Source organism: Citrobacter sp. wls710 (assembly GCF_005281115.1).
Lineage (GTDB): Bacteria > Pseudomonadota > Gammaproteobacteria > Enterobacterales > Enterobacteriaceae > Citrobacter > Citrobacter werkmanii.
Genome location: NZ_SZXD01000024.1, coordinates 173,014 through 228,470 on the forward strand (window position 1 = coordinate 173,014; position 55,457 = coordinate 228,470).

General features: G+C 51.8%; 59 protein-coding genes and 1 tRNA gene (2 of these 60 only partly in view). 35 read left to right on the plus strand and 25 right to left on the minus strand.

Annotated features, from left to right (window positions below):
- Positions 1 to 706: the 5' portion of a YccS family putative transporter gene (gene yccS / locus FDX14_RS07895; protein ID WP_042314206.1), read on the minus strand. 1,457 nt of this gene lie to the left of the window's left edge; only the first 706 of its 2,163 coding nucleotides appear in the window; it begins with the start codon at positions 704 to 706; its stop codon lies beyond the left edge, outside the window.
- Positions 707 to 724: 18 nt separating this feature from the next.
- On the minus strand, positions 725 to 1,171 hold the full coding sequence (locus tag FDX14_RS07900) for a YccF domain-containing protein (RefSeq protein WP_038639436.1): 447 nt from the start codon (positions 1,169 to 1,171) through the stop codon (positions 725 to 727).
- A gap of 125 nt (positions 1,172 to 1,296) precedes the next feature.
- Here FDX14_RS07900 and helD point away from each other — a divergent pair, with 125 nt between their 5' ends.
- Positions 1,297 to 3,351 (plus strand): DNA helicase IV, encoded by a 2,055-nt coding sequence (helD, locus tag FDX14_RS07905; protein ID WP_042314178.1) that lies wholly within the window; start codon positions 1,297 to 1,299, stop codon positions 3,349 to 3,351.
- Between the two features lie 32 nt (positions 3,352 to 3,383).
- Here the strand turns inward: helD and mgsA are convergent, their stop codons facing one another.
- Both mgsA and csgI read right to left on the minus strand, forming a co-directional pair.
- Positions 3,384 to 3,842 carry a methylglyoxal synthase gene (gene mgsA, locus FDX14_RS07910; protein WP_016152487.1) on the minus strand — a complete coding sequence of 153 codons (459 nt, stop codon included), beginning with the start codon at positions 3,840 to 3,842 and terminating at the stop codon, positions 3,384 to 3,386.
- A 93-nt stretch (positions 3,843 to 3,935) separates the two neighbouring features.
- Positions 3,936 to 4,598 carry a curli synthesis inhibitor gene (gene csgI, locus FDX14_RS07915; RefSeq protein ID WP_042314175.1) on the minus strand — a complete coding sequence of 221 codons (663 nt, stop codon included), beginning with the start codon at positions 4,596 to 4,598 and terminating at the stop codon, positions 3,936 to 3,938.
- 172 nt (positions 4,599 to 4,770) lie between these two features.
- Here csgI and FDX14_RS07920 point away from each other — a divergent pair, with 172 nt between their 5' ends.
- Positions 4,771 to 5,184, plus strand: coding sequence for a CoA-binding protein (locus FDX14_RS07920; RefSeq protein ID WP_006685217.1), 414 nt, complete (start codon positions 4,771 to 4,773; stop codon positions 5,182 to 5,184).
- 104 nt (positions 5,185 to 5,288) lie between these two features.
- Here FDX14_RS07920 and hspQ read toward each other — a convergent pair whose 3' ends face one another.
- Both hspQ and rlmI read right to left on the minus strand, forming a co-directional pair.
- Positions 5,289 to 5,606: a heat shock protein HspQ gene (hspQ, locus tag FDX14_RS07925; protein WP_038639447.1), complete on the minus strand. Its 318-nt coding sequence runs from the start codon at positions 5,604 to 5,606 to the stop codon at positions 5,289 to 5,291.
- 57 nt (positions 5,607 to 5,663) lie between these two features.
- Positions 5,664 to 6,875: a 23S rRNA (cytosine(1962)-C(5))-methyltransferase RlmI gene (gene rlmI / locus FDX14_RS07930; RefSeq protein WP_042314173.1), complete on the minus strand. Its 1,212-nt coding sequence runs from the start codon at positions 6,873 to 6,875 to the stop codon at positions 5,664 to 5,666.
- A gap of 214 nt (positions 6,876 to 7,089) precedes the next feature.
- Here rlmI and FDX14_RS07935 point away from each other — a divergent pair, with 214 nt between their 5' ends.
- Genes FDX14_RS07935 through yccX form a run of 3 tightly spaced genes read left to right on the plus strand, consistent with a single transcriptional unit; the run spans position 7,090 to position 8,770 of the window.
- The gene (locus FDX14_RS07935; protein ID WP_137349310.1) at positions 7,090 to 7,641 is read left to right on the plus strand and encodes a YbhB/YbcL family Raf kinase inhibitor-like protein; all 552 of its coding nucleotides are present in this window, start codon (positions 7,090 to 7,092) and stop codon (positions 7,639 to 7,641) included.
- A gap of 13 nt (positions 7,642 to 7,654) precedes the next feature.
- Entirely contained in the window at positions 7,655 to 8,443 is a 789-nt protein-coding gene (locus FDX14_RS07940) for an AraC family transcriptional regulator (protein ID WP_137349311.1), read from the plus strand.
- Between the two features lie 45 nt (positions 8,444 to 8,488).
- Positions 8,489 to 8,770, plus strand: a complete 282-nt coding sequence (yccX, locus tag FDX14_RS07945) for an acylphosphatase (protein ID WP_042314167.1) — start codon at positions 8,489 to 8,491, stop codon at positions 8,768 to 8,770.
- Here yccX and tusE read toward each other — a convergent pair.
- The 6 genes from tusE to FDX14_RS07975 all read right to left on the minus strand — a co-directional run bounded on the left by tusE (position 8,767) and on the right by FDX14_RS07975 (position 15,000).
- The gene (tusE, locus tag FDX14_RS07950; protein WP_042314164.1) at positions 8,767 to 9,096 is read right to left on the minus strand and encodes a sulfurtransferase TusE; all 330 of its coding nucleotides are present in this window, start codon (positions 9,094 to 9,096) and stop codon (positions 8,767 to 8,769) included. The two genes, yccX and tusE, sit on opposite strands and share 4 nt — an antisense overlap.
- Before the next feature lie 69 nt (positions 9,097 to 9,165).
- Positions 9,166 to 9,717, minus strand: a complete 552-nt coding sequence (locus FDX14_RS07955) for a LuxR C-terminal-related transcriptional regulator (RefSeq protein WP_061381841.1) — start codon at positions 9,715 to 9,717, stop codon at positions 9,166 to 9,168.
- Positions 9,718 to 9,727: 10 nt separating this feature from the next.
- Positions 9,728 to 10,885: a CblD like pilus biogenesis initiator family protein gene (locus tag FDX14_RS07960; RefSeq protein ID WP_137349312.1), complete on the minus strand. Its 1,158-nt coding sequence runs from the start codon at positions 10,883 to 10,885 to the stop codon at positions 9,728 to 9,730.
- 1 nt (position 10,886) lies between these two features.
- A complete protein-coding gene (locus FDX14_RS07965) occupies positions 10,887 to 13,604 on the minus strand; it encodes a TcfC E-set like domain-containing protein (RefSeq protein WP_137349313.1) in 2,718 nt (905 codons plus the stop codon).
- 72 nt (positions 13,605 to 13,676) lie between these two features.
- Positions 13,677 to 14,183, minus strand: coding sequence for a CS1 type fimbrial major subunit (locus tag FDX14_RS07970; RefSeq protein WP_042314159.1), 507 nt, complete (start codon positions 14,181 to 14,183; stop codon positions 13,677 to 13,679).
- Between the two features lie 73 nt (positions 14,184 to 14,256).
- Entirely contained in the window at positions 14,257 to 15,000 is a 744-nt protein-coding gene (locus tag FDX14_RS07975) for a fimbrial protein (RefSeq protein WP_170973579.1), read from the minus strand.
- A 308-nt stretch (positions 15,001 to 15,308) separates the two neighbouring features.
- On the opposite strand from FDX14_RS07975, the gene FDX14_RS07980 reads away from it, so the two are divergent.
- On the plus strand, positions 15,309 to 16,064 hold the full coding sequence (locus FDX14_RS07980) for a winged helix-turn-helix domain-containing protein (protein ID WP_137349315.1): 756 nt from the start codon (positions 15,309 to 15,311) through the stop codon (positions 16,062 to 16,064).
- A complete protein-coding gene (locus tag FDX14_RS07985; protein WP_042314156.1) occupies positions 16,061 to 16,537 on the plus strand; it encodes a hypothetical protein in 477 nt (158 codons plus the stop codon). The genes FDX14_RS07980 and FDX14_RS07985 overlap by 4 nt, the downstream gene beginning before the upstream one ends.
- A gap of 56 nt (positions 16,538 to 16,593) precedes the next feature.
- On the opposite strand, the gene yccA is transcribed toward FDX14_RS07985, so the two are convergent.
- Entirely contained in the window at positions 16,594 to 17,253 is a 660-nt protein-coding gene (gene yccA, locus FDX14_RS07990; RefSeq protein WP_003035917.1) for an FtsH protease modulator YccA, read from the minus strand.
- Positions 17,254 to 17,282: 29 nt separating this feature from the next.
- Here yccA and FDX14_RS07995 point away from each other — a divergent pair, with 29 nt between their 5' ends.
- From FDX14_RS07995 to FDX14_RS08005, 3 genes are all read left to right on the plus strand, one after another.
- Complete coding sequence (locus FDX14_RS07995) at positions 17,283 to 17,477, plus strand: hypothetical protein (protein ID WP_042314153.1); 195 nt, start codon at positions 17,283 to 17,285, stop codon at positions 17,475 to 17,477.
- Between the two features lie 45 nt (positions 17,478 to 17,522).
- The gene (locus tag FDX14_RS08000; RefSeq protein WP_061381835.1) at positions 17,523 to 19,151 is read left to right on the plus strand and encodes an ABC transporter substrate-binding protein; all 1,629 of its coding nucleotides are present in this window, start codon (positions 17,523 to 17,525) and stop codon (positions 19,149 to 19,151) included.
- A gap of 142 nt (positions 19,152 to 19,293) precedes the next feature.
- Positions 19,294 to 19,381 (plus strand) — tRNA-Ser (locus FDX14_RS08005).
- Positions 19,382 to 19,628: 247 nt separating this feature from the next.
- Here the strand turns inward: FDX14_RS08005 and FDX14_RS08010 are convergent.
- The 3 genes from FDX14_RS08010 to FDX14_RS08020 are packed head-to-tail and all read right to left on the minus strand — an operon-like array spanning position 19,629 to position 22,355.
- Positions 19,629 to 21,071 carry a glucosyltransferase domain-containing protein gene (locus tag FDX14_RS08010; protein ID WP_042314149.1) on the minus strand — a complete coding sequence of 481 codons (1,443 nt, stop codon included), beginning with the start codon at positions 21,069 to 21,071 and terminating at the stop codon, positions 19,629 to 19,631.
- A gap of 1 nt (position 21,072) precedes the next feature.
- Positions 21,073 to 21,996, minus strand: a complete 924-nt coding sequence (locus FDX14_RS08015) for a glycosyltransferase family 2 protein (RefSeq protein WP_079224767.1) — start codon at positions 21,994 to 21,996, stop codon at positions 21,073 to 21,075.
- Positions 21,993 to 22,355, minus strand: coding sequence for a GtrA family protein (locus tag FDX14_RS08020; protein WP_042314145.1), 363 nt, complete (start codon positions 22,353 to 22,355; stop codon positions 21,993 to 21,995). Before FDX14_RS08020 ends, FDX14_RS08015 begins: the two co-directional genes overlap by 4 nt.
- A 271-nt stretch (positions 22,356 to 22,626) precedes the next feature.
- On the opposite strand from FDX14_RS08020, the gene deoD reads away from it, so the two are divergent.
- The 3 genes from deoD (at position 22,627) to FDX14_RS08040 (ending at position 25,459) form a co-directional block, all read left to right on the plus strand.
- The gene (gene deoD / locus FDX14_RS08030; protein ID WP_061381833.1) at positions 22,627 to 23,334 is read left to right on the plus strand and encodes a purine-nucleoside phosphorylase; all 708 of its coding nucleotides are present in this window, start codon (positions 22,627 to 22,629) and stop codon (positions 23,332 to 23,334) included.
- Between the two features lie 38 nt (positions 23,335 to 23,372).
- Entirely contained in the window at positions 23,373 to 24,527 is a 1,155-nt protein-coding gene (gene tsgA, locus FDX14_RS08035) for an MFS transporter TsgA (protein WP_042314140.1), read from the plus strand.
- Between the two features lie 95 nt (positions 24,528 to 24,622).
- Positions 24,623 to 25,459: a nucleoside-specific channel-forming Tsx family protein gene (locus FDX14_RS08040; protein ID WP_042314138.1), complete on the plus strand. Its 837-nt coding sequence runs from the start codon at positions 24,623 to 24,625 to the stop codon at positions 25,457 to 25,459.
- A gap of 42 nt (positions 25,460 to 25,501) precedes the next feature.
- Here FDX14_RS08040 and FDX14_RS08045 read toward each other — a convergent pair whose 3' ends face one another.
- From FDX14_RS08045 to dsbA, 4 genes are all read right to left on the minus strand, one after another.
- Entirely contained in the window at positions 25,502 to 26,188 is a 687-nt protein-coding gene (locus FDX14_RS08045) for a Crp/Fnr family transcriptional regulator (RefSeq protein WP_042314136.1), read from the minus strand.
- Between the two features lie 120 nt (positions 26,189 to 26,308).
- Positions 26,309 to 26,602: a chaperone modulator CbpM gene (gene cbpM, locus FDX14_RS08050; protein ID WP_042314134.1), complete on the minus strand. Its 294-nt coding sequence runs from the start codon at positions 26,600 to 26,602 to the stop codon at positions 26,309 to 26,311.
- The gene (gene cbpA / locus FDX14_RS08055; protein WP_042314132.1) at positions 26,602 to 27,522 is read right to left on the minus strand and encodes a curved DNA-binding protein; all 921 of its coding nucleotides are present in this window, start codon (positions 27,520 to 27,522) and stop codon (positions 26,602 to 26,604) included. The genes cbpM and cbpA overlap by 1 nt, the downstream gene beginning before the upstream one ends.
- A gap of 203 nt (positions 27,523 to 27,725) precedes the next feature.
- The gene (gene dsbA, locus FDX14_RS08060) at positions 27,726 to 28,349 is read right to left on the minus strand and encodes a thiol:disulfide interchange protein DsbA (protein WP_042314130.1); all 624 of its coding nucleotides are present in this window, start codon (positions 28,347 to 28,349) and stop codon (positions 27,726 to 27,728) included.
- A 420-nt stretch (positions 28,350 to 28,769) separates the two neighbouring features.
- On the opposite strand from dsbA, the gene FDX14_RS08065 reads away from it, so the two are divergent.
- The 7 genes from FDX14_RS08065 (at position 28,770) to agp (ending at position 35,174) form a co-directional block, all read left to right on the plus strand.
- Positions 28,770 to 29,132, plus strand: coding sequence for a copper resistance protein (locus tag FDX14_RS08065; protein ID WP_137349317.1), 363 nt, complete (start codon positions 28,770 to 28,772; stop codon positions 29,130 to 29,132).
- A 48-nt stretch (positions 29,133 to 29,180) separates the two neighbouring features.
- Positions 29,181 to 31,061 carry a protein-disulfide reductase DsbD family protein gene (locus FDX14_RS08070; RefSeq protein WP_137349318.1) on the plus strand — a complete coding sequence of 627 codons (1,881 nt, stop codon included), beginning with the start codon at positions 29,181 to 29,183 and terminating at the stop codon, positions 31,059 to 31,061.
- Positions 31,058 to 31,681, plus strand: a complete 624-nt coding sequence (locus FDX14_RS08075) for a DsbA family protein (protein ID WP_042314125.1) — start codon at positions 31,058 to 31,060, stop codon at positions 31,679 to 31,681. The genes FDX14_RS08070 and FDX14_RS08075 overlap by 4 nt, the downstream gene beginning before the upstream one ends.
- A complete protein-coding gene (locus FDX14_RS08080; RefSeq protein ID WP_042314123.1) occupies positions 31,671 to 32,177 on the plus strand; it encodes a protein disulfide oxidoreductase in 507 nt (168 codons plus the stop codon). Before FDX14_RS08075 ends, FDX14_RS08080 begins: the two co-directional genes overlap by 11 nt.
- A gap of 136 nt (positions 32,178 to 32,313) precedes the next feature.
- Positions 32,314 to 33,069, plus strand: coding sequence for a sulfite exporter TauE/SafE family protein (locus FDX14_RS08085; RefSeq protein ID WP_137349319.1), 756 nt, complete (start codon positions 32,314 to 32,316; stop codon positions 33,067 to 33,069).
- Between the two features lie 68 nt (positions 33,070 to 33,137).
- Complete coding sequence (locus FDX14_RS08090) at positions 33,138 to 33,845, plus strand: ArsR/SmtB family transcription factor (protein WP_137349320.1); 708 nt, start codon at positions 33,138 to 33,140, stop codon at positions 33,843 to 33,845.
- Between the two features lie 87 nt (positions 33,846 to 33,932).
- The gene (gene agp / locus FDX14_RS08095; RefSeq protein WP_042314118.1) at positions 33,933 to 35,174 is read left to right on the plus strand and encodes a bifunctional glucose-1-phosphatase/inositol phosphatase; all 1,242 of its coding nucleotides are present in this window, start codon (positions 33,933 to 33,935) and stop codon (positions 35,172 to 35,174) included.
- A gap of 38 nt (positions 35,175 to 35,212) precedes the next feature.
- Here the strand turns inward: agp and FDX14_RS08100 are convergent, their stop codons facing one another.
- Together FDX14_RS08100 and wrbA are read right to left on the minus strand one after the other, a co-directional pair.
- Positions 35,213 to 35,440, minus strand: a complete 228-nt coding sequence (locus FDX14_RS08100) for a YccJ family protein (protein WP_038639537.1) — start codon at positions 35,438 to 35,440, stop codon at positions 35,213 to 35,215.
- Between the two features lie 20 nt (positions 35,441 to 35,460).
- Positions 35,461 to 36,057: an NAD(P)H:quinone oxidoreductase gene (gene wrbA / locus FDX14_RS08105; RefSeq protein WP_003036019.1), complete on the minus strand. Its 597-nt coding sequence runs from the start codon at positions 36,055 to 36,057 to the stop codon at positions 35,461 to 35,463.
- Positions 36,058 to 36,443: 386 nt separating this feature from the next.
- On the opposite strand from wrbA, the gene FDX14_RS08110 reads away from it, so the two are divergent.
- The 3 genes from FDX14_RS08110 to rutR all read left to right on the plus strand — a co-directional run bounded on the left by FDX14_RS08110 (position 36,444) and on the right by rutR (position 38,391).
- On the plus strand, positions 36,444 to 36,617 hold the full coding sequence (locus FDX14_RS08110; protein WP_003036022.1) for a con-10 family general stress protein: 174 nt from the start codon (positions 36,444 to 36,446) through the stop codon (positions 36,615 to 36,617).
- A gap of 162 nt (positions 36,618 to 36,779) precedes the next feature.
- Positions 36,780 to 37,694 carry a DMT family transporter gene (locus tag FDX14_RS08115; RefSeq protein WP_042314115.1) on the plus strand — a complete coding sequence of 305 codons (915 nt, stop codon included), beginning with the start codon at positions 36,780 to 36,782 and terminating at the stop codon, positions 37,692 to 37,694.
- A gap of 58 nt (positions 37,695 to 37,752) precedes the next feature.
- On the plus strand, positions 37,753 to 38,391 hold the full coding sequence (rutR, locus tag FDX14_RS08120; protein ID WP_042314113.1) for an HTH-type transcriptional regulator RutR: 639 nt from the start codon (positions 37,753 to 37,755) through the stop codon (positions 38,389 to 38,391).
- Here the strand turns inward: rutR and FDX14_RS08125 are convergent.
- Complete coding sequence (locus FDX14_RS08125) at positions 38,388 to 38,783, minus strand: lysozyme inhibitor LprI family protein (protein ID WP_137349321.1); 396 nt, start codon at positions 38,781 to 38,783, stop codon at positions 38,388 to 38,390. The genes rutR and FDX14_RS08125 overlap by 4 nt on opposite strands.
- 58 nt (positions 38,784 to 38,841) lie before the next feature.
- Complete coding sequence (gene putA / locus FDX14_RS08130) at positions 38,842 to 42,804, minus strand: trifunctional transcriptional regulator/proline dehydrogenase/L-glutamate gamma-semialdehyde dehydrogenase (RefSeq protein ID WP_085048550.1); 3,963 nt, start codon at positions 42,802 to 42,804, stop codon at positions 38,842 to 38,844.
- 421 nt (positions 42,805 to 43,225) lie between these two features.
- Here putA and putP point away from each other — a divergent pair, with 421 nt between their 5' ends.
- The 6 genes from putP (at position 43,226) to phoH (ending at position 50,303) form a co-directional block, all read left to right on the plus strand.
- Complete coding sequence (gene putP, locus FDX14_RS08135) at positions 43,226 to 44,734, plus strand: sodium/proline symporter PutP (RefSeq protein ID WP_038639556.1); 1,509 nt, start codon at positions 43,226 to 43,228, stop codon at positions 44,732 to 44,734.
- Between the two features lie 950 nt (positions 44,735 to 45,684).
- A complete protein-coding gene (gene efeU / locus FDX14_RS08145; RefSeq protein WP_042309404.1) occupies positions 45,685 to 46,518 on the plus strand; it encodes an iron uptake transporter permease EfeU in 834 nt (277 codons plus the stop codon).
- A 58-nt stretch (positions 46,519 to 46,576) separates the two neighbouring features.
- Positions 46,577 to 47,704: an iron uptake system protein EfeO gene (gene efeO, locus FDX14_RS08150; protein WP_042309402.1), complete on the plus strand. Its 1,128-nt coding sequence runs from the start codon at positions 46,577 to 46,579 to the stop codon at positions 47,702 to 47,704.
- Between the two features lie 5 nt (positions 47,705 to 47,709).
- Positions 47,710 to 48,993, plus strand: coding sequence for an iron uptake transporter deferrochelatase/peroxidase subunit (gene efeB, locus FDX14_RS08155; protein WP_137349322.1), 1,284 nt, complete (start codon positions 47,710 to 47,712; stop codon positions 48,991 to 48,993).
- A 246-nt stretch (positions 48,994 to 49,239) separates the two neighbouring features.
- The gene (locus tag FDX14_RS25145; RefSeq protein ID WP_042309399.1) at positions 49,240 to 49,536 is read left to right on the plus strand and encodes a hypothetical protein; all 297 of its coding nucleotides are present in this window, start codon (positions 49,240 to 49,242) and stop codon (positions 49,534 to 49,536) included.
- Positions 49,515 to 50,303, plus strand: a complete 789-nt coding sequence (gene phoH, locus FDX14_RS08160) for a phosphate starvation-inducible protein PhoH (protein ID WP_006685183.1) — start codon at positions 49,515 to 49,517, stop codon at positions 50,301 to 50,303. The genes FDX14_RS25145 and phoH overlap by 22 nt, the downstream gene beginning before the upstream one ends.
- A 50-nt stretch (positions 50,304 to 50,353) precedes the next feature.
- Here the strand turns inward: phoH and FDX14_RS08165 are convergent, their stop codons facing one another.
- Complete coding sequence (locus FDX14_RS08165; RefSeq protein WP_042309397.1) at positions 50,354 to 50,647, minus strand: YciI family protein; 294 nt, start codon at positions 50,645 to 50,647, stop codon at positions 50,354 to 50,356.
- 373 nt (positions 50,648 to 51,020) lie between these two features.
- On the opposite strand from FDX14_RS08165, the gene ccmA reads away from it, so the two are divergent.
- The 6 genes in view from ccmA to FDX14_RS08195 are tightly spaced (at most 36 nt apart) and all read left to right on the plus strand, a layout consistent with a single transcriptional unit that may run on beyond the window.
- On the plus strand, positions 51,021 to 51,644 hold the full coding sequence (gene ccmA, locus FDX14_RS08170) for a cytochrome c biogenesis heme-transporting ATPase CcmA (RefSeq protein WP_042309396.1): 624 nt from the start codon (positions 51,021 to 51,023) through the stop codon (positions 51,642 to 51,644).
- On the plus strand, positions 51,641 to 52,300 hold the full coding sequence (gene ccmB, locus FDX14_RS08175; RefSeq protein WP_079224734.1) for a heme exporter protein CcmB: 660 nt from the start codon (positions 51,641 to 51,643) through the stop codon (positions 52,298 to 52,300). The genes ccmA and ccmB overlap by 4 nt, the downstream gene beginning before the upstream one ends.
- 36 nt (positions 52,301 to 52,336) lie before the next feature.
- Positions 52,337 to 53,083: a heme ABC transporter permease gene (locus tag FDX14_RS08180; protein WP_137349323.1), complete on the plus strand. Its 747-nt coding sequence runs from the start codon at positions 52,337 to 52,339 to the stop codon at positions 53,081 to 53,083.
- On the plus strand, positions 53,080 to 53,292 hold the full coding sequence (gene ccmD / locus FDX14_RS08185; RefSeq protein ID WP_042309392.1) for a heme exporter protein CcmD: 213 nt from the start codon (positions 53,080 to 53,082) through the stop codon (positions 53,290 to 53,292). Before FDX14_RS08180 ends, ccmD begins: the two co-directional genes overlap by 4 nt.
- On the plus strand, positions 53,289 to 53,765 hold the full coding sequence (ccmE, locus tag FDX14_RS08190) for a cytochrome c maturation protein CcmE (RefSeq protein WP_042309391.1): 477 nt from the start codon (positions 53,289 to 53,291) through the stop codon (positions 53,763 to 53,765). The genes ccmD and ccmE overlap by 4 nt, the downstream gene beginning before the upstream one ends.
- On the plus strand, positions 53,762 to 55,457 hold the 5' portion of the coding sequence (locus FDX14_RS08195) for a heme lyase CcmF/NrfE family subunit (protein WP_079224732.1). It continues 260 nt past the right edge of the window; 1,696 of the gene's 1,956 nt are visible here — the first part of the coding sequence; its start codon is at positions 53,762 to 53,764; its stop codon lies off the right edge, out of view. The genes ccmE and FDX14_RS08195 overlap by 4 nt, the downstream gene beginning before the upstream one ends.

The window sequence follows — 55,457 nt, forward strand, 5'->3', positions numbered from 1 at the left end:
GACGCGTTCCGCGCTGTCCGCGGTCACCGCGCAGGCGAGTCAGTAACGATACTTTGGTCTGGTTTAGCGTCGCCATCAATTGCCCATTAGCGAGGGCCAAATCATATAACGGTGCCTGGCTTTCATCTTCAATGTCGGGATCAAAAAGGCGTGATTTCAGTTCCAGGTAGTGCGCTAACTGTTCGTAGCTACGCGCAAGGTTGTCCTGTAGTGGGCGGATGGGGAACAGGAGATGCCCGGTCAGCGTCAGAAGGTTGTACCAGATAGCACCAGCGAGCAACAGGATCGGCTGCTGATACCACTGATCGTAAAGCGACGTTCCCAGCATGGTATAAATGGCAATCAACAACGCACCAAAAGCGATGGTTGCATAGCGCTGGCCTAACCCCCCCAGCAGAATGAAGCCGCTGGTGGAAAGCGTTAATCCAATGGCAAACAGCCATGGCCATGGGAAGAGCAGTTCGACAGAGGCCGAGGCAATAAAAAAGCAGATCAGCGTGATGATCAAATTGCGCAGCCGGCCAGCGAGACGATCGTCCAGATCGGTCAGCGCGGCAGCGACCATACCCAGCGTGAGCGGGATGGTCAGCTTAACATCGCCCAGCCACCAGGGCAGCGCTGTGGTGCCACAAAGCGCGATAAAAATTCTCACGTAGTACAGCCAGGTGCTGTTCCAGGTATAGCGTTTAAGCAGTGGACTTAACATAAAGGCCATCAGTCCTGATTATTCAAAGCGACGGCGCGCATTGGCTTCACGCGCAGCGCGGGCAACTTCGACTGAAACCACCCGGCGACCCACCGGCCAGAGTGCAATAGCAGCGATTTTAAAGTTCGCAATGCCCACCGGAATACCAATAATCGAAATGCACTGGGCAATACCGGAGACAATGTGCATCAGGCACAGCCACCAACCGAAGAAAATCAGCCAGAAAATATTGAGCAATGTGCCACCGGTATTAAGAAGCACGTTTTTCCCTGCCGGATTAAGTTCATCGACATGAATCGCTTCGTTGCCATAGGGAAACAGCGAGAGTCGGGTTATTTCCCAGCACGAACGGGTCAAGGGTAATGTAAAAATAAGCACAATACTGACCAGCGTAGCCAATAACCAGGCCAGGGTGGTGGCGAACCCACCCAGCACAAAATTTAAAATATTCAGAACAGTACGCATAAACCCTCGGTTAACTCTGGTTTTCTGTGAATTCGGCAATTGTAACGTTTTTTTGGGCTGGAGCACGTTTTCTCTGGCGGTTACACTGATAAGCAAACCTCTTCGTGTGGATCCGCTTGAGTCTTATGGAACTGAAAGCAACTTCTCTTGGAAAACGTCTGGCACAACACCCTTACGATCGGGCCGTTATTCTCAATGCCGGGATTAAAGTTTCCGGCGATCGTCACGAGTATCTTATTCCCTTCAATCAGTTGCTGGCTATTCATTGCAAACGCGGCCTGGTATGGGGAGAGCTGGAGTTTGTACTCCCGGATGAGAAGGTGGTTCGCCTTCACGGTACAGAGTGGGCGGAAACCCAACGCTTCCATCATCATTTAAATGCGCTCTGGCAACAGTGGAGCCAGGAAATGAGTGACGTTGCTGCGGGGGTTTTACAGCAGCAGTTGGATGCGATTGCATCCCGGACAAGTGAAAATAAATGGCTGACGCGTAGCCAAATCTCAGGATTGCAACAGCAGATCCTCCGAGCCTTTGCCGCATTGCCGCTACCGGTGAAGCGGCTGGAAGAATTTGAAAATTGCCGGGAGGCGTTACGCCAATGCCAGGCATGGTTGCAGGATATTGAGGCCTGTCGTTTACAGCACAATCAGGCCTATACCGATGCGATGCTGGCAGAGCATGCCGAGTTTTTCCAGCACATTGAATCTTCGCCGCTGAACCCTGCCCAGGCACGCGCGGTGGTGAATGGTGAGCAAGCATTATTGGTGCTTGCAGGGGCGGGAAGCGGCAAAACATCGGTTCTTGTCGCTCGTGCGGGTTGGTTGTTAGCGCGAGGCGAGGCGGCGGCTGAACAAATTCTGTTGCTGGCGTTTGGACGCAAAGCAGCCCAGGAGATGGACGATCGCATCCGTGAACGTCTGCATACGGACGAGGTCACCGCGCGGACGTTTCATTCACTGGCGCTGCATATCATTTCACAGGGCAGCAAAAAAGTCCCGACAGTTAGCAAGCTTGAAAATGACGCCGTTGCGCGCAGCAAACTCTTCATTACTACCTGGCGTCAGCAGTGCAGCGAGAAAAAAGCGCAGGCCAAAGGCTGGCGACAGTGGTTAGAAGAAGAGATGCAGTGGTCTGTACCTGAAGGTAACTTCTGGGACGACGAAAAATTACAGCGGCGTTTGGCCTCCCGTCTCGATCGCTGGGTTAGCCTGATGCGTATGCATGGCGGAGCGCAGGCGGAGATGATTGCCAATGCCCCGGAGGAGATCCGCGACCTGTTCAGTAAACGCATAAAGCTCATGGCGCCCCTGCTCAAAGCCTGGAAGAGCGCCCTGAAGGACGAGAATGCCGTCGATTTTTCCGGGTTAATCCATCAGGCCATTGTTATTCTGGAAAAAGGGCGGTTTATTAGTCCCTGGAAGCATATTCTGGTCGATGAATTTCAGGACATTTCTCCTCAGCGTGCCGCCTTGTTGGCCGCGCTACGCAAGCAAAACTCGCAGACTACGCTGTTTGCCGTAGGCGATGACTGGCAGGCCATTTACCGGTTTAGCGGGGCGCAACTATCTCTGACCACCGCGTTCCAGCAAAACTTTGGCGAGGGCGATCGCTGTAATCTGGATACGACTTACCGTTTCAATAGCCGTATTGGCGAGGTCGCAAATCAGTTTATCCAGCAGAATCCTCATCAGCTTACGAAACCGCTCAACAGCCTGATGACAGGGGATAAAAAAGCCGTCACCTTGCTTGATGAAAACCAGTTGGATCTGCTGTTGGATAAACTGTCGGGTTTTGTGAAAACAGAAGAGAGAATTCTGGTCCTGGCGCGATACCATCATCTGAAACCGACCAGTCTGGAGAAAGCGTCTACCCGCTGGCCTAAGCTACAGCTGGATTTTATGACTATCCATGCCAGTAAAGGGCAGCAAGCGGACTACGTTATTGTCGTCGGTCTTCATGAGGGTAATGATGGCTTTCCTGCGCCAGCCCGCGAGTCGATTATGGAAGAGGCGTTACTCCCGCCGGTTGAAGATTTTCCGGATGCCGAAGAGCGAAGGCTGCTGTATGTGGCACTAACGCGCGCACGTCACCGGGTGTGGTTGCTGTTCAATAAAGAAACACCATCGTGTTTTGTTGATGAGCTTAAGCGACTGGATGTACCCGTAACGAGGAAACCCTGAAATGCAGGCGGTAGTTGCCGCCTGCCTGGGCATTATTTGAGGCGTTCTGCCAGATAACGGGCGTAATCCGGAATTAGTATGTCCGTCGCATCGTTGAAGTTTGGCGACTGGATAATAAAATCGGCGGTCGACACGTTGGTGGCGACCGGAATGTTCCAGACTGTGGCCAGGCGCAGTAGGGCTTTGACATCAGGATCGTGGGGAACGGCGTTGAGCGGATCCCAGAAGAAGATCAGCACATCTATTTTCCCTTCTGAAATCAGCGCGCCCACCTGCTGGTCACCCCCCATTGGACCGCTCAGCATCGCGTTGACGTCCATTCCTGTCGCGCGTTGAATTAAGTTGCCTGTTGTTCCCGTGGCATACAGAACGTGTTTTTCCAGCAACGGCTGGTGGCGTTCCACCCAGCTCATCAACATCTTTTTACAGTGATCGTGTGCCACCAGCGCAATATGCTTACGCGCTGGCAATGTGCGAGTCGTTAATTCCATAGTACAGCTCCCAAGTTAACCTTGTTACAGAGTACTGGAAGCACTTGACGCTGCAAGAGAAAGACAAAAAAAATGCGTATGGGAACATAAATGTCATGAAGAAGGCTGTTTCTGGGCCCACTGCAGAAAGTTACTTCGCGTTTGGGCGTCGGCCTGCTCAAACCAAAATTTTAATCGTTGCTCGGTCAGCGTTTGCGACTGAGGCGGCACCCGATCCAGTTCAGACACCCCAGAAAGCAGCGAGCTGTCGTCGGCCATCATGGTGGCGAATTGTGGCAATGACGCATGTTTAGCCGCTTTGTTATAGCGCTCAGTTTCCATTTCATAATCCACGATTTTCGCCGTCGAGGTGATTGACAGAATATCCAGCTTAACGGGGATAGGCATGGCGTCCCCATCCAGCAGTTCCACACGAGGTGCATCATCGAAATGTGAGGCATCCCGCTCATTGTTGAGACGAGGAAGATGAAAATTAACCTGGCTGACGAGCTGAGTATCAAAGCTGATAACCAACGGAGGGGAAATATACAGACGTTCTTCGTGGCTGGACAAGCGAAGGGTTTTTTCTACGCGAAATACAAGCTGGTGCCGACCATTTTCCAGCTCAATACTGTCGGCACCACGCAGTAATGAGCTGGAGACTTTTTTTCCGTCCAGCACCAGAAGGTCAATTTCACTCGACAGACGTAAAGAGGTAGCAAAAACGGTTACCGGCAAACACAGAGCAATCAAGGCTGTCACAATGCCGGCTTTCATAGGTCTCTCCTGTCCAGAAAATATCTGCATCAGATGTATCTAAATTTTTCGATGATCATGTTTACTAACATATAGACATATTTTTGAGTTTAGCTCTCATGCGCCAGTATGGGATGAATGGTTGCAAGGCCAGGTTTGTCGTACACTTTGTTAAACAGCCTGGAGGAAGACGATGAAAGAGACCGATATTGCTGGCATTTTGACATCTACCCGTACGATTGCACTGGTTGGTGCAAGCGATAAACCCGATCGTCCAAGCTATCGGGTAATGAAGTATTTACTCGATCAGGGCTATCACGTTATTCCCGTTTCGCCAAAAGTTGCCGGGAAAACGCTGTTGGGGCAACAGGGGTACGCGACGCTGGCGGATGTGCCGGAGAAAGTGGATATGGTGGATGTCTTCCGCAATTCAGAAGCGGCGTGGGGCGTTGCTCAGGAGGCTATCGCCATCGGTGCGAAGACCTTATGGATGCAGCTTGGTGTGATTAACGAGCAGGCAGCCGTACTGGCGCGTGACGCGGGGCTGGCGGTGGTCATGGATCGCTGCCCAGCGATTGAGATCCCGCGCCTGGGACTGGCGAAGTAAGGTTGTGTTGTTGCCTTAAGGCACGTCGATAATCCGGCCCGCGTTGCTGGCCGGATTAGCAGCATAAACCCGATAAGCGAATTGCCATCGGGCTTTTGTTCGCATCAATTACGCAGACGCGGAGCCTGAAGCTGTTTACGGATTGTTCGCGCCAGTTCATCCATCGACGGTTGCTCCGGATGCTCTTCCTGTAGCTCGCCACTCAGCTGCGCTTCGGCCAGATACGTATGCACCGGCAGACCATTATCGTCTTCCATCACCACGTGATACCAGGGAGCGGCGCGAAGTTCGTCGTTAACCGCCAGCTCGTCGGCTGACGGTTCATCAAGCGAATATTCCGGGTCGATATCCACGACCACTCCGAGGTAACCTAACAGGGAATGGCGGACCTGCTGGCCGATACCGAATTTGCTGGCAATCATAGTCACCTCCCGGGAAATAGATACCCTCTATGTAAGGGTAATATTCCACTTTTCAAGTTACATGATGCGACAGGCAAACCCTTTCAGATACAGCCCTTCCGGGTAGGTAGCGATCACCGGGTGATCGGCGGCCTGACGGAACTGCTCTATAAATTGTACATCACGACCAGCATCTATTGCGGCATCAGCGATGATTTTCTGAAATAAATCGGTGGTCATCAGTCCGGAGCAGGAGAAGGTCAGCAATACGCCGCCGGGATTGAGCAATTGAATAGCCAGCATATTGATGTCCTTATAGCCGCGGCAGGCCCCCATCAACTGGCTTTTGTTTTCGACGAACTTCGGTGGATCCATCACAATGACATCAAATTTCTCACCGCGATCGCGGTAAGCGCGCAGCAGTTTGAATACGTCATCACGCACAAATTCAGCTTTGCTCAGATCCAGCTTGTTCAGTTCCACGTTCTGGCGGGCAATATCGAGCGCTTCCTGAGAAGTATCGACGCTGACCACCTGGCGGCATCCGCCCATTAATGCTGAGACCGCAAAGCCGCCGGTATAAGAGAAACAGTTCAGAACCCGTTGATTTTCTACATAACGACGCGTGGCCAGACGGCTGTCGCGTTGATCGAGGTAATAACCGGTTTTGTGACCGTGCTGAATATCAACCAGCAGCTTCATCCCGTGCTCTTCGATAGGCAGCAGGGCTGGCGGCACTTCGCCCGTTACCGGCCCTTGGGTCAGCTCCATTCCTTCTTTTTTACGCACGGCCACGTCGCTGCGGTCATAAATAGCGCAGTCCGGGAACACAATTTGCAGGGCGCTAATCAGCGCGGCGCGTTGATATTCAGCACCAGCGCTGAGCAGTTGCAATACCAGAAAGTTGCCGAAGCGGTCAATGGTGATGCCCGGCAGACCATCGGATTCTCCTGCGATCAGACGATAGCTGTCCAGCCCATCTTTTTTCGCCAGCCAGTCGCGCCATGTTTGCGCCTGTTGCAGACGACGGGTGAAGAAATCAATATCGATGGATTCTGACTTGTCGAATGTCCAGACGCGGGCACGGATCTGCGACGCAGGCGAGTACGCGCCGCGTGCTAACCATTTACCCTGATGGTCAACAATATCGATGGTTTCACCGAGGTTGGCTTTGCCTTCCATACGTGCGACAGCACCGGAAAATACCCACGGATGGCGGCGCAGTAATGATTTATCGCGCCCTTTGGCTAACACTAAACGAGGATAATGTGGAATTGTAGATTCAGTCATGCGGAGCAACCTCTCACAAACAGTGACGCGGGCTGGAGTAAAGTACCAACCTGAAACCATTAAAATAAAATGGCGCGTAGAGTAGCACAGATGATGAGGTCAATCATCAGCGTATGGCGCTGGGCGTTTCGGCACAAAACGCTATCACAGAGGCACAGTTTCTTTTATACCCACCGTTTACATTGCTATTTCTTAATCAGAAAAAGGAAATGTAATGAAAGCTCTCTACTCTCTGGCTACCGCCGCTATTGTCGCGTTGAGTTTTGATGCCTCTGCCGCCTCGACATTTCGCCTCACCAGCGCCGATATACCCGCTAACCTGCAATTAACTCAAAAACAAGTGTTTAAAGGGTTTGGCTGCAGTGGCGACAATATTTCCCCGCAACTTAGCTGGCAAAATCCGCCAACTGATGCCAAAAGTTTTGCCATTACGCTGTTTGATCCTGATGCGCCAACGGGAAGCGGCTGGTGGCACTGGACCATCGTAAATATTCCGGCTCAGGTCCACACGCTTCCTGGCGGAGCCAGCATGGATAAGTTACCCGCTGGAGCAGTTCAGGGACGCAATGATTTCGGTTATGCTGGATTCGGCGGCGCTTGTCCACCACCGGGCGATAAACCTCATCGCTATCAGTTTACCGTGTGGGCGTTAAATACCGACGCGTTGCCAATTGACAGTAACGCCAGCGGTGCGCTGGTCGGTTTTATGCTGAACAGGCACGTGATTTCAAAAGCTGAATTAACCGCCACTTACGCAACAAAATAAAGAGGATACATTGGTGCAGGATGTACATTTTCGCCATAACAACCTTACCACCGCTGAGGTGCGTTCCGGCCATCTGCACCGCCTGCACCGGGTTAAACTGTTTTCTGCTGCTATTTGCCATATTACGCAGGGAAGTAAGGTCATTATTCAGGATGACAATCGTCTGGTTGCAGGGCCGGGTGAGCTGATTATCATCCCGGCGAATACGCCTCTGGAGATTATTAATCAGCCGGAGCAGGGAGCATTTCGCTCGGATTTGCTATTGCTGTCGACGAGCATCCTTACCACGTTTAAAAATAACTGGGTCAAGGATTTCCCTCCGGCAAAATTGACGTCGCTATGCACGCCCATGAGTAACGGACTGGCATTTATGTGGGAAAGCCTGCTGGACGCTGTACGCCAGGACTTACCTGCAAAATTGCAGGAGCATCAGGCGATGGGATTATTGCTGGCGCTACTGCATGATGGTGTGGCGGGGCCTCTGCTTATCGAGCGGCGATTTAATCTGACTGAGCAGGTGCGACAACTTATTATGTTATCCCCTGCTAAGCTATGGACAGCTCAGGATATTGCCGGTCACTTGTCCATCGGTACTTCAACGTTACGCCGACGATTACAGATGGAATCGCAGAGTTACCGGCAGATAGTCGAAGAGGTGCGTATGTCCTGTGCGCTCTCTCAACTACAATCGACCACGCTGCCGATTGGCGAAATTGCGTTACGCTGTGGCTATCTGTCAGGCTCACGATTTACCGCAAGATTCCGCCAGCATTACGGATGCCTGCCGAAGCAGGTGCGCTGAGGCCTTGTAACTGTTCCTTCATTTATGTTGATAAGGAGAACCGCAATGTCACAAGTCTGCATAATCGCCTGGGTCTATGGTCGGGTTCAGGGGGTAGGATTTCGCTACACCACTCAGCATGAAGCGCAACGACTGGGATTGACCGGATACGCTAAAAATATGGATGATGGCAGCGTAGAGGTTGTCGCCTGCGGTGAAAGCGAACGGGTGGAACAGCTAATGAAGTGGTTAAAAGCCGGAGGGCCGAGCAGCGCCAGGGTAGAACGGGTTCTCAGTGAACCACACCGCCCTGGCGACGAGCTAAAGGGATTTAGTATCCGCTATTAAATACATTTGACCGGTTTCGGCAGGCCGGCAATTTTAGTCGCCTGCTTGGCCGGACCTTTTGGGAACAGACGGTAAAGATAACGGCTGTTGCCTTTCTCTTCGCCAAACTTGTTGGCCATCGCTTTTACCAGCATGCGGATAGCGGGGGATGTATTAAACTCCAGATAAAACTCGCGTACGAAACGCACCACTTCCCAGTGTTCGGGGGAGAGGTCGATACCTTCGTTTTCGGCGATTTTCTCCGCCAGCGGCTCGTTCCACAGCGTGGTATCTTTCAGATAGCCTTCGCTATCGGTCTCAATTTCCTGGCCTGCAAAAATGAACATAGTGCTCTGTCGATAAAGTAAAAACCGCTCCTAGTCTAGCAAATAAGGAGCGGCGTGAGAAACCTTGCCCTACAGAAGAAGCTGTAGCAGATTGTTGGCATTAAGCTTCTTCAGCGCGTTACATTTATACGTCGATACCTGCTTTTCGCTAATCTGCGTCATATGTGCAACATGTTTTACCGATTGTCCGTTAACCAGCCTGTCGAGAACATTGAACTCCATGCCTGTCAGACAACAGTTCAGGCTGCGTACCCGACGCGGCTCTTTAGCAAACATATACGGCGCATCCACGACGGCAAGTCTGTCATCAATGATATGCAAGGTCAGCGTGGTAAAACGCTTTCGCAAATGCGTTGCCAGTGCCCAGCCTTTTTCATTGCACACCAGATAAACGGTTCCCTCCCAGCGTCTGGCCTCCAGTTGCAGCAGAATGTCGACCAGCGCCAGATGCGTCCTCGCGACGGAAAAGCGGCAACGTACAACGAGGGTGTCGCAGGCCAGCAGCGAACGACGCCACTTTACCGTGCCGCACTTCACCTGAGTCGGAGCGTTACGGCGCAGAAGGGCATAGCGCAACCCTTCGGCATAAAAACGATTATTATCAAGAATGACGTAATTCACGGCGGCCTCTTTATAACGTACTGGGCGTGTAGATAATGCGTAGCGTACCGGTGTAATCCCCGGCATTTTTGCTGCTGGCGGCAAAGGCAGGCGTTTTCAGGATAATAGGGGCAGGTACGCACAGTACGCCCTCGCGACCGCCGGGCAGCACGACCTGACGCAGATACTGCGGATCGTTGGTGCCTTGCCAGACCACGGTTTTACCGTTGGCGACAGTTTCAGTTGCGCCAGTAATGGGATTGGTGACAAAAACCTGATAGTCGAGACGATCCCGCGCATCGGTCTGACTTCCGCCACGTCGCCGGATTGAAAACGCGCCTTCGGCACGGCCTGAAGCGTTGAGCTCGTTGTCCTCAAACCGCAGATAAGTGCGGGTGCTGGTACTGTTTTTGCCGTCGTACAAGCACATATCCAGCGTGTTTTCCCCCTGGATCTCGCTGCCACCGGGCCGCCCTGGGAAGTTGGTGAGGTTGAGGTTTACGATAGGCGTTGAGTGTGGAAACGCGGGCAGATAAATCTGCTGATTACCCGGATCGACCACCTCAATGCGAATATTTGCCTGCCAGTTGGCGATGGTGAGATAGCCAGGACATCCGACATTCACGTCATTGAAGTTCCCGCCACAGTCGGCGCTCTCCCATTGACGCAGGTTCTGCTTCAGGGTGGCGGTCCAGATGCCCGGTAGGGTGAGCTTATCCAGTTCGCTTTTCACAATATAGAAATCGAAGTAGGGTTCTCTGTTCCAGGCTGCAATAGTAGTTGTCCCCCCCGCGACAAAACTGGCAAAGGTAAAGACTTTGTTATTGATAAACAGATAGTGATCGCCATACACCTTAATATCCACCGTTTTGTTGGTAAGGGTATGCGTAAAACGTAAATTGATGGCATAGGGCGCGGCCGGATTCCCCGAGAACCACACCGGGGCAGTCATACAGGCACCATAGGTGGTATCGGTACGGGATAAGCAGGTCAGGGTATTGCGTCCCCACTTTTGCGGATCGGCAGCATCATAGCCGCCTGATTCATGAAGCCAGATATCAAACCGTGCAGGCGGTGCCATGCGATCATAGCTTATACCAACGCTGGAGTTTCTTCCCGCAGGGGCGCCCGCCAGCACCTGGCCAGCCCACAGGAGCAGGAAAAGTAAAATAATAAGGCTTTTGTTCACATCATTTCCCTTTAGTGAGGTTGCCTGCGTTCATGGCAGTCGGGCCAGTCGGCACGTTGCGTCCGGCGAGCATCAGTTGGGCCTGTTGCTGGACCGCATCCGGCAGGGCAGAGAAGGTTAATTCCCGACAAGGGATCGACCCGACGTAACGTACGACGTCGCGCATACTTTTCACGTTTAGCGCGCACTGATAAAACTGCTGCTGACGCACCAGGTAGAGGTTATGCAGCAAAGCATCGCTTTGGGCGCTAAACCCGCCGTTCCCTAGGTCGCTCCAGCCGTTTACGTTCAGTGGCACGCCGCCAATAAACGGCAAATGTTGTTCGTCAGTTAACTGGCCGAGCCATGTGTAGCTTGCGGTGGTTTGCACATGCCGACGGAGCAGTTTGCCTGGCACCATAAACAACGTTCTACTGCCGGAACCTTGTGTGATTTCACTGCCGGCACCCCGCGAGACATCCAGCGATTCGTTAATCGTCAACGTCGTCTGCTGATAGCCCGGCACGGCGAAGAGGGCGCGGCTATTGCCTGGGATATCTGCGCTGCCGCCGTTATCCAGCGACACAGCGACGCGTGGCTCCTGGGAATCTTCCGGCGTGGCAACGTTAACCGCGATAGCTGAAGCAGGACGCCCGTCGCTCCAGCGACCCAGCCACAGGCCAGAGCGAGATAGCGCGAACGTTGAGCTGTAATTGCCGCTGCTGCTCAGGGTATGACGCCCATCCTGACGATCCCAGGCGTCGCTGACGGTCAGACTACCGTTGCCATAGCGTCCGCCCTGGCGCGTATAGGCAGAGGCATTGAGCGAATCGCTGTTAATGCCTGACGCGCTCAGTCCATACTCATTTTCACCACGTGCATCGGCATACCAGTTGTGCGCCACGTTGTAGCTCAGTTGGTTTTTTTCACGCTGCTGGTGCTGCCACGTCGCGCCCAGAGAGGTATAACTCGTCGCATCGCCCTGACGGTTATGCGCCATTGACAGGCTTACGCTCAGGTAGCCGCCTTTATCCCTACCGGCGCGGGAGTCATCGTTTCGCATGAAAAGGTTAATGCTGCTGTTGATGTTCAGGCCGCGAGCGCTGAAAGCCGTACTCAAGCCGCCCTGCCAGGCCCGCGTGCGCGAGCGGGTCATATAAACCGACTCCCATGGCAAGCCTGCATCGTGGCGATCGTCACTGTCCGGGAGTTCCCGACGAGCAACATAACGTCCTTCGTTGCGGTTATCTGAATACCCCAGACTCGCGTACCAGGTGCCGACAGGGACGGAGAACATTACCGACAGGCTTCGGTAACAGCCATTCACGGCGTCAAACCCTGCGCTTCGGGTATTGCAGTTTTCTGCTGATAACGCGTTGCGATAGAAGCTCAGTGAAAAACCGTCGTTATAGCTGATTTGCTGAATATTGCCGCGTTGACCTTCGCTGCCGTATAGGTAGCTAAAGCGGGTACTTAGCACGCCATCGATCGGGCCGGTGTTGAAACCACGGCTCCAGTCGAGCGCATTTTCCAGAAAGCGCTGGTTTTTTTTTATTGTTGCGCCGCTGGTCAGCGCCAGCGTCGGAGTGATGGGCAGACGGACGCCCGCTTGCGCGACCGCGCTGCGTTCGTCGTTTTGATCGTTATTGTCAGTTTCGCCTGCTTGCAGGAACCACTCGACGCGATCGAAAGGTGTAATGCCGGTTCGGGTAAACGGTACCTGCTCGGTGCGCGTCAGCCGGTTATTTTCATAGACGGACAACGTCACGGTATAACTCCCGTCCGGGAACGAACGGGTGTCCAGGGTTTGCGCCCCGGCATTCAGATAAAAACTGGCCAGCAGCTGATTACCCCGACGGGCGTCAATACGCGCATCATGAGAAAGCAATACGGTGATAGGCGTACCCTTTGACTGCTGAACCGGATTGATCCATGCCCTTGTTGAGCCTGTGCGCAAGCCGCGAATTTTACCCAGCGGCAGTTGGCTGAGATTGATATTCCCGCCGGCATTGCTGAACAGATCGCGAGTGTCCATCTCGCCCAACTGAACATAGTATTGGCGCCAGATATCCTGACGAAACCAGGCATTGTTGACGGTTATCTCCTGTTGCTGCTGGTGCTTCGAACGTTGCCCCATCCAGGTCCAGTCGAGGTTAAAGTAGCCGTCCTGGGTGAGTGCCAGCGCGCCATTGCCCTGAACGGTGGCTGACTGGTAATCCCTGTCGGCAACAAAATTGATATTCTGCTGATGGATTAACGCATTCTCGGTGTCCTGCGTGGGCTGATACCACTGGCTTTCAGTGGTTTGTTTAGGCAGAAATTTCTTGTCGAAAAAAAGATTAATACGGGCGTTATTTTCATCATAGATAATGGCCGCGCGCTGGGTATCAAGGTAATCGCACCCCGTTGCGGAGCCATTGCTGCTGCATGCCAGATTGCCGTTACGGGCCAGTGGAACGGCCAGGGCTGCAGACACGGTGGCGACGAGGGCAGGATCATCATTAAACTGCCGTTTGATGGCCATGACCACGGTTTCAGGCGCGACAAAACTTACTGTTTCAAGCGTGATATCCGTTTCAAAAAGGCCAAGCGACTCGCCATAGAGATTGACTTCTGTCCACAGGCGCTGCGTTTTCGCCAGATCTTCAAAACCTGCCGGGACGGCCATCTCTGCGCAGGCGAGTTGGATGGATGCGGGTAACAAAGCAACTAAGAGGAGAGTATTTCTGTGAAACGCCATGACCGAGCCTCGACATCATCCTGACGTCAGAGGGTGGGCACCCTCTGACGTTATTCCTTAGGTACTGTGGTGTTACGCACCGCCTTCCGTGGTTGTCGCCTGCGTCAGCATCAGGCTGACAACGCCGCTGTACTGACCGGTTTTCAGAATGCCTTTAGTGGTTTGCGAAATGGTTAGTGGCAGTACTGCGGAACCGTTTTCAATGCTGCCAGGGAACAGTTCAGTTCCGGTAAATTCAGCATCGGTGGTAGACAGTGTTTTATCACCCAGAATGACCGTCATCGGTACAATCTGGTCACCATCCGTGTTGGTGAGTTTTGCCGCACTAACGAGGCGCACTTTGACGTTGCTGGTGGCGGAGTTAGACCACACCTTGGTGTTAAGACGGTAGCTTTCCAGACCACGGCCAGGCAGGTACTGCATGTCGATACTGGCCGGCAGCGGCGTGTTATCGGCCTGGGTCATATCCAACTGTGAGTCAACGCTGGCGTTAACGGTAATATCTTTTTGAATCGCCAGCGCGCTAAAGGACGAGGCCATCGCAGCAACAATCATCAGAGGTTTAATATACTTACGCATTGATATCTCCATATTTACAAATGAGCACCTTGGCTCTTTAAACGAACTACGTGGGTTTTACAGTGATGTCGTGTTATTGCACGACGGGTAAGTCAGCTTCTTCAGCGGTTTTATTCACCCAGTTGAAGTAGCGGAATTTATATTTCTGGCCATGGCTCATTGTGAGTGTTTTTAATTTCCGTTCAGTGTCCGGATAAATCGTCGCGTCTTCTTTTATCCATTTACACGATGAATTTGCATCACAAATACCAATCTCTCTGAGCGGTACACGCAGCGTGCCATTGTTTTTTAACGTTCCGCGGCGAGGGTCGAACGACAGTGAAATTACGTTTTCTTCTGGGGCAATATGGACCAGTGCGCCCCAAATCACGTTGACGCCCAATGTCGCCATCGCGGCAGGGCTTTCTGCCTTGCCCGGAATAATGCTGTCAGGTTGTTTTACCCCTTCAAAATAGACGCGCCAGGTGGTCTCTTTTTTCGGAGGCATAAGCGATATCAACCGAACTACGCGCATCGCGCCGGCCGCGAGAGCAAATTTTTCGGGCGTAACCACCACGCCATCTTCTTTCCATGACGCCACGTCAATTTCTTTTTCCTGAGCCGTGCCGGGATTAAGAATTTTCTTTTGCCTCACCCGAATGAACTGAATATCATCCGTTTTTGACGCCACCTTAATTTGCGCCGCACCGGAACTGTCTACATTCAGTTCCATGGGATACACGCTCATATTGGCCATTGTCATTTCTGAGAAAAATGGCAATGACAGCGCGGCGACATAAAAGGCGGTTGTCATGCTCACTCTTTTTTTCTGTTTCACAATCAGTCTGCCTGCTCTGAGTTTAAAGGCGGCGCGTTAACACCAGGACACCGTCTGCTTTCGTATCGCTTCAGGGCAGGGAAACTTTAACCAGAACAGCGGTTTGTGAAAATTTGTATTAGTTAACTCGCTGTATACAGTTTTTTATCCTGCTTTTCTGGCTTTAAGGTTGTATAGTTAAGCGAAAATACCGCGGCCAAGGATGGGAAGAAAATTCCTTCTGATGAAAAAATAAGCAGATCAGGAGGCGGTTTTCATGTCGATGTACCAGGGAATAAAAAGCATGCGGTTACAGCCGAGAATAAAAGATGTTTTTTATATGCAATAATTCGTTGTTATTTGATCCTGAAGCACATGCAATAAGTCTTGTTGGACAACCTGAGTCTGTATTATCACTTTCGGCGCCAGCCGTTCGTCTTTTACAGGAATTTATTAAACACCGAGGACGCGACCTGAGCCGGGAGGAATTGATCACTCGCGTATGGGAAGAGTTTGGCTTTACGCCATCCGGAAATAATCTCAATAAAGCGGTAAGCGAACTGCGTAAAAGCTTCCAGTCTCTGGGCGAGGGATACGAATTTATCGTCACAGTCCCGCGCTATGGATTCCGTTTTGATGCCGATGTGATTTTTCAGCCTGGTGAGAACATTCAAGCCGCTGAGCCACAATCCCCTTCCACGCAACCAGACATACAGCCCCGGCGTACTTACCTGAAAAGGTGGTTGATTATAGCGGCATTGATCGTCGCAGCGTTGGGGGCGGGCATTTACATTAGCCGCCCGCAGGAGATAACTGTTCCGGCGAAATTAAAGCCGGTCGAGGAAAAAATCGCACGTTGTAGTGTCTGGATTATCAACGATCATGGACGACCGTTAGTGCTCTCGAAATTAGCCGAGCGACTGGAGGCCAATAACGTGGCTTGTGAGCGCGAGGAGTACGATATTTATTATTTCAGTGCTCGTTTTTCGCTCGCCGCTGCCGATGAAATGTTCATCGGTGCCTGCCCGGTCAATAAAACCAGCCTGTGCAAGACTATTCGCTATAAAAGTGGGGCCGAAAAATGAAAATAAGGCTTCTTTTTGGATTGGGCGGTGCCGTGGTTGGCGGTGCACTGGCGCTGTTTTACTATTGCGGCGCGGTCGGCAAAAGCGATGTGCTGGCCTGCAGCACTGAATTTAACTTTACGCGTAATGAGGGAAAAGCAAGTGAAGTGAAGGTCAATACCATTGCGCAGTTCTATTTTCATCGGGACGGTACAGGGTTGACCACCTATAAAGGTGCGGCAAGAGCTGGGGGGCAAAATTTGATTATTGACAGGGATGTGGACTTTACGTGGGAGCGGCGGGACGATGACAACGTCATTGTATTGAGTTACACCAAAACCTGGCGTCGACACAATGACAACACCCCTGATGCCCAGTGGGGAAGCTTTGCCTGGCCGACCGCTCGCTACTACCTGACGATTTCTGAACTTTCACCTGCCGTGTGGCTGATTCAGGACCGGCGTTATCCTACCTATATCTGCCGGGGTGAATAAGGTATAAAAAAAGAGAATGCCATTGGCATTCTCTTTTTTCGTATCAGTGATGCTGCTTAATCGCGGCTGGCGAAGCCCAGAATGCTCAGCAGGCTGACGAAGATGTTGTACAACGAAACGTACAGGCTAACAGTGGCGCGGATGTAGTTGGTTTCACCGCCACGGATGATATTGCTGGTTTCAAACAGGATTGCGCCTGAAGAAATCAGAATAAACACCGCGCTGATCGCCAGATGCAGTGCCGGCAGTTGCAGGAAGATATTCGCAACCATACCGATCAGCACAACCACGATACCTGCCATCAGCATACCGCCGAGGAAGGACATATCTTTACGCGTGGTCAGCACATACGCAGAGCAGCTGAAGAAGACCAGTGCTGTACCGCCCAGCGCCATGCCGATAACATCACCCATGCCCGCAGACAGGTAGGTATTCAGAATTGGCCCCAGAATGTAGCCCAGGAAACCGGTAAAGGCGAACGCTGACAAAATGCCAACCGGTTTATCCGCCGTTTTATAGGTCAGGAACATCAGACCATACATACCCACCAGCGTCAGGATAAGTCCCGGTGAAGGCAGCATCAGCACAGTACTCGCCGTTGCGGTGATCGCCGAAAACGCCAGCGTCAGGCTGAGCAGGAAATAGGTGTTGCGCAGCACCTTATGTGTGCTGAGTAGCGATGTACGATCGCGTGAAGAACTAATAATACGATCCATGAGTCACTCTCTTATGACAGATGTAATTAATGATGAAGGATAATGAAATCAAGGGGAATGACACAGCGGTTTTACCCATCTTTACGCATTTTAAGCCGCCAGGCTTAAGCATATTATTTCAGCAAAAGCTCCCGAATCAGATGTTAGCACTGTATGTGCAAAAATGCCTGTCAGATATCAGCCAGGTAACTGAAAAATATTGCCTTATTCCCGTTTCTCTCTGACAGTGACAGTGGTGTCATCATAAACAGAGCAATAAGGTAAAGGGAATGACTCAAGATAAATCGAAGGTATTTACATTTGCGTTGCTGGCTGCCTGTTTGATGTCGGTATACGGCGCTGCGAGGGCGGCAAATGTTCCGGCAGGAACAGTACTTGCAGAAAAACAGGAGCTGGTGAGAAACAACGGTAGCGAGCCAGCGTCGTTGGATCCGCATAAAGTCGAAAGCAACGTGGAGTTTAATTTAATCAGCGATATGTTCGACGGCCTGGTGGCAGTTAAGCCGGATGGGTCTATTGAACCCCGTCTTGCCGCCTCCTGGGAGAATAAAGGTAACACCGTCTGGACCTTTCATTTACGTCCGGGCATAACCTGGTCAGATGGATCGGCTATCACCGCACAGGATGTCGTCTGGAGCTGGCAGCGGCTGGTCTCACCGCAAACGGCTTCACCATATGCCTCGTATCTGGGCAATATGCACGTGGTGAATGCGGTCGATATTGCTCAGGGTAACAAAGATCCCGCCACGCTGGGGGTCAAGGCCCTGGATGATGCCACGCTGGAAATTACCTTAACGCAACCGACGGCGGCATTTCTGGCGATGCTGGCGCACCCGTCGTTGGTCCCGCTCGATAAAGTGCTGATTGGCCGTTTTGGCGATAAGTGGACCCGCCCAGAGCATATTGTTAGCAGCGGAGCGTACAAATTATCGCAGTGGGTGGTCAATGAGCGCATCGTTGCCGAGCGTAACCCGCATTACTGGGACGATCGGCACACGGTCATTAATAAAGTCACTTACCTGCCCATTAGTTCAGAATCTGCTGACGTGAACCGCTATAAGGCGGGGGAAATTGACATTGTGTATAGCGTACCGGTCAATCAGTTTGCGCAGTTGAAAAAGACCATGGGCGATGAACTCCATGTCTCGCCTCAGCTTTCAACCTATTACTATCAGTTCAATACGACCAGAGCGCCCTTTAATGACCCGCGCGTGCGTCGGGCGCTGAATATGGCGTTGGATAAAGACATTATTGCGCAAAAGGTGATGGGGCAGGGGCAACGTGCGGCGTGGGTTATCAGCCAGCCTGAAATCGGTGGGGTACAACTGCATGCGCCAGAGTATGCGTCGTGGCCACTCGACAAACGCATTGCTGAAGCTAAAAAACTGCTCACGGAGGCCGGGTATGGTCCTGACCATCCACTGAGCTTAAATCTGCTCTACAACACCTTCGAAACGCATCAGCGTATTGCGATTGCCGCATCCTCGATGTGGAAGAAAAATCTTGGTGTTGAGGCGAAGCTGCAAAATCAGGAATGGAAAACCATGCTGGATACCATGCACACCGGTAATTTTGACGTTGTGCGCTATGCGTGGATAGCCGACTATGACGATGCCTCAAGTTTCCTCAATATTTTCCGCACCGGCGACAGTGAGAATACCACCGGGTACAGTAACCCTGCCTTTGATGAAGCGATGCATAAGGCAGCGAAAGCAAGTTCACTGGAAGAGCGAGGTAAAGACTACCAGCAGGCTGAAGATCTGTTAGGTGAGGATGTACCTGCTATTCCGATTTATCACTATGTTCGCACTCATCTGGTGAAGCCGTGGGTAGGAGGATTTGCGCCGGATAACCGCGGAAATTACTACACCAAAGATATGTACATCAAAAAACATTAAGCCTGGTAGCCGCTATTTGTGCTGAATAAATGGCCAATTTGTTTTTATTTCAGTCGATTAACACTATTTTGGCTGTTTTTCAGGCAAACGAACACATTGGTACTTTACAGGTCCGTTCGGGATGTTTATAGTGCGCCTCATTGGAAGCGTGGCCGAGCGGTTGAAGGCACCGGTCTTGAAAACCGGCGACCCGAAAGGGTTCTAGAGTTCGAATCTCTACGCTTCCGCCAAACATGAAAAAGGGGTTACCGAAAGGTAACCCCTTTTTGCTTATAGGGAAAATTCGAAACCTGTCACTGTAAGAGTTGGTGGTGTTACGTTGCCTAAAATTGGTAAGTGAAGGGCATAATCGAGCAACCATCATACTCCCCACTTCAACCCGGGCGGGCTATAGGTAACTTCTTTTTCGCTGGATATAATTGGTTCTGACTCTTCAAAAATAAAGCCCTCAACATTAAGTGTGAGGGCTGTTAATAATTAATTGTTAAATTTACCTAAATAGATTATAGCCGCGTTGTTCTCGATGAATAATGAATAATATTCATTAGATGATACGGGTTGAATTCCTTTATTAATCATGTTAGCAAGTTGGTTTTTGCTTTCATCCACATCAGTATAACCATGCCTGGTTTGAGGTAATCCTTTATTAATTAATTGAAAGGATGCTAAGAATTGGGTGGCCGGATAAACGAAATAGCCTATAAGTGGTTTATTATCTATTAATAATTTTGCTCTTTCATTTTTATTCAATTGACCTACAGTACCAATGGATGTGATGTCTTTATGAGTGGCAATGTCCTGCGCAATCATGCTAAAAACAAAATCTTCGTATTGTTGTTGTGACTTCATAGCGTTGCTTAGTTGAGCACTAAAAGCAAGCGAGGCAATGACTGGAATCAGTGCCGCGTATTTAAAACGAGGAGCGAAACGCATAACCGGTATAGCAATTATAACCAGTATAACTGAAAACGAGACTAAAGTACGGGGAAGGACTGGTGCGTCCTGAAGTAATAATGTTGGCCCCATAAGTGAAATAATGAATATTAAAAAGGAGATGGCTCCATACAAAATAAATGATGCTATTTGCTTTATATTAGTACGGTAAGCAATGAGCATAAACACGCAACTTATTAGTATTGGGATTGCGAAGTAAATATAAACTGGGTGGTATAGATAAGAAAGAACCATTTCTTTTAGGGCAGTTAATGTTTTGGCCAGATGCTCTAACCCCCCCTGATCTAAATGTATCAATTCTGCTCGAGAGTTATTTTTTGGCGAGAAGAAAAGCATGTAGATAAGAAAAAACGATACGAATAAAATCGTTCTTTTGAATAAGAAAGTTATTGACTCTTGAAATTTTATATTATTTTTTGTTGCAATGATGATCATATCAATTGCAAGCAAACCAATAAAAATATTGGCACATGGTTGATATAAGGTTAAAGATAATACGCCAGCTACTAATTTTGTCGCAATCTCTATCGTCAGTTTTTTATTTTTATAGGTATATGCAATCACCGCAAGGAAAAAGGCAATCGACATTCCGAGACTATCATATCTGTACGCAATATTTTGCAAAATGAATGGGTTGAATATTAAAAGTGCAGCAACCATATTTGCGTTCGGAATGTCTGATCTAATCAGGTGCTTACTGAGCGCAAGCGCAGATGCGCCTAAGAAAATACATGATGCGAGCATTGTATAAGGAAATAGGTCCAGATTATAGTGCCCGCTGGCAGAAAAAAATCTTGCTAAAATATCTGCAAAAGGGCGACCTAAACCACGCCAGCCGTAATATCCAGTTATAGATCTATCTAAGTCGTCTCTATAATAGATGCCTGCCTGGATTAAGGGGTAAATAAACAACAGGGCTAATCCTGAGTAAATAAACAATGCTTTTTTATCGTATCTAGAGAACATTTTAAATCCCATCTTGTTTTTTAACTATATAGCGCGGTCGTTGTTTGGTTTCGATGTAGATTCTACCTATGTACTCACCAAGCACACCGATACCAATTAACTGAATCCCACCAAGGAAAAGGATTGAAACAATGATAGATGGATATCCCGCAACCGGATTTCCCCAAAAAATCTTGTCTATAATCATCCATGCACCGAACAAGAAGGATACAGCGGCTACAAAAAAACCAATGTAGGTCCATATTCGCAATGGGAACGTTGAAAAACTGGTAATACCCTCCAGAGCAAGATTCCACAATTTCCAGCCATTAAATTTTGATTTACCAGCAATACGTCCTGCTCGTGTGTACTCAACAACATCAGTACTACCACCTACCCAGCTAAGAACACCTTTCATAAAGAGATTACGTTCCGGCATGAGTTTGATGTTATCAACTACATCGCGGGACATAAGTCTAAAGTCACCAACGTTTTCTTCGATCTTCGGATCGCTTATTTTATTGTGTAATTTATAGAACCACTCAGCGGTTTTGCGCTTCAGTTTTCCATCCGTGGAGCGGTCTGCACGCTTTGCCAGCACAATATCTGCACCCGCAAGCCACTTTTCGACCATCAATGGAATTATGTCGATTGGATCCTGTAGGTCAACATCGATAGGAATAACTGCCTCACCAGAGGAACGCTCAAGGCCTGCAAAAATTGCTGGTTCTTTGCCAAAGTTGCGTGTAAATGAAATGGGGACGACGAGCTTATCAGATACGGCGAGAGCATTAATGATTGATTCTGTAGCGTCTTTGCTACCGTCGTTGATAAACACAATTTCGACATCATATTTTTTTAGTTCTTCATGCCTACGCACCGTGTTGTAGAAAATAGGTATTGTATCTTCTTCATTGAACACCGGAACAATCAGAGAAATTTTCATTTCGGATCCCTAAAAACAATGAACCTTGAGTATAAGAAGCCACATACCAGGCTGATAGAGGAGAACTCTATCAACGTTATGAGAGGGGAAATGTTGTAGTGATCGGATACCTGACCAGAGATAAAGCTCAGTAGCCCCATAAATCCAACAAATAGCACATACCCCCGGCTGGTGGCTTTTGCACTAAATGTAAATTTTGCGTTGGCAAAAAATGAAAATGTCACAGCTATCAAAAACGCCACCACGTTGCTCACGGCCTGGTCATTTTTCATGATGTATACCATGATGCCGAACACCGCCCAATGTAATGCCGTGTTTACAATCCCTACGGAAATGTAGCGTGAAAGTAGCTTTATCATAATTAAGAAAGGTCTAATAGAAAGTGTGCGAGTTTAACATTGATGCAAAACGAGATCGACACCTCGACTTTGACCTTTCGCAGAGGCTTGTTTTGCGATACCTCCGAGCGACTGTGCCGGGAGCGCGGTTTTCCGCTGAGCCACAAGACTGCAACACTAACTCTCAGAAATGAGAGGCCGATCCTCTGAGCAGGACTTTTGTCCTCAATCCCCTGCAAACGTCTGGTTACAATCCCTGCATATCTTCAATACCCATAATTCAGGAATTGTTATGACTGCACATATTAATGCTAAACCGGGTGATTTTGCGCCAACTGTGATTATGCCGGGCGATCCTCTACGCGCGAAGTTTATTGCCGAAAACTATTTAATGGATTGCCGCGAAGTTACCAATGTGCGCAATATGTTGGGCTATACCGGTCTTTATTTTGGACAACCTGTTTCGGTAATGGGACACGGCATGGGCATTCCTTCAATGACGCTTTATGCCCATGAGCTGGTACATGATTTTGGCGTGCAGAGAATTATTCGCGTCGGTAGCCTGGGGGCAACTCAACATCATGTCAAAATGCGCGATATTATCCTTGCCGTCGCTGCCGGAACGGATTCCGTTACTAATTTAAAACGTAGCGCGGGCTACGCAATGGCGACGTCTGCGCATTTTCCATTATTACAGCAGGCGTGGACGTTGGCACAAAAGGCCGGAATCGATATTAAGGTCGGTAACGTCTTCAGTGGCGACCTTTATTACGACCCTGACGAAAATTTAATTCCGGCACTGGAAAAATTCGGTGTGCTGGGGGTGGATATGGAAGTAGCTGGACTGTATGCACTAGCGCATCAGTTTAGTATTGAAGCACTGGCTATTTTAACCGTATCCGATCATTGCCTGACAGGAGAAGAAACGACGGCAGAAGAACGACAGTTAACCTTTAAAAATATGATAGAGCTGGCGCTAAATACGGCCGTTACGGCTTAGCTCCGTCTTTTAATTGAACCAATCAGAGATGGCATTATATGAAGAATAAAATAGCACTTACGCTGATTAGTTTTCTGGCAAATTTTATTATGGCAGGGTTTGCCAGCCAATTCGGCATGCTGATTGAACCGATTGCAGTACGCTACAGTGCCGATGTAAATACTGTCGCCTCGATATTTTCGTTACTCAATGGTGGAGCACTAGCTGGGACCATCGCCGCCTTTTTCCTGATAGAAAAAATCGGTGTGAAGCGTATGACGCTGATTATCTATTCGATAGTATTCCTCTGCGCGCTGGCAATGCACTTAAGCCCCGGCTTATGGCCGGTGATGGTCGCCATGACCTTAGTGGGATTCTGCGGCGGTATTGGTCTGTGCGTGGCGGGAACAATCGTGGTATCGGTTTGGCAGGATCGCATACAGAGCACGATGCTGGTGGTGCAAGATGCCACTTTTAACGTTGCGGGCGTGGTTTTTCCGCTGATCACTACCTTTGCCCTGACGCATAATATGTCGTGGAGTTATAGCTACCTTAGCGTTGGCATAGTGGCCTTACTCACGCTGGGAGTTGTGATACTAACCCGCTTCAATGCCTGTGAAACGGCTCCTGCGGCGGATCGCACAGATGCAGTGAAATCAGAGTGGAATCCTGGGATTATCAGCGGCGGTATAGGTCTGTTTTTAGGTATGCTGGCGCTGTATACCTTCCTCACCTGGGCACCGTTATTTGTGAAGAACAAGTTTGGTATTCCATTTGAAGAGGCCGGGAATATTATTACCCAATACTGGGGGGCTGCGCTGGTCGGGGCGTTAGTATCTACCGTGATTGTTTCCCGAGTGAAGATCCATTATTTCCTGCTCAGTATTATTCTTCTGGCGTGTGTGATTACTACTATTATCGTTACGAAAGAACAGATCTCTGGGCTTGATTATCTCGCTTACAGTTATGGGTTTGTCTGTGCGGCGTTGTATAACTCCTTTATTGCTTATGGCGTTTCGTTTGTTAAGCGTGCGAGTAGTCAGAACGTTTCTTATATTTTAATTAGTGGTAGCGCCGGGGCTATGTTTAGTCCTGCGATCAGTGCTCTGATGGAAAAAACGATGGGATTGCAGAAAATAATGTATGCAATACCGGTGTTGTATTTAATTATCTTCGTCATGCTGATGGGGACACTCAAACTCAAACGTAAATAAATACAGTAATAACGCTTACCTCCTTAATTAGATAGCCAGCCGCCACACCCTTTATCGGGTGGGGCGACACACAACCTTACTCAAAGGAATTGAAAATGCTGAAGAAAAAAATATCAATGCTTAAAAAAACAGTTCTGGGCACTGTAATTGCTATCAGCTGTACGCAAGCACTTGCGGCTGATTATACCGATGGCAATATTCGTAAAAATGATTTTAACTGGATGCAATTGAATTTAATGCAAAGTGTGGATGCGAAAGTACCGTATGGTATTCGTAATGACACCTATCTGGAACTGGAGTTCGGTGCACGTTCCGGAATTATCGATCTGTATGGTTATGTCGATTTCTTTGATATTTTAGACAGCAAGCAGGACGACCGTCACGGTGGTGATAACTTCTTCGCCAAGATATCTCCACGGTTTTCCCTGGATGCTATTTTCAATAAAGATTTATCCGTTGGCCCATTTAACGAATTTTATATCGCGACGGTGAATAACATCGGCGATCGGGAATTGTTTGAACATTATGTCGGTTTAGGTACGGATGTTAAGGTCCCATGGTTTGGTATGGTGGGAATGAACATCTATGCCCACTATGTTCGTGAAAACTATGGCGCGGATAACGAAGGCAAGTGGGATGGTTACATGTTCTCGACCAACTGGTCGACGCCGTTCTATACCTTCGCTAACGGCAGCTATCTCAACTATCAGGGATATTTTGACTATCAGTTTGCCGCTAACAAGATTGCTAACCAGCCGCTGTATAGCAATAACGCGATTGAATGGTATAACGGAATTTACTGGCATTCAGAGCACTATGCGGTAGGTTATGGATTGAAGTATTTCCGCAATATGGCATTGATGGAAAATCACGGTGGAGCAGGGCGCACCACCGGTCTTGGGCACTACTTCAACCTCACCTATAAGTTCTGATAGCGACCCGACGGCACACCAACACTCAGAATGGTTGGTGTGTCAGTCAATGATGTCGTTACCGAGAAATTGGCGTAAACCTTCCAGATCCTTAATTTCCAGACCTTGTTTCGTACGCGTTACCAGCCCGGCATCCGTCAACGCTTTTACCGCCCGTCGATATACCCTGTCGGTCGTGCCGAATCGCTCCGCTTCCTGATATTTTTTATGAAAACCATCCATCGGTTGCTTGTTCTGATGCTGGCGATACAGGTCGTACGCTACGTTGTGTACGATTGGGTAGAGCATCCGGTGCAGGAAAATTTCTAACATATCCTGATAGTCAACGGCCATCGCGCTGGCGAAAAATATCGCCAGTCTGGGGTGTTGGTTCAGCGCCTCTTCCAGGCGTTCACAGCTGCACACTGCTACGGTCAGCGGCTCTTCGGCTACGATATCCAGTTGGCAGCGGTAACCGGTAAAAAACTCCATTTCTCCAAACAGTTGTTCATCACATTCCATTGCGCCCAGTTGAAAACGACGCCCATTCTCAGCGCTGTAGCGCAAAGAAATTCTGCCCGACTGCACCATAATCAGTCGATCAACAATTTGTCCCTGGCGATAGAGATATTCATCTTCCAGGATAATCTGAGTTTCAGAGAGCAACTCCTGGAATATTTTCTCGATTAAGGCATCATCCTGCTGCCAGATATTGTGAAAACGACCTTTAGTGAGGGGTTTAAGCTGCATGGCCTAACGTCTTATGGTTGGAGATATTTCTTATTCTGACTGTATGCCATTCGCTGAGCAATGTCATTAAGCGCGGACACTGGATCATAAAAGGGCCAGCGCGATGCTGACCCCAACGTACTACGGATGGCTGATAAAGCGAGACAGGCGCTGGCGCAACACGCGGTTTTCCTGACGCAACTGCGCGTTCTCTTCTAACAACGTCAGCGCAACGGCGATTCCCGGCCAGTCAAGCTCCAGCTCCTGGCGCAGACGCATTGCGCGTCGCATTACGGTCAGGGCATGATCGTCAAAGGTCTCGTCTTCATGGGGTTCAATCACACCTAAGCCGACAATCTCATGCAGTTCCTCTTCTGATACACCGGTGTACAGGCAAAATTCGGTAATGGTAAAGGTGACGGTGACATTAGCCATTATGCTTTCCCCCACTCTTTGCGCGGATCAAAGGTCTTTTGTGCATCTGCCAGCTGTTGCCACAGAGCGGCGCTGGCGTCGTCAGGTTTCGGCGGCATCACGATTTTGATCACCGCGTACAAATCGCCGGTATGTTTTTTACTCACCAGACCTTTGCCCTTAATGCGTAACCGCTGCCCGGCCTGACTGCCCGCAGGGATGGTTAACAGGATGCTTTCTTTCAGCGTAGGTACGGTCACTTTCGCGCCCAAAGCGGCTTCCCACGGTGCTACGGGAACGACAACTTCCAGATCCTGATTGACGATATCAAACAGTGGGTGCGGTGCGATATGAATCACCAACCACAAATCACCGTTCGGTCCTCCGTTTTCACCAGGGGTACCCTGGCCTTTCAAACGGATACGCTGACCGTTGCCCACGCCTGCCGGGATTTTAACGTTCAGCGTTTTGGGAATTTCCCGTTCAACCATACCGAAGGCATTGTAAACCGGCAGGTTGTAACTGATAGTGCGGCTATGCTCAGTGAGCGTTTCTTCGAGGAATACGGCAACTTCAATTTCAATATCGTGTCCGCGGCTGGCATGGCGCTGTCGCGTGTGGTGTGCATGCTGACCAAAAATGGAGGAGAAAATATCGTCGAAATTTTCGGCGCTGTAGTTTTTGTTCTCTCCTTGCTGGAATTGACGGTTGAACTGAGGGTCGTTGCGGTGCTGCCACAACTGGTCGTACTCGGCGCGTCGCTGTTCATCACTCAGTACTTCCCAGGCTTCAGCGACCTCTTTGAACCGGGCTTCTGCGTCAGGCTCTTTGCTGACATCAGGATGGTATTTACGGGCGAGTCGACGATAGGCGGTCTTGATTGTCTTGAGATCGTCTGTCGGTTTCACGCCCATAATGGCGTAATAATCCTTTAATTCCATAGCGTTCTCTCGTGTAAATCAACACTTGCAGAAGGTGAACCCTGACAAAAGGTGTCACCGCTAAGTTTAGGGTAATCCTGATAACGGCGAATGCCAACCGGGAAGAAAGGATATCGTTATAAACAATGGAGTCGCACCACCAACAGCGCTTTACAAGGTTGTGGCGTCTGTTGTGTGGTGCGAATAGTCGGGTTAGCGAAATATCAGGATTTGGTGATCAGGAAGCGGACCGTATCTGCATAGTTCTGTACGAAAGAATTAAGGTCATCTGATTTCAGCCCCTTCGGATTGATCATATATTTACCGTTAATAAAAATGGCAGGCACACCTTTTAAATCTACAGCTTTAGCCATTTCCTGTTGTTTAGCGGTGAGCGATTTCACAGCAAAGCTATTCCACGCGGCATCATAATCGCTGGCGCTAACACCGGCGTTGATAAATACGTTACGAATATCGTCTGCTGTCTTAATCGTTTGTTTTTTCTGCACGGCATCAAACAACAATGGTTTCACTTTGTCCTGCACGTTCAGGAGAATGGCGACGGACCAGGCATGCGTCATGTCTTGCCCCAAAGGGCCTAAAAAGTCGACGTGATACTCGGTGAGTTTGACATCAGCAGGCAGAACTTTTTTCACGTTATCAGTCACTTTAAACACTTCATCATATTGATAGCATGAAGGGCAGTAAAACGAGAAAAACTTCAGCGCCGCCGGTGCTGTAGCGACAGGTTTCTCAAGTGAGATAAATTCTTTGCCGTCGGTAAATGTTGCGGCCTGAGCGCTAACTGTGAAAAGTAATCCAATCAGGGGTAATAAATATTTTTTCATTTCCATATACTCTAAATAACATTTATTAAACAAGTTGTTCTTGAAATGAACCTGTGTCCATTGCGTTTCGCTATAATACGATATTCACATTGCAAATGTGCTGACCCTTACTTTCATTTACGCATCAATACATGGCGGTACATTCGAGGTGTCTTGTTTTCTGCTGATGTGAAATGTTATCGGGTATCCTTTATAAATAATGAATAATAACTGGCGTGACATTTTAATGGGTATTTGATTCGCAATGTTATACTGTAATAAATAATGCTGAAAATATGATTGGTAATCATTTCACGTATAGCGTGTTTATTGCGCGAGGGTGTGTATAACCTTCAAATAGCAGGACATAACTTTACAGCGCAAAGGTTGCTAAAACCTGGCGAGTGGTTAAGATAACCCGCATCAATCAGTGAGGGTAGAATGGCGAAACGTCAACGGCTGGGATGGTGGTTCCTCTGTCTGGCATGTGTTGTGGTGATGGTTTGCACCGCGCAGCGCATGGCGGGCCTGCATGCGTTGCAGATGAACACCGTTGCTCCAAACGTTGTCACAAGCGAACAAGCGCAACCTGATGAGGCTACCCCGGTTACGCCATGTGAACTGAGTGCGAAGTCGTTACTGGCTGCGCCACCGGTACTGTTTGAGGGCATTATTCTGGCGCTGTGTCTGCTGCTGTCGCTGCTGGCACCTGTGCGGGCGTTTCGTTTACCTTTTTTCCCACCGCGAGCCATCTCACCGCCCACTCTTAGGGTACATCTCCGATTTTGCGTCTTCCGTGAATGACAGAACAGCCGTTGCTGACTGTTAGATAATTATTCACGGAGAAAAACTATGATGACTGTTTTCAGGCAGGCGCTGCTCTGTCTGTTATTACTCTGGCTGCCCGTATCCTGGGCGGCTGAACCCGGCTGGCTACGTTCACCCGATAACGATCACGCCAGTGTGCGATTACGCGCCGATACGTCAGTCGCCGGTGAAACCCGTCTGCTGCTGGATGTTAAACTGGAAGATGGCTGGAAAACCTACTGGCGTTCGCCGGGGGAGGGGGGCGTCGCGCCGTCTATCGCCTGGAAGGGCGAAATGCCCACGGTTGACTGGTTCTGGCCAACCCCTGCGCGTTTTGAGGTCGCCAATATCACCACCCAGGGGTATCACGATCGGGTGACGTTCCCGATGATGGTGCGCGGTAGATCGCCCGCCACGCTTAGCGGCGTGTTGACGCTATCCACCTGTAGCAACGTTTGCCTGTTGACGGATTTCCCCTTTTCCGTAACGCCCACCGCCGAGGATCCGACTTTTGCGCATGACTACGCTCAGGCGATGGGGCAGATCCCGCTCGCCAGTGGCCTGACTGATTCTCTTCATGCCGGAGCGCGTGCCGGAGAGCTGGTCGTTGAGGCGCAGCGCGCCGCAGGCTGGACTGCGCCTGGGCTGTATCTGGATGCCGTAGATGATGCGGATTTTGGTATGCCGCAAATCCAGGTTGACGGGGAAACGCTACGCGCCACGGTACCTGTACATGATGGCTGGGGGGAAGGTGCGCCGGATCTGCGCGGTAAGTCGGTCACGCTGGTTCTGGCTGATAACGGCGTGGCGCAGGAAAGCCGTCTTGTTATTGGTGAAGCGCCAGCCAGTGATAACGCCTCACTCCCGCTGTGGCAGGTGGCGCTAATGGCGCTATTGGGCGGGTTGATTCTCAACCTGATGCCCTGCGTGTTACCGGTGCTGGGCATGAAGTTGGGTTCGATTTTACTGGTCGAGGAAAAAAGCCGCCGCCAGATTCGTCGTCAGTTCCTCGCATCGGTAGCCGGAATACTGGTCTCCTTTATGGCTCTGGCGCTATTGATGACGGTACTGCGGTTAACCAATCAGGCGCTTGGCTGGGGGATCCAGTTCCAGAATCCGTGGTTCATTGGCGTTATGGTGTTGGTGATGCTGACGTTTAGCGCCAGCCTGTTCGGGTGGTTTGAATTCCGCTTGCCTTCGGCGATGACCACCTCGCTGGCGACTCACGGCGGCAACGGTCTGTCGGGGCATTTCTGGCAAGGTGCATTTGCGACCCTGCTCGCCACGCCGTGCAGTGCCCCGTTTCTGGGAACGGCGGTGGCGGTGGCGCTGACGGCCTCATTACCGACGCTGTGGGGGCTGTTTATCGCGCTGGGTCTGGGGATGAGCCTGCCGTGGCTGCTGGTGGCCCTGCGTCCCGGTCTGGCGCTGCGCCTGCCGCGGCCGGGGCGCTGGATGAATATCCTGCGGCGTCTGCTCGGCGTGATGATGCTGGGTTCGGCTATCTGGCTTGCGACATTGCTGCTCCCGCATTTAGGGCTGGCAGGGCAAAGTAGCGCTAAAGAGAGCGTCAACTGGCAGCCGCTTAGCGAGCAGGCAATTGAAGAGGCGTTGGCGCAACACAAACGTGTGTTTATTGACGTCACAGCGGACTGGTGCATTACCTGTAAGGTAAATAAATACAACGTTTTGCATAAAGATGACGTCCAGGCCGCGTTGCAACAGCCGGATGTGGTGGCGCTGCGCGGCGACTGGACGCTCCCTTCTGAAGCCATCACCGAATTTCTGAAAAAACGCGGCCAGGTTGCTGTGCCGTATAACCAAATTTATGGCCCCGGTCTGCCGGAAGGTCAGGCGTTGCCAACGTTGTTAACCCGCGATGCGGTACTGCAAACGTTGAATGATGCCAAAGGAGTCACCCCATGAAGATGATGATTGTTCTGCTGTTAACCCTGTTTTCCGTCGTCAGCGTGGCGAAAGAGCCTGCGCCATTTACCCCGGAACAGGAAAAGCAAATCGAAGCGCTTATCCAGGAAGCCCTGTTTAACGATCCCAACAGTCCACGTATTGGTGCAAAGCAGGCGAAACTGACGCTGATAAACTTTACCGATTACAATTGTCCATACTGCAAACAGCTCGATCCGATGCTGGAGAAAATTGTGCAGAAATATCCTGATGTGGCGGTGGTCATTAAACCCCTGCCATTTAAAGGGGAAAGTTCGGAACTGGCGGCGCGGACCGTGCTGACCACCTGGCATCAGTATCCGCAGCAGTTTCTGGCGCTGCATGAAAAGCTGATGCAGAAGAAGGGCTATCATACTGACGTGAGTATCAAGCAGGCCCAGGAAAAAGCGGGCGCCACTCCGGTGACGCTGGACGCGCAAAGTGCTGAAACGCTGAGTACGAATCTGCAACTGGCGCGACTGGTCGGGGTGCAAGGTACTCCTGCAACGATTATTGGCGATGAACTCATTCCCGGCGCGGTACCGTGGGAAACGCTTGAGGAAGTCGTAAAAGAAAAACTGGCGGCAGCCAATGGTCAGTAAGCTGCGCCGCTGGCTGCGCGAAGGGGTGATCTTACTGGCGTTGTTAGCCGGTGTGATGCTGCTGATGGATGCCTGGCGTGCGCCACAGCTCCCCGCCTCGTTTGACAGTACGCCTTTACAAACGCTGGATGGTGAAACCGTCACGCTGGCGGCGCTGAGTCAAAACGAGCCGGTATTGCTCTATTTCTGGGCAAGCTGGTGCGGCGTGTGTCGCTTCACGACGCCGGAAGTCGCCAGGCTACGTTCGGAAGGGGAAAACGTGATGACCATTGCGCTACGCTCCGGTAATGAAGCCGAGGTATCCCGCTGGCTGTCGCGAAAAGGCGTGGACTTTCCGGTCATCAATGATGCAAACGGGGCCATTTCCCACAGTTGGGCAGTCAGCGTCACGCCCACGCTGGTGGTGATGTCGCAAGGCCGGGTGATGTCTACAACCAGCGGCTGGACCAGCTACTGGGGCATGAAGCTTCGGCTGTGGTGGGCGAAAACGTTCTGATAATCGGTGCCGGGGAAACCCGGCATTTTTTATGCTGCCGTCGCTAAAACGGGAGGACATATTTCGTTGTCTGGCGAAGCAAGCAGGGTGATTGGTGTTCAGAATAGGTCACCTTCTCTTTGCAGGAAAATGCAACATGACGAGTTCTGTAGCGTTTGGACCTTCTCTGGTAATGATGATTGCCGCGACATTTGTCCTCGCAGGCATGGTGAAAGGCGTCACCGGTATGGGGTTACCCACCGTGGCGATGGGAATCCTCGGATCGCTTATTTCGCCGGTTGCCGCAGCGGCAATGCTGCTATTACCCTCACTTATAAGTAATTTATTCCAGTTTGGCGGCGGTGGTAATACGCGCAGATTACTCAAGCGGCTGTGGCCAATGCTGTTGATGGTGGTGGTAGCGACCCTGCTTGCCAGTGCCTGGATTACCGGCGGCGACACGGCCCGTACCCAGTTTGCGCTCGGCGTAGCGCTGGTGGCTTACGCCATCTGGACGTTGGCGGGCAAGAAGATCGCGGTGGCCGCGCACCGTGAAAAACCGTACTCCCTCGTTATTGGATTCGTTACCGGCTTGCTGACCGGCGGAACCGGCGTATTTGTGATGCCTGCGGTGCCCTGGATCCAATCTCTGGGTTTTGATAAAGATGAACTGGTGCAGGCGCTGGGGATCTCTTTCACATTTTCAACGCTGGCACTGGCGCTTGGTCTGTGGTGGCACAATGCGCTGCCTGCACAGTCGCTGAGCTTATCGGCGTTGGCCATTGTTCCTGCGCTGATTGGTCAGTGGATGGGGACCCGCGTACGTCGGGTTATTTCACCGCTGGTGTTTAAACGCTGTTTTCTGTTGTGTCTGCTCGGACTGGGTGTGGAGATGATGTTACGTGCGGTGTGACCCTTCGGTGACTTAAGCGCGCTTTCATGGCATCGTTAATTCAGATATTCAGGGCCAACGAGGTCACTATGGCATCGGTGATGTTAAAGGAAGAAGAGGGCGAACTGGAGTCGTGCATGGCGCTCACTGCGGCAGTCATGGCCGATAAATCGCGCTCGCGTATGCTGTGTGCGCTGATGGATGGCCGCGCCTGGACCGCGACCGAACTCAGCGCTGTCGCGGATGTATCCGCTTCGACCGCCAGCGCGCACCTGGCGCGTTTGTGCGAACAACATTTTGTGGTGGCGCTCGCTCAGGGAAGGCATCGTTATTTTCGCCTCGCAGGCACAGAGATTGCTGAGCTGCTGGAACGACTGATGGGGGTGGCGTGGGCGACATCTACCCCTCGAAAAATCACCACGCCCCTGAGCTTGCGGCATGCCCGCACCTGCTACGACCATCTCGCCGGAGAAGTGGCGGTGAGACTGTTTGATACGTTCGTTTCCCGTCAGTGGTTAACGCCGGATGGTGAAACGCTAACTGAACTCGGGCAGGAAAAGCTGACGGAAATGGGGATCGTCCTCTTTACTGGCTCAGCACGGCGGAAATTAGCCTGCGGTTGTCTGGACTGGAGTGAGCGACGTTACCATCCTGGCGGCGTGCTTGGCGCAACGCTGCTACGTTGGTTTACCGAACAAAAGTGGATTAAAACGCAGACCGGTAGTCGCCATGTCACCTTTACTCCGCTAGGGATCCGCAAACTCAACAGCGAGTTCGGTATTAAAACAACACGGTAGATGCCCTGTTTTGCGAAAGCGTTCCCGGAAAAATGTCCTGTTTCTGTCACACTCTGTTGTGATTGATAACAACAAGAGGTCGTAGGGATGAATAAATCGTTAATCGCCGCAGCCGTGGCAGGGGCTGTATTAGTGTCAGGCGCCGCGTACGCGCAGACCGCGCCGGAAGGCTACCAGCTTCAGCAAGTATTGATGATGAGTCGGCATAACTTACGTGCACCTTTAGCCAATAACGGCAGCGTTCTTGAGCAGTCCACGCCTAAACAATGGCCGGAATGGGATGTTCCAGGCGGGCAACTCACCACCAAAGGCGGCGTGCTGGAAGTCTATATGGGTCACTACATGCGTGAGTGGCTGGCAGAGCAAGGGATGGTGAAAACGGGCGAATGTCCGGCTCCGGACACGGTCTATACCTATGCGAATAGCCTGCAGCGTACGGTTGCTACGGCGCAGTTCTTTGTCACTGGCGCATTCCCGGGGTGTGACGTTCCAGTTCATCATCAGGAAAAAATGGGTACCATGGATCCCACCTTTAACCCGGTGATCACCGATGATTCTGCCGCCTTCAGCCAGCAGGCCGTCCAGGCGATGGAAAAAGAGCGCAGCAAAATGCAGCTCAGCGACAGCTATCAATTGCTTGAGCAAATGACCGACTACAAAGACTCGCCGTCCTGCAAAGAAAAACAGCAGTGTTCCCTGACCGACGCCAAAGATACGTTCAGCGCCAAATACCAGCAGGAGCCGGGGGTGTCAGGACCATTAAAGGTGGGGAACTCGCTGGTCGATGCTTTTACGCTGCAATATTACGAAGGTTTCCCGATGGACCAGGTCGCCTGGGGGGAAATTAAGTCCGATCAACAGTGGAAGGTGCTGTCGAAGCTGAAAAATGGCTATCAGGACAGCCTGTTCACCTCGCCGGAAGTTGCGCAGAACGTCGCCAAACCGCTGGTGAAATATATTGATAATGCGCTGGTTACCGAACGCGCGAAAGCGCCGAAAATAACCGTGCTGGTGGGGCATGACTCAAACATTGCTTCGCTGCTCACCGCGCTGGATTTCAAACCGTACCAGCTTCACGATCAGAACGAGCGTACGCCGATCGGCGGGAAGATTGTCTTCCAGCGCTGGCATGACAGCAAGGCGAATCGTGATCTGATGAAAATCGAATATGTCTATCAAAGCTCGCAGCAACTGCGTAATGCGGATGTCCTGACGCTGAAATCCCCGGCGCAGCGCGTGACCCTGGAGCTGAAAGGGTGTCCGATAGATGCGAACGGCTTTTGCCCGATCGATAAGTTCGATAGCGTGTTGAATGAGGCGGCGAAGTAAAAGAAAAACTCCCCCGTGCGAGCGGGGGAGTCAGAGCGCTAGACGTTTTTGCGTTCGATAGTCTGTTCACCCCAAAAGAGCGAATCTTTGTCTGTTTTCTCAAAGGCTTTGATGAGCACCTCATCGCTACCTTCTTCCCAAATTTTTTCCGCCAGTTTCTCGTCATAATGCGCGACTTCAAAAATGGCTTCGGCTATTTCCGGCGATGTATTGCGCAGACTTGCCCATTCACCGACGTGATGGGCTTTCGCTTCTTGAGTTGGCATTCGAATCCTCCTGTTGAAGATTAGCCGTTGAGTTTTACTGCCAGACCTGCGACATATTCACCCTGATAGCGGGCAATAGACAACTCTTCCTGACTTGGCTGACGGGAGCCGTCGCCTCCGGCGATAGTGGTTGCGCCGTAAGGCGTACCGCCGCGAACCTGTGAGACATCAAACAGCTCTTGCGCTGCGTAGCCGATAGGCACAATCACCATCCCATGGTGGGCAAGCGTCGTCCAGGTTGAGGTAATGGTTTGTTCCTGACCGCCGCCGGTCCCCGTTGAGCTGAATACGCTGGCGAGTTTGCCGTACAGCGCGCCGGAAGCCCACAGCCCGCCAGTCTGGTCGAGAAAGGTACGCATCTGGCCGGACATATTGCCAAAGCGTGTCGGGGTACCAAAAATGATGGCGTCGTAATCAGCCAGTTCTTGCGGGGTGGCGACTGGTGCATTTTGTGTTTTACCGCCCGCCTTGAGGAAAATCTCAGGCTGCATGGTTTCCGGTACACGCTTAATGATGACTTCTGCGCCGTCTACCTTATTCGCGCCTTCTGCAACTGCATGGGCCATAGTTTCAATGTGTCCGTACATGGAATAATAAAGCACCAGAACTTTTGCCATTTTACACTACTCCTCGAGTTAACCGTGTCCGTAGCGATTCGCTACCTACCTATAAAGATATGACGTACTGTCAGGAGTGCAAATTTCACAAACACTTCTTTGATTTATAACAATTTTTATAACATCCTCTTTTGTTGCAAAATGATACATATTTAACCGGGAGAAATTCGGTAGTCATAAGAAAGGCTTATTGATTTCTTGATGTTATTATTTTGGTTATGCGGCGGATCCTGTTGCAGGATATTACAGTTTGCTGGTCAACAGGCCGGTCTTCACTAAGCTTAATTCCACGTAGCGAAAACAAGGGCATCGCCCAGACGCTGCGTTGAGGTATCACTCCTCAGTACCTATGCAATATGATGTCTAATCAATGACGGAGGTCAGTAATGGCAAACCATCGAGGCGGTTCCGGTAACTTTGCGGAAGACCGCGAAAGAGCATCAGAAGCAGGTCGAAAAGGTGGCCAGCACAGCGGGGGCAACTTTAAGAATGACCCGCAACGCGCTTCAGAAGCAGGCAAGAAAGGGGGCAAAAATAGCCACGGCAACAATAAATCGTAATTATTGCATTGCCTGTTAGTTATGTCGTGACGGTCTCGTGTTTCATCTTAGCCGTTACGAAGCCACCGCCGCCGGGATCTTCCGGCGGTTTTTTTTGTCTGCAAGGTTGAACTGTAACAAAACGCAACGCAGACTAATGACATTCTGTTAATCGGGTGTCTCATGTCTTTACTTTCTCGTTATTCCTTTTCTGTTAAACCTCAGGAGGCGATCCTCATTGTGATCACCATGTTCTGGGGTGGAACGTTTTTGGCGGTGCAATATGCCGTTACTCTGAGCGGGCCCTTTTTCTTTGTCGGTGTGCGTTTTGCGACTGCTGCGCTGGCCGTTGCGCTTCTGTCGTGGCGAACGTTGCATAAGCTGACCTGGCTGGAGGTTAAAGCCGGCGTGGCGATCGGCATTGCGATAGCGCTGGGCTATAGCCTGCAAACCTGGGGTTTGCAGTTTATTCCCAGCAGTAAATCGGCGTTTATTACCGCGATGTATGTACCGCTGGTGCCGCTGTTGCAATGGCTGTGTCTGGGGCGTATGCCAGGTTTAATGCCGTGTGTCGGGATTGTACTGGCCTTTATCGGGTTGATTTTTCTTGCCGGGCCGGGGGGGAATTTACTGGCGCTGGGTGAAGGTGAGTGGATCACGCTTGCGGGCGCGGTGGCAATTGCGGCAGAAATTATTCTGATTAGCGCGTGGGCAGGAAAAGTAGATGTGCGTCGGGTAACGGTGGTGCAACTGGCAACCGCTTCTGTGGTGGCGTTTATTGCCATGGCCCCGGCAGGAGAGTCTGTACCGCCGATGTCGACAGGATTGCTGGTGGTCGCGCTGGGATTAGGCATTTTTAGCGCGATTATTCAGGTCACCATGAACTGGGCGCAGCGCAGCGTTTCGCCGACGCGGGCGACGGTCATCTATACCGGAGAGCCGGTGTGGGCGGGGATCTTTGGTCGTCTGGCGGGTGAACGCCTACCGCTACTGGCTTTGTTAGGCGCAGCATTCATTATTGTTGGCGTGCTGGTCAGCGAACTGAAGTTCAAGAAGAAAAAATCGCAGCCGCAGACGGCGCCTCCTGAATCGCTTTAATTTAACCATTCACCGTGTGATTTGGTATGCTGACGCCCTCACAAGAAGGAGAGGGCGCATGGTCCAACGCGCAGAGAAAAAAAACGGTAAACGCTCGCAGGCCGTCAATGCTAAACGTCAGGCTATTTTAACCGCGGCATTAAATATCTTCTCCCAATATGGGATCCACGGTACGCGTCTGGAACAGGTGGCAGAGCAGGCGGGGGTGTCAAAAACTAATCTGCTCTATTATTACCCGTCAAAAGAGGTGCTTTATATTGCCGTTTTACGGCAAATTCTTGATATCTGGCTGGCACCGCTGAAGGCGTTTCGCGAAGACTTTGCGCCGCTGGTGGCCATTAAAGAATACATTCGCCTTAAGCTGGAAGTGTCGCGCGATTACCCGCAGGCTTCCCGGTTATTCTGCATGGAGATGCTGGCGGGCGCGCCATTGTTGATGGCTGAATTAACGGGTGATCTTAAAACGCTGATTGATGATAAATCGGCGTTGATTGCCGGATGGGTAAGCAGTGGGAAACTGGCTCCTGTCGATCCGCACCATCTGATTTTCATGATTTGGGCTTCAACACAACATTATGCAGACTTTGCCCCACAGGTAGAGGCGGTAACGGGCGCAACGCTGCGTGATGAAGCCTTTTTTAACCAGACCGTTGAGAGCGTACAGCGGATGATTATCGAAGGGATCCGCGTGCGTTAGCTGGCAGGCGGTAGCGGACAGCTTAAATCGCCTTCTTCACACTGTAAAAGCGAGGCGAGAAACGCTTCGCGCTCGTTGGTCTTATCCGTTAAACACTGGCTGGAAATCATCGCCTGGACGCTTCCGCCTTCGGTACCGGAACTGATTAACGCACAGTCTGCATCGCGCAGGGTTATCCACGAAGTTTGCGCTTTTTTCAGTAAATCGCGCTGGGTCGGGGCGGCGCGCTTCAGCGCATTCTGATACGTTTCATTAAGTTTGGCGTCTGCCGCTTTAAACTGCTCTGCCGCACAGGTGTTCATTTCAGCTTGATTATTCGCGTTGGCGCAGTCATCTGCCAGTGCCTGACCGCTCAGCAGCAGCGCTGCACATGTCAGTAAAATTCGTTTCATGTTTCCCTCTGACTTCATAAAAAAGGCCCCGTTACCGGAGCCTTAATTAACCACAACCTTAGCCGATTGTCATCAGGCTGGCGTTGCCTCCGGCGGCGGCGGTATTGACGCTCAGGGAGCGTTCAATATACAGCCTCTCAAGCAGGATATTGCTTTCGCCGCGGGCAAAGCCCTGAACCGACACAATCGCCCCTTCCCGGGCCGCCACCGCTTCACACAGCGCGCGAAGCTGATCGGAATCGCCATGGAAAATCACGGCATCAAACGGCTGCGTGGCGATGTTGTCCGCTTTGGCAAACTGAATCCGCCCGGAGACTGCAACTGGCAGACGTTTTGCCAGTTCGCGATGGAACGCATCATCCGGCCACAGGATCAAGCTTCCCACCGAAGTCACGGCGGCAACCTGTACCAGCGCATCCTGCTCGTCATCGGCGATACACAGTACGCGCTCGCGCGGTAACAGCGTCCAGGTATTGCGTTCGCCGGTTGGTCCTGGCAGCAGACGTTGCGTTCCGGCCTGCGCCAGTTCGCCAAACTGCTGGCAAAGCGCACGCAGCGACGGACGATCGGCGGCCCATTCGGTGAGGGCTTCCAGCGGTTGCACGAGAGCCGCCTTGAGCTGCGCATCGACAGGATAGTCTGCATCCTGACGGGCAAGCGTAATGCCCAGCGCATTCTCCGGGCGGTTAGCCAGCAGGCGGTACAGGTACAGCGGTCCACCTGCTTTTGGTCCGGTTCCTGACAAGCCTTCGCCACCGAATGGTTGCACCCCGACGACGGCGCCAACCATATTACGGTTAACGTACAGGTTCCCCACATGTGCTGAACCGGTGACCTGAGCGATGGTTTCATCGATACGGGTGTGGACGCCAAGCGTCAGGCCGTAGCCGGAGGCATTAATTTGTTCAATCAGGCTGCCCAGATTGTTACGGGTGTAACGCACGACGTGCAGTACCGGACCAAACACCTCTTTTTGTAATTCATCGAAGCTTTCCAGCTCGATAAGCGTCGGAGCGATAAAGGTACCGGTTTGCCATTCCCGCGCATCGTCACTGTTCTCACGCACGGCCTGGAATACCGGACGTCCTTTGGCGCGCATGGCCTGAATATGGCGCTCAATATTGGCTTTGGCTTCTTCATCGATAACCGGCCCAATATCGGTAGTCAGGCGACCCGGATTACCCATGCGGCATTCCGCCATCGCCCCGCGCAGCATTTTCAGCGTGTGGTCGGCAATATCGTCCTGCAGACACAGGACGCGCAGCGCGGAGCAGCGTTGTCCGGCACTGTCAAAAGCAGAAGCCAACACGTCGACCACCACCTGTTCCGTCAGCGCTGAGGAGTCGACGATCATCGCATTCATGCCACCGGTTTCGGCGATAAGTGGGATTGGACGGCCCTGAGCATCAAGGCGGGTCGCAATATTGCGTTGCAACAGCGTGGCGACTTCCGTCGAGCCGGTAAACATCACGCCGCGTACGCGTTCATCGGAAGTGAGTTGCGCCCCGACGGTCTCGCCCTGGCCTGGCAGCAGTTGTACCACGCCTGGCGGTACGCCTGCTTCGAGTAAAATAGCGATACCCTGGGCGGCAATCAGCGGGGTTTGTTCCGCTGGTTTTGCCAGTACGCTGTTGCCTGCGGCCAGCGCGGCGGCAATCTGTCCGCTGAAAATGGCCAGCGGGAAGTTCCACGGGCTGATACAAACCACCGGGCCTAACGGACGATGGGTTTCATTATCGAAGTCATCGCGCACCTGGCCTGCATAGTAGTGCAAGAAGTCTACCGCTTCGCGCACTTCTGCAATGGCGTTGCTGAAAGTTTTACCCGCTTCGCGCACCAGAATGCCAATCAATTGCTGCATCTGGCCTTCCATCAGAACGGCGGCGCGATGCAAAATAGCGGCGCGCTCTTGTGGCGGCGTCGCAAACCAGATTGGCGCATTATTGACGGCGTTTTGTAATGCCTGTTCCACTTCGCTGTGAGTCGCTTCACGCACGTAGCCGACAATGTCTTTTGGCTCGGCCGGGTTAACCACCGGGGTCATTTCACCGTCAGCAACCGGCTGCTCGAGAATCGGTTTGGCATGCCATTTTTGCAACGCGCTATTGAGCAGGGCAGAGGACAGCGAGGCCAGACGATGTTCGTTAGCCAAATCCAGTCCGCCTGAGTTTTCCCGGCCTTTACCGTACAGGTCGCGCGGCAGGGGAATCTTCGGATGCGGTAAACCTGTCTGGCCTTCCTGTTGCGCCAGTTTTTCCACGGCTTCGACCGGATCAGCAACCAGTTCGTCCAGCGGCAAAGTGGTGTCAGCAATGCGGTTGACGAACGAGGTGTTGGCACCGTTTTCCAGCAGACGACGCACCAGGTACGCCAGCAGGGTTTCGTGCGTACCTACTGGCGCATAAATACGGCATGGACGGTTCAGTTTGCCATCCGCGACTTTGCCTGTAACCTGCTCGTACAGGGGTTCACCCATGCCGTGCAGGCACTGGAACTCATACTGACCAGGATAATAGTTTTGCCCTGCTAACTGATAAATCGCCGCCAGCGTGTGGGCGTTATGGGTGGCGAACTGCGGGTAGATCAGATTCGGTACGGCCAGCAGTTTTTTCGCACAGGCCAGATAGGAAACGTCGGTATACACCTTACGGGTATAAACCGGATAGCCTTCCAGACCGTCCATTTGCGCACGTTTGATTTCGCTATCCCAGTATGCGCCCTTAACCAGACGGATCATCAGGCGGCGGCGACTGCGGGTGGCGAGATCGATCAGATAGTCGATAACAAATGGGCAGCGCTTCTGGTAGGCCTGGATAACAAAGCCGATACCGTTCCAGCCCGCCAGTTCGGGTTCGAAGCACAGTTTTTCCAACAGATCGAGGGAGATCTCCAGTCGGTCAGCCTCTTCGGCGTCGATATTAATACCGATGTCGTACTGACGGGCCAGCAGTGTCAACGATTTCAGGCGCGGATAGAGTTCATCCATCACGCGGTCATATTGCGCGCGACTATAGCGCGGGTGCAGCGCCGACAGCTTGATCGAAATGCCAGGCCCTTCATAAATGCCGCGTCCGTTAGACGCTTTACCAATGGCGTGGATCGCCTGCTGGTAAGAAACCAGATAAGCCTGGGCATCGGCGGCGGTTAGCGCCGCTTCGCCTAGCATGTCGTAGGAGTAGCGGAAACCTTTTTCTTCCAGTTTACGTGCGTTAGCCAGCGCTTCGGCGATGGTTTCCCCGGTGACGAACTGTTCGCCCATCAAGCGCATCGCCATGTCGACGCCTTTACGTACTAAAGGTTCGCCGCTCTTGCCGATAATACGGTTGAGCGAGCGGGAGAGGCTGGCTTCGTTATGCGTAGAAACCAGACGACCGGTAAACAACAGTCCCCAGGTCGCCGCGTTAACGAACAGAGACGGGCTACGCCCAATGTGCGACTGCCAGTTACCGTTGCTGATTTTGTCGCGGATCAACGCATCGCGGGTTGCCTTATCGGGAATACGCAGCAGGGCTTCCGCCAGACACATCAGCGCCACGCCTTCCTGCGAAGAAAGGGAGAACTCCTGCAATAAACCTTGTACCATTCCGGCGCGACCGCTGGCGGTCTTCTGGTTACGCAATTTGTCGGCCAGATCGTACGCCAGCTTATGTGCCTGCTCGGCGATGGGTTGCGGCAGACGTGCCTGCTCCATCAACATCGGCACGGCGTCGGTTTCGGCGCGGCGGTACGCGGCGGTGATTGCCGCACGGGAAACAGACTGCGGCAGAATTTGTTCGGCAAATTCCAGGAAAGGCTGATGCGTTTCATTCTGCGGCGTGGTTGACTCTTCACCCTCATTCGCCGCGCCCGCCAGCAGGGCCGGCAGTTCAGGAAGTGCATCGTCATTTTCCAGTCTTTCGAGATAATTAAAGATGGCTTGCTTGATCAGCCAATGCGGTGTGCGATCGATTCGTGATGCGGCTGTTTTAATACGCTCGCGAGTGGCGTCATCCAGCTTAACCCCCATCGTGGTGGTTCCCATGCCGTTTACTCCTGTTGTACTGAAATACGGGTCTGATAGTTACCGAGAAATATCCACTATGTTGCAACTTTGTGCAACCGTGTTAAATGTGACGTGGTTTGCAAGCTTGAAAATGAATGAAATGTTAATAAAGTTGGGGTTCGTGACAGGGAGAATAAAAATTACGGAATCTTTTTCTCTGCGGTAGTTAACACTTTTCAAAGGTGCAACCAAAAAAAATGTGAGAGAGTGCAACCTACAGAAAAATGCTATCTACTCTGGATCAATTTTGATGTAAATGGTGTGTTAAATCGATTGTGAATGACCATCGCTTCCGGCAGGATACGGTCGCCTGGTAAACATAGATATCTTTGCCACGTTCCGGCAGGGTAATAAAACGGCAAGCCACGGCATTGCTGATACATAATTTTGGAGAGTTTTGATGGCTATTAGCACACCGATGTTAGTGACATTCTGTGTCTATATTTTCGGCATGATATTGATAGGGTTTATTGCATGGCGTTCAACCAAAAATTTTGACGATTACATTCTGGGTGGACGCAGCCTGGGTCCATTCGTGACCGCGTTATCTGCTGGCGCATCCGATATGAGTGGCTGGTTGCTGATGGGTCTGCCTGGCGCGATTTTCCTGTCGGGGATTTCAGAAAGCTGGATCGCCATCGGCCTTATTTTGGGCGCATGGATCAACTGGAAGCTGGTGGCCGGACGTTTACGCGTACACACCGAATACAATAATAATGCCCTGACGTTACCGGATTACTTTACCGGTCGCTTTGAAGATAAAAGCCGCATTCTGCGGATTATCTCCGCGCTGGTTATTCTGCTGTTTTTCACCATCTATTGTGCTTCAGGAATTGTGGCAGGGGCGCGTCTGTTTGAAAGCACCTTTGGCATGAGCTATGAAACAGCGCTGTGGGCGGGAGCGGCCGCGACGATCATTTACACCTTTATTGGTGGTTTCCTGGCGGTAAGCTGGACTGATACCGTTCAGGCCAGCCTGATGATTTTTGCTCTGATCCTGACGCCGGTCATGGTCATTATTGGCGTGGGTGGATTCGATGATTCGCTGGAAGTGATTAAACAAAAGAGCATTGAGAACGTAGACATGTTCAAAGGGCTGAATTTTGTTGCCATCATTTCTCTGATGGGCTGGGGCCTGGGCTACTTTGGCCAGCCGCATATTCTGGCGCGCTTTATGGCGGCAGATTCTCACCATAGCATTGTGCATGCACGCCGCATTAGCATGACCTGGATGATCCTGTGTTTGGGCGGCGCAGTTGCCGTTGGTTTCTTCGGTATCGCTTACTTTAATAACAACCCGTCGCTGGCAGGTGCTGTTAATCAGAACGCTGAGCGTGTGTTTATTGAACTGGCGCAAATCCTGTTCAACCCGTGGATTGCCGGTATTCTGCTGTCTGCGATTCTCGCGGCGGTGATGTCGACCCTGAGCTGCCAGTTGCTGGTGTGTTCCAGCGCAATCACCGAAGATTTGTACAAAGCGTTCCTGCGTAAAAATGCCAGCCAGAAAGAGCTGGTGTGGATTGGTCGTATCATGGTGCTGGTTGTGGCCCTGGTGTCCATCGCGCTGGCGGCAAACCCGGAGAACCGTGTGCTGGGTCTGGTAAGCTACGCCTGGGCTGGCTTTGGCGCGGCGTTTGGTCCGGTGGTTCTGTTCTCGGTAATGTGGTCGCGCATGACCCGCAACGGCGCGCTGGCAGGGATGATCATCGGCGCGGTGACGGTAATCGTCTGGAAGCAGTTTGCCTGGCTGGGTCTGTATGAAATCATCCCTGGCTTTATTTTCGGCAGCATCGGTATTGTCGTCTTTAGTCTGTTGGGTAAAGCGCCTTCAACCGCAATGCAGCAACGTTTTGCCGAGGCTGACGCGCATTATCACTCCGCGCCGCCGTCTCGTTTACAGGCAGAATAATCTGCCTTTGTCCTCAGGCCCGCTGTGTGCGCAATACCGTTCGGTTAGGCATGTATGGAGAACGTTTTACCCTGAATTAGTTTCCGTTCACCTTATGTGCATTGCTTCTCTGATATCGCTATACCTGTGAACGTGCAAGGGAGGCTCACCGCCGCCTCCCTTGCATCCCAGGCTCCCGGCGGGAAAATCGTCGCTGCGCGATTCATTCGTCTTATGCCGTCTGCCTGTCGGGTCGGGGCCGAGCCTGCGTCCCTGCAGGCCGTCCCCTCTGTCCGCATCCCTGCGGACAGACCCGGTCAGCCGTCAACGCCTCATCGATTTTCAGCCGGACCGGGGTCATCGCTTCAACGCTCTGACTTTCAGTAAAATCTTTTTTGCTGTTCAACATATTCAAATAAAAACACAGGAGGTCAGGTGTGGCTGGTACGGCTGAAAATTGCCGACGTGTTTCCGTAAGGCCGGGAGAGCCAGCATGGATGCTGGCTCAGGGCGCGCTTTGCAGGGATGCTACCTCGCGCCCGGCCCGGTCGCCTGGAGGAATAAACGGAGGGGACCGCGGAGCGGCAATTTTCCCGCCGGGAGCCGGGATTGTAAAGGGCGTGGCGGAGAACGCCCTTCACACGTTCACAGGAATCGGTGTTTCAGAGAAACGATGTACATGAGGTGAACGGAATCCTTTCTCTGAAATAGCATGTTCATTACCTTCGTGAATACAGGTTGATGCTTTCTGATACAGAGGCGTTAACTTAATGACATTGCCGCATGTGGGGGGCTTTTATTACCTACGCTGCAAGCTCGCTATAACCATTACCTGCCTAACCTTTTACATTCAGTCATCATTCTCAAAACATTCTGCTTGAGTTTTTCTTTCCTGTAATGATAATCACTATCACTGTAATTTACTTTTCTTTGCATCAATTGACTGAGAATAACGTTTAAGGGTTCTTCGCATGTTTGTTCCATTTCTAATTATGTTGCGCGAAGGGTTAGAGGCCGCGCTGATTGTCAGCCTGATTGCCAGCTACCTGAAACGGACTCAGCGTGGTCGTTGGATTGGTGTGATGTGGATTGGTGTTTTGCTGGCGGCGGCGTTATGCCTGGCGTTAGGGATTTTCATCAACGAAACCACCGGGGAATTTCCGCAAAAAGAGCAGGAGCTGTTCGAAGGCATCGTGGCGGTCATTGCTGTGGTGATCCTCACCTGGATGGTGTTCTGGATGCGTAAAGTTTCACGTAACGTCAAAGTCCAGCTTGAACAGGCTGTCGATAACGCGTTACAGCGCGGCAACCATCACGGCTGGGCTCTGGTGATGATGGTCTTTTTTGCCGTCGCCCGCGAGGGGCTGGAGTCGGTGTTCTTTCTGCTGGCGGCGTTTCAGCAGGATGTCGGCATCTGGCCGCCGCTGGGCGCGATGCTGGGGCTGGCCACCGCGGTGGTACTGGGTTATCTGATTTACCTCGGCGGTATTCGTCTTAATCTCGGGGCATTCTTCAAGTGGACCAGTCTGTTCATTTTGCTGGTGGCCGCCGGACTCGCTGCTGGGGCTATCCGCGCATTCCACGAAGCCGGATTATGGAATCATTTTCAGAATGTGGCATTTGACATCAGCAGCGTGCTTTCGACGCACTCGCTGTTTGGCACGTTGATGGAAGGAATCTTCGGCTATCAGGAGGCGCCAAGCGTGAGTGAAGTGGCTGTCTGGTTTATCTACCTGATTCCGGCATTAATTATATTTGCACTACCGCCGCGTTCAGGCACTACGGCATCGCGTACCGCACCTTAAAAAAAACGCGATGCAGAATACTTTTTAGTTACAACATACTTATTTAAAGGGCCAGGTTATGACGCTTCACTTTCGCCGTAGTGCGCTGCAGTTAGGTATTGCCGCGCTGTTTGCATCCGTTTTTTCTGCACAAGCCGCCGATATTCCGCAGGTGAAAGTCACGGTTAACGATAAACAGTGTGAGCCGATGACAATCACGGTTAACGCCGGGAAAACGCAGTTCATCATCCAGAACCACAGCCAGAAAGCGCTGGAGTGGGAGATCCTCAAAGGCGTTATGGTGGTTGAAGAGCGCGAAAACATTGCGCCGGGCTTTAGCCAGAAAATGACGGCCAACCTGCAGCCTGGCGAATATGATATGACCTGCGGTCTGTTGACCAACCCGAAAGGCAAATTGATCGTAAAAGGAAACGCTACAGCGGATGCCGCGCACAGTGATGCTCTGTTGAGCCTGGGCGGTGCGATTACCGAGTACAAAGCCTACGTGACGGCTGAAACCGCGCAATTGGTAGCGGGTACTAAAGCCTTCACCGATGCGATTAAAGCCGGTGATGTGGAAAAAGCAAAATCCCTGTATGCGCCAACGCGTCAGCACTACGAGCGTATTGAACCGATTGCTGAACTGTTCTCCGATCTCGATGGCAGCATCGATGCGCGGGAAGATGATTACGAACAAAAAGCCGCCGATCCGAAATTTACCGGCTTCCATCGTCTGGAAAAGGCGCTGTTTGGTGACAATTCCACCAAAGGTATGGAGAAGTACGCCGACCAGTTAAACCGCGATGTCCTTGAGCTGCAAACGCGTATTAGCGAGCTGGCCTTCCCACCGTCTAAAGTGGTGGGTGGCGCGGCTGGGCTGATCGAAGAAGTCGCAGCCAGCAAAATCAGTGGGGAAGAAGATCGCTACAGCCATACCGATCTGTGGGATTTCCAGGCCAACGTCGATGGCGCGCAGAAAATTGTCGATCTCCTGCGTCCGCAGTTACAAAAATCCAATGCTGAACTGCTGGCGAAGGTGGATGCGAACTTCAAAAAAGTCGATACCATTCTGAGCAAGTACCGTACCAAAGACGGTTTTGAAACCTATGACAAACTGACCGATGCCGATCGCAATGCGCTGAAAGGGCCAATCACGACGCTGGCGGAAGACTTGTCACAATTACGCGGTGTTCTGGGTCTGGATTAAGCACTATGCAGCAAGAAAATGAAAACGGCGTGAGCGAACCGTCACGCCGACGTTTGTTGAAAGGAATGGGCGCCTTGGGTGGCGCGCTGGCGTTGGTAGGTGGATGCCCGGTTGCCCATGCGCAAAAACCGCAAAGCGCGCCGGGAACGTTGTCTCCTGATGCTCGCAGTGAAGTGCAGCCGTTTTATGGTCAACATCAGGCGGGGATCCTGACGCCGCAACAGGCATCTATGATGCTGGTGGCGTTCGATGTTCTAGCCAGCGATAAGGCCGATCTTGAACGTCTGTTCCGGCTGCTAACCCGGCGATTTGCGTTTCTGACTACCGGTGGACCCGCGCCGGATACGCCGAATCCGCGGTTACCGCCGATGGATTCCGGTATCCTTGGCGCATACATTGCACCAGACAATCTGACGATCACGATGTCGGTCGGCTCCTCGCTGTTTGATGAGCGTTTTGGCCTGAAACCGCAGATGCCGAAAAAGCTGCAAAAAATGACGCGCTTCCCGAATGATTCTTTGGATGCAGCGCTGTGCCATGGCGATCTGCTGTTGCAGATTTGCGCCAACACGCAGGATACAGTCATCCATGCGCTGCGCGATATCATCAAACATACGCCCGATCTGCTCAGCGTTCGCTGGAAACGTGAAGGATTTATTTCCGATCACGCCGCGCGCAGTAAAGGGAAAGAGACCCCGGTCAACTTGCTTGGCTTTAAGGACGGTACCGCGAACCCGGACGCTACAGATGTGAAGCTGATGCAAAACGTGGTGTGGGTTACGGACGGGCAGGGCGAACCTGCGTGGGCGCAAGGTGGCAGCTATCAGGCCGTGCGGCTCATTCAGTTCCGCGTGGAGTTTTGGGATCGCACGCCGCTGAAAGAGCAGCAAACGATTTTTGGTCGCAATAAACACACCGGTGCGCCGCTGGGTATGCAGCATGAGCACGATGTGCCTGACTATGCCAGCGATCCAGAAGGTGAGGTGATTGCACTCGACAGCCATATCCGTCTGGCAAACCCGCGTACGAAGGAGACCGAGTCCAGCCTGATGATGCGTCGCGGCTACAGTTATTCGCTCGGCGTGACCAATTCCGGTCAACTTGATATGGGACTGTTGTTCGTCTGCTATCAGCACGATCTGGAAAAAGGTTTTCTGACGGTGCAAAAACGCCTGAACGGTGAAGCGCTTGAGGAGTATGTCAAACCAATTGGTGGCGGTTACTTCTTTGCGTTGCCGGGAGTTAAAACCGCAGATCATTATCTCGGACAGACCTTGCTCGAAGCTTGATACCTATGCCCCGCAGCGCGGCGGGGCATTTACTGACATCTTCATGAATGAACGAATTATTTTTTATGATCGGTCTGTGAATGAAATAATTTTGTCATCTCTCTGCAAGAGACTGTCTGTGGCGACAAGTCAAAATCAAGTTAATGGCAAGTAAAAATATTGTTGCATTAGCGAAAGATTATGATGTACTTATAAGTAACAGCGGTAGTTCCCGGCGGTGATAGTTGTTCACTATGGAGATCGCGAATGGAAAAGTCCTGTACTGGACACGTTTTTCACAGTAACAGCAGTACCTTACGCGGACGTTTCTCTTCCGGTAGCCACTTCGTCACCGCTAAATATCTCCCCCTTTCACTTTTTATCCTTGTAACTGACGCCCTGTACGGTGCGCGTAGCCGTGGGTGGCGTCTTATCCAAAAGCAAGCAATGGCTTACAAGGAAGCCAACCCTCAGATGTTCGTGCGCATAATCGTGCCGCCAACGGCGCGTGTGATGTATACCTACAACTCAAGGTGCTATCCATGGGAAGACAAAAAGCAGTGATCAAAGCTCGTCGCGAAGCAAAACGGGTGCTGAGGCGGGACTCGCGTAGCCATAAGCAACGTGAAGATGAATCGGTCACCTCGCTTGTGCAGATGGGCGGCGTAGAAGCGATCGGAATGGCGCGTGATAGTCGCGATGCCACGCCAATCACGGCGCGAAATGAGGCTCAGGCGCACTACCTGAATGCTATCGAGAGTAAACAGCTGATCTTCGCCACCGGTGAAGCCGGGTGTGGTAAAACCTGGATCAGCGCGGCAAAAGCAGCAGAGGCTCTGATCCATAAAGACGTGGACAGGATTATTGTAACCCGTCCGGTTCTGCAAGCTGATGAAGATCTCGGCTTCTTACCTGGAGATGTTTCCGAGAAGTTCGCTCCCTATTTCCGCCCGGTGTATGACGTGCTGGTGAAACGTCTGGGAGCCTCCTTTATGCAATATTGTCTGCGACCTGAGATTGGTAAGGTGGAAATCGCGCCGTTCGCCTATATGCGTGGACGTACATTTGAAAATGCCGTGGTCATTCTTGACGAGGCTCAGAATGTCACTGCTGCGCAAATGAAGATGTTTTTGACTCGCCTCGGGGAGAATGTGACGGTGATTGTGAATGGGGATGTAACCCAGTGCGATCTACCTGCGCACGTTCGCTCAGGGCTAAGCGACGCGCTGGCCCGTTTCGAAGAAGATGAAATGGTTGGGATCGTTCGTTTCAATAAAGATGATTGCGTTCGCTCGGCCCTCTGTCAGCGGACGCTCAACGCTTATAATTGATGAGTATGCCGTCTTCAAGGCCCGGGAAACCGGGCTTTGTTTTAGCGGTATTACAGAATATCTTTTAGGGCGGCAGTCGTCATGGTCGCTTCAAATGGAATCAACTCAACTTTCGCGACGCCAGCCTGCTGGAAGGGATCCAGGCTCAGATAGTGTTGTAGTTTTTCAGCATCATCACATTTTGCCAATATCACACCACCGGAACGTGGGATTTTGCGGCCTGATGCCAGGAATAAACCTTCCGCATAGCCTTTTTTCAGCCATTCTACGTGGGCGGGAAGTAGGCTATCGACTTCATTTAACGGTTTAATATAGGTTAAAACAACAACATAAGTAACACTCATTTTATTATCCCTGTATTTTAAACGTGTATTAACCTAGCATATAAGCAAAGAGAGAAAAGATTAATATCAGCACTGTCCTTCCTAAGTTTTAATATTAAAAATGCATATGCCGCATTTATGTATGTTAATTGAACACTTGTAGGGCGCGGATGAGTTGACGTGGTTGATGGCTGGCGAAAAAATGGCGGGAATCACTTTATCGGCGGGTTTTATTAATAATAATGAAACATGCGTGATGCGATAAATATTACGATAATGTTCCAGATCATAAGCGTTTTATATTTTTTAACATATTTGGCAAACTGAAACGCATACTTTCGCTATACTGTAGATCCTTGAATATTCTGCGCTCCCGAACTGGATCCGCCTTCTAATGCTTGAATTAAAAAATATTGCGTGCCTGCGGGATGAACGTCAACTCTTTTGCCGCCTATCATGTTCTATTCAGCCCGGCGAAGTTGTCCAAATATCGGGACCTAATGGGGCAGGAAAAACCTCTTTATTACAGCTACTAACGGGATTATCAACGCCGAGTGAAGGGCAGATTTTGTGGCAGGGTAAACCGCTGCATCGGATGCGTGACGACTGGCATCGTCAACTGTTGTGGCTTGGCCATCAGGTTGGCGTAAAAGGAGGGCTGACGGCGGAGGAAAATTTGCGTTTTTATCACCCGCAGGCGTCACTTGAGACGCGCTGGCAAGCGCTGGAGCAGGTCGGACTGGTCGGTTTTGAAGATGTTGCTGTGGCGCAGCTTTCTGCCGGGCAGCAGCGGCGCGTGGCGCTGGCCAGACTGTGGCTAAGCCGCACAACGTTCTGGATTTTAGATGAACCCTTTACTGCGTTGGACGTGGCCGGTGTGCAAAAACTGACCTCACGACTGGAACAGCATGTCGTCCAGGGCGGCGCGGTCATTCTGACAACCCATCAACCTTTACGGCCTCTGTGCGTCCCGTTGCGCACCATTACGCTCAATGAATATGAGGCGGCTGTGGCATGATCGCGCAGATTTTCTGGCGCGACCTGCGCCTTGCCTTTCGTAACTTTGCCGAAATTATCAACCCGCTGTGGTTCTTCCTGATTATCGTCACGCTGTTTCCACTCAGTATTGGCCCTGAGCCACAGCTGCTGCGGCAAATTGCCCCCGGCATCGTCTGGGTAGCGGCGCTACTCTCCTCACTGCTGGCAATGGATCGGCTGTTTCGTGATGACTGGCTGGACGGTTCGTTGCAGCAGATGATGCTGATGCCAGTCCCGCTTTCGCTGGTGGTGCTGGCGAAAGTCGCCGCGCACTGGGTGGTTTCCGGGCTACCGCTGTTAATCATCTCTCCGCTTATCGCCACGCTGTTTGGCCTCTCCGTTGCGGAGTGGCAAGTGCTGGCGCTTACGCTATTGTTGGGTACGCCCACGCTCAGTTTTATTGGTGCGATTGGCGTCGGGCTGACCGTCGGATTGCGGCGCGGCGGCGTATTGCTCAGCCTGCTGGTGCTGCCGTTGATGATCCCTTTATTAATTTTTGCGACCGCCGCCGTGGGCGCGGCGCAGATGCTGCTGCCGGTTGACGGCTATCTGGCGATCCTCGGGGCCTTCCTGGCAGGAAGCGCCACCTTAAGTCCGTTCGCCACTGCGGCAGCGTTACGAATCAGCGTGCAATAACTCCCGTCATCTGCGGGAATATGAGGCAAAGAAAAAATGTGGAAAGCGTTACACCAACTCGCCATTCCAGAGCGGTTGTATAAGGTCTGCGGGCGATTTATTCCGGCAATGGCTATCCTGAGCGCGCTGTTTCTGGTGGTGGGCTGTATCTGGGGCTTTGTCTACGCCCCAGCGGATTATCAGCAGGGCGAAAGCTATCGCATCATGTATCTGCATGTGCCCGCGGCTATCTGGTCGATGGGGATTTATGGCTCGATGGCGGTGACTGCCTTTGTGGGCCTGATTTGGCAAATGAAAATGGCGGACAACGCGGTGATGGCGATGGCGTTTCCCGGCGCTGTCTATACCTTCATCGCGCTGGTCACTGGTTCTGCCTGGGGCAAACCAATGTGGGGCACCTGGTGGGTGTGGGATGCGCGTCTGACTTCCGAGCTGGTGCTGCTGTTCTTATATGTCGGCGTGATTGGCTTGTATCACGCCTTTGATGACCGCCGCCTGGCCGGGCGCGCCGCCGGGATCCTCGTTCTGGTCGGGGTGGTCAATTTGCCGATTATTCATTTTTCCGTTGAATGGTGGAACACCCTGCATCAGGGGTCGACCAATATGCAGAAAACCATCGACCCATCTATGCGTATGCCGTTGCGTTTAACGATTTTCGGCTTCTTATTCCTTTTTATTACTCTGACATTAATGCGTATGCGTAATTTGATTCTGCTGCAGGAACGTCGCCGCCCATGGGTGGCGCAGCTGGTTTCCGGGCGCAAAAACGAGGTTAATTCATGACGAGCGCTTTCCACTCCTGGAGTGATTTCTGGCAGATGGGCGGCTACGCCTTTTATGTCTGGCTGGCAGTTGCCGTGACGGCGTTCTCGCTGCTGATTGTGGTCTGGCATGCATGCTGGCAGCGCAGGGCGCTGCTGGCTGACGTTCAGCGTCAGATGGCGCGCGAGCGCCGGATGCAGGCGGCGCGTAAAAAAGGAGAGGCGTTGTGAATCCGCGGCGTAAGGTACGACTCTGGCTTGCCTGTAGCGTGTTGGGAGGACTGGCGCTGACGGTCGGACTGGTGATGTATGCGCTCAGCGCCAATATCGATCTCTTCTATACGCCGGGGGAAATCATTTACGGCAAGCGGGAAAATGGCCAGAAGCCGGAGCCGGGACAGCGCCTGCGCATTGGCGGCATGGTGATGCCCGGCAGCGTGAAGCGTGACGATAAAACGCTGGACGTGACCTTTAAGCTCTACGATGCGCGCGGCGTGGTAGAGGTGAGCTATACAGGGATCCTGCCAGCGCTGTTCAGAGAAGGGCAGGGTGTGGTGGCACAGGGAACGCTGCAAGACGGCACCCATATCCGTGCCAAAGAGGTGTTGGCGAAACACGATGAAAACTATACCCCTCCGGAGATTAAAGAGGCGATGGACGAAAATCATCACCCTGCCGGAAATCAACAAGGAGCCGCGCAATGATCCCTGAAATTGGGCATTTTCTGCTGTGTCTGGCGCTGGGTATTTCCTGCCTGCTCGGGCTGTATCCGACCTGGGGTGCGATGCGCCAGGATACGCGGATGATGGCACTGGCGAAACCGCTGTCATTCGCCATGTTTGCGGCGATCCTCGGGTCATTCCTGATACTGGTTTACGCTTTTGTGGTGAATGATTTCACCGTTCAGTATGTCGCCAGCAACTCGAATACGCTGCTGCCGGTATGGTATCGCGTGGCGGCTACCTGGGGGGCGCACGAAGGGTCGCTGCTGCTTTGGGTGCTCCTGATGAGCGGCTGGACCTTTGCAGTGGCGGCGCTGAGCCGCAACATTCCCCTGGAAGCATCATCCCGCGTGCTGGCGGTGATGGGGATGATCTCCTTTTGCTTTCTGGTGTTCATCCTGCTGACCTCGAACCCGTTTGTACGCACGCTGCCGGACTTTCCGATCGAAGGCCGCGACCTGAATCCGATGCTGCAGGATATTGGTCTGATTTTTCATCCACCGATGTTGTACATGGGTTACGTGGGCTTTTCCGTCGCCTTTGCTTTTGCCATCGCTTCGCTCATGACCGGGCGTCTGGACAGCGCCTGGGCGCGCTGGTCGCGTCCGTGGACGCTGGCGGCGTGGAGCTTCCTGACGGTGGGCATCGTGTTGGGTTCTGCCTGGGCATACTACGAGCTGGGCTGGGGCGGTTGGTGGTTCTGGGATCCAGTCGAAAATGCCTCGCTGATGCCGTGGCTGGCCGGAACGGCACTGATTCACTCACTGTCTGTAACGGAGAAGCGGGGTAGCTTCAAATCCTGGACCGTGCTGCTGGCAATCCTCGCCTTCTCGCTCTGCCTGCTTGGCACCTTCCTGGTGCGTTCCGGGGTACTCATTTCTGTGCACTCATTCGCCTCTGATCCGACGCGCGGCCTGTTTATTTTGGCGCTGCTGGTGATCACCATCGGCGGTTCGCTGCTGTTGTTTGCCATTAAAGGCGGGAAGGTGCGCTCTCGGGTACGGCATGAGCTGTGGTCGCGCGAGTCGATGCTGTTGGGGAATAACGTCCTGCTGATCGCCGCGATGTTGGTGGTGCTGTTGGGCACACTACTGCCGCTGATTCATAAATTATTGGGGCTGGGTAGTATCTCAATCGGTGAACCATTCTTTAATTCGCTGTTTATCGTGCTGATGATTCCCTTCTCGCTGTTGCTGGGGATTGGGCCGCTGGTACGCTGGCGGCGCGATGAATTGCATAAGCTGCGTAAGCGGCTGCTGGTTGCGGCGCTGGTGTCGATTGTGCTGGCAGTGGTGCTGCCGTGGCTGATGCAGGACCGTATTAAGGCGATGACCGTGCTTGGTCTGCTGATGTCGCTGTGGGCGTTGGTTCTGACAGTGATGGAGGTAGTGGAACGCGCGACCGATCGCCATACCTTCTGGCGCGGGCTAACTCGCCTGGGGCGCAGCCACTGGGGGATGGTGGCTGGGCATGTCGGGCTGGTGGTGACGGTGATTGGCATCGCCTTTAGCCAGAACTATAGCATTGAGCGCGATGTGCGTATGAAGCCGGGTGATAGCGCCGATATTCATCAATATCACTTTGTCTTCCGCGACGTTCAGGACATTACCGGCCCGAACTATTTTGGCGGCGAAGCGGTGATTGACGTCTCGCAGGACGGACAACACATCAGCA

Excerpts from the sequence above, each read along its gene's own strand:
- FDX14_RS07900 (WP_038639436.1), bottom strand. The coding sequence starts at position 1,171 with ATGCGTACTGTTCTGAATATTTTAAATTTTGTGCTGGGTGGGTTCGCC.
- helD (WP_042314178.1), top strand. The coding sequence starts at position 1,297 with ATGGAACTGAAAGCAACTTCTCTTGGAAAACGTCTGGCACAACACCCT.
- mgsA (WP_016152487.1), bottom strand. The coding sequence starts at position 3,842 with ATGGAATTAACGACTCGCACATTGCCAGCGCGTAAGCATATTGCGCTG.
- csgI (WP_042314175.1), bottom strand. The coding sequence starts at position 4,598 with ATGAAAGCCGGCATTGTGACAGCCTTGATTGCTCTGTGTTTGCCGGTA.
- FDX14_RS07920 (WP_006685217.1), top strand. The coding sequence starts at position 4,771 with ATGAAAGAGACCGATATTGCTGGCATTTTGACATCTACCCGTACGATT.
- hspQ (WP_038639447.1), bottom strand. The coding sequence starts at position 5,606 with ATGATTGCCAGCAAATTCGGTATCGGCCAGCAGGTCCGCCATTCCCTG.
- rlmI (WP_042314173.1), bottom strand. The coding sequence starts at position 6,875 with ATGACTGAATCTACAATTCCACATTATCCTCGTTTAGTGTTAGCCAAA.
- FDX14_RS07935 (WP_137349310.1), top strand. The coding sequence starts at position 7,090 with ATGAAAGCTCTCTACTCTCTGGCTACCGCCGCTATTGTCGCGTTGAGT.
- yccX (WP_042314167.1), top strand. The coding sequence starts at position 8,489 with ATGTCACAAGTCTGCATAATCGCCTGGGTCTATGGTCGGGTTCAGGGG.
- tusE (WP_042314164.1), bottom strand. The coding sequence starts at position 9,096 with ATGTTCATTTTTGCAGGCCAGGAAATTGAGACCGATAGCGAAGGCTAT.
- FDX14_RS07965 (WP_137349313.1), bottom strand. The coding sequence starts at position 13,604 with ATGGCGTTTCACAGAAATACTCTCCTCTTAGTTGCTTTGTTACCCGCA.
- FDX14_RS07970 (WP_042314159.1), bottom strand. The coding sequence starts at position 14,183 with ATGCGTAAGTATATTAAACCTCTGATGATTGTTGCTGCGATGGCCTCG.
- FDX14_RS07980 (WP_137349315.1), top strand. The coding sequence starts at position 15,309 with ATGTTTTTTATATGCAATAATTCGTTGTTATTTGATCCTGAAGCACAT.
- FDX14_RS07985 (WP_042314156.1), top strand. The coding sequence starts at position 16,061 with ATGAAAATAAGGCTTCTTTTTGGATTGGGCGGTGCCGTGGTTGGCGGT.
- yccA (WP_003035917.1), bottom strand. The coding sequence starts at position 17,253 with ATGGATCGTATTATTAGTTCTTCACGCGATCGTACATCGCTACTCAGC.
- FDX14_RS07995 (WP_042314153.1), top strand. The coding sequence starts at position 17,283 with ATGATGAAGGATAATGAAATCAAGGGGAATGACACAGCGGTTTTACCC.
- FDX14_RS08000 (WP_061381835.1), top strand. The coding sequence starts at position 17,523 with ATGACTCAAGATAAATCGAAGGTATTTACATTTGCGTTGCTGGCTGCC.
- FDX14_RS08010 (WP_042314149.1), bottom strand. The coding sequence starts at position 21,071 with ATGTTCTCTAGATACGATAAAAAAGCATTGTTTATTTACTCAGGATTA.
- FDX14_RS08015 (WP_079224767.1), bottom strand. The coding sequence starts at position 21,996 with ATGAAAATTTCTCTGATTGTTCCGGTGTTCAATGAAGAAGATACAATA.
- FDX14_RS08020 (WP_042314145.1), bottom strand. The coding sequence starts at position 22,355 with ATGATAAAGCTACTTTCACGCTACATTTCCGTAGGGATTGTAAACACG.
- deoD (WP_061381833.1), top strand. The coding sequence starts at position 22,627 with ATGACTGCACATATTAATGCTAAACCGGGTGATTTTGCGCCAACTGTG.
- tsgA (WP_042314140.1), top strand. The coding sequence starts at position 23,373 with ATGAAGAATAAAATAGCACTTACGCTGATTAGTTTTCTGGCAAATTTT.
- FDX14_RS08040 (WP_042314138.1), top strand. The coding sequence starts at position 24,623 with ATGCTGAAGAAAAAAATATCAATGCTTAAAAAAACAGTTCTGGGCACT.
- FDX14_RS08045 (WP_042314136.1), bottom strand. The coding sequence starts at position 26,188 with ATGCAGCTTAAACCCCTCACTAAAGGTCGTTTTCACAATATCTGGCAG.
- cbpM (WP_042314134.1), bottom strand. The coding sequence starts at position 26,602 with ATGGCTAATGTCACCGTCACCTTTACCATTACCGAATTTTGCCTGTAC.
- cbpA (WP_042314132.1), bottom strand. The coding sequence starts at position 27,522 with ATGGAATTAAAGGATTATTACGCCATTATGGGCGTGAAACCGACAGAC.
- dsbA (WP_042314130.1), bottom strand. The coding sequence starts at position 28,349 with ATGAAAAAATATTTATTACCCCTGATTGGATTACTTTTCACAGTTAGC.
- FDX14_RS08065 (WP_137349317.1), top strand. The coding sequence starts at position 28,770 with ATGGCGAAACGTCAACGGCTGGGATGGTGGTTCCTCTGTCTGGCATGT.
- FDX14_RS08070 (WP_137349318.1), top strand. The coding sequence starts at position 29,181 with ATGATGACTGTTTTCAGGCAGGCGCTGCTCTGTCTGTTATTACTCTGG.
- FDX14_RS08075 (WP_042314125.1), top strand. The coding sequence starts at position 31,058 with ATGAAGATGATGATTGTTCTGCTGTTAACCCTGTTTTCCGTCGTCAGC.
- FDX14_RS08080 (WP_042314123.1), top strand. The coding sequence starts at position 31,671 with ATGGTCAGTAAGCTGCGCCGCTGGCTGCGCGAAGGGGTGATCTTACTG.
- FDX14_RS08085 (WP_137349319.1), top strand. The coding sequence starts at position 32,314 with ATGACGAGTTCTGTAGCGTTTGGACCTTCTCTGGTAATGATGATTGCC.
- FDX14_RS08090 (WP_137349320.1), top strand. The coding sequence starts at position 33,138 with ATGGCATCGGTGATGTTAAAGGAAGAAGAGGGCGAACTGGAGTCGTGC.
- agp (WP_042314118.1), top strand. The coding sequence starts at position 33,933 with ATGAATAAATCGTTAATCGCCGCAGCCGTGGCAGGGGCTGTATTAGTG.
- FDX14_RS08100 (WP_038639537.1), bottom strand. The coding sequence starts at position 35,440 with ATGCCAACTCAAGAAGCGAAAGCCCATCACGTCGGTGAATGGGCAAGT.
- wrbA (WP_003036019.1), bottom strand. The coding sequence starts at position 36,057 with ATGGCAAAAGTTCTGGTGCTTTATTATTCCATGTACGGACACATTGAA.
- FDX14_RS08110 (WP_003036022.1), top strand. The coding sequence starts at position 36,444 with ATGGCAAACCATCGAGGCGGTTCCGGTAACTTTGCGGAAGACCGCGAA.
- FDX14_RS08115 (WP_042314115.1), top strand. The coding sequence starts at position 36,780 with ATGTCTTTACTTTCTCGTTATTCCTTTTCTGTTAAACCTCAGGAGGCG.
- rutR (WP_042314113.1), top strand. The coding sequence starts at position 37,753 with ATGGTCCAACGCGCAGAGAAAAAAAACGGTAAACGCTCGCAGGCCGTC.
- FDX14_RS08125 (WP_137349321.1), bottom strand. The coding sequence starts at position 38,783 with ATGAAACGAATTTTACTGACATGTGCAGCGCTGCTGCTGAGCGGTCAG.
- putA (WP_085048550.1), bottom strand. The coding sequence starts at position 42,804 with ATGGGAACCACCACGATGGGGGTTAAGCTGGATGACGCCACTCGCGAG.
- putP (WP_038639556.1), top strand. The coding sequence starts at position 43,226 with ATGGCTATTAGCACACCGATGTTAGTGACATTCTGTGTCTATATTTTC.
- efeU (WP_042309404.1), top strand. The coding sequence starts at position 45,685 with ATGTTTGTTCCATTTCTAATTATGTTGCGCGAAGGGTTAGAGGCCGCG.
- efeO (WP_042309402.1), top strand. The coding sequence starts at position 46,577 with ATGACGCTTCACTTTCGCCGTAGTGCGCTGCAGTTAGGTATTGCCGCG.
- efeB (WP_137349322.1), top strand. The coding sequence starts at position 47,710 with ATGCAGCAAGAAAATGAAAACGGCGTGAGCGAACCGTCACGCCGACGT.
- FDX14_RS25145 (WP_042309399.1), top strand. The coding sequence starts at position 49,240 with ATGGAAAAGTCCTGTACTGGACACGTTTTTCACAGTAACAGCAGTACC.
- phoH (WP_006685183.1), top strand. The coding sequence starts at position 49,515 with ATGGGAAGACAAAAAGCAGTGATCAAAGCTCGTCGCGAAGCAAAACGG.
- FDX14_RS08165 (WP_042309397.1), bottom strand. The coding sequence starts at position 50,647 with ATGAGTGTTACTTATGTTGTTGTTTTAACCTATATTAAACCGTTAAAT.
- ccmA (WP_042309396.1), top strand. The coding sequence starts at position 51,021 with ATGCTTGAATTAAAAAATATTGCGTGCCTGCGGGATGAACGTCAACTC.
- ccmB (WP_079224734.1), top strand. The coding sequence starts at position 51,641 with ATGATCGCGCAGATTTTCTGGCGCGACCTGCGCCTTGCCTTTCGTAAC.
- FDX14_RS08180 (WP_137349323.1), top strand. The coding sequence starts at position 52,337 with ATGTGGAAAGCGTTACACCAACTCGCCATTCCAGAGCGGTTGTATAAG.
- ccmD (WP_042309392.1), top strand. The coding sequence starts at position 53,080 with ATGACGAGCGCTTTCCACTCCTGGAGTGATTTCTGGCAGATGGGCGGC.